Source organism: Pedococcus sp. P2_F6, assembly GCF_056403675.1.
The window spans coordinates 1-55,122 of record NZ_JBFUEZ010000006.1; the positions used below are offsets into that span (position 1 = coordinate 1).

The 55,122-nt window shown below is 70.9% G+C and carries 58 protein-coding genes and 1 pseudogene; 35 read left to right on the top strand and 24 right to left on the bottom strand.

All coding sequences use genetic code 11. The features are described from left to right. The 3 genes and pseudogenes from AC1DWP_RS16730 to dapD form a co-directional block, all read right to left on the bottom strand. A pseudogene (locus tag AC1DWP_RS16730) lies at positions 1-126 on the bottom strand (IS481 family transposase); the annotation flags it as partial. A 161-nt stretch (positions 127-287) separates the two neighbouring features. Next, positions 288-1,175, bottom strand: a complete 888-nt coding sequence (locus tag AC1DWP_RS16735; protein WP_477615618.1) for a hypothetical protein — start codon at positions 1,173-1,175, stop codon at positions 288-290. Then, positions 1,162-2,094 carry a 2,3,4,5-tetrahydropyridine-2,6-dicarboxylate N-succinyltransferase gene (gene dapD / locus AC1DWP_RS16740; protein ID WP_477615619.1) on the bottom strand — a complete coding sequence of 311 codons (933 nt, stop codon included), beginning with the start codon at positions 2,092-2,094 and terminating at the stop codon, positions 1,162-1,164. The genes AC1DWP_RS16735 and dapD overlap by 14 nt, the downstream gene beginning before the upstream one ends. Positions 2,095-2,209: 115 nt before the next feature. Between dapD and dapE the strand changes: the two genes are divergently transcribed. Then, positions 2,210-3,298: a succinyl-diaminopimelate desuccinylase gene (gene dapE / locus AC1DWP_RS16745; protein WP_477615620.1), complete on the top strand. Its 1,089-nt coding sequence runs from the start codon at positions 2,210-2,212 to the stop codon at positions 3,296-3,298. Positions 3,299-3,358: 60 nt separating this feature from the next. Here the strand turns inward: dapE and AC1DWP_RS16750 are convergent, their stop codons facing one another. Further along, complete coding sequence (locus tag AC1DWP_RS16750; RefSeq protein ID WP_477615621.1) at positions 3,359-4,711, bottom strand: serine hydrolase domain-containing protein; 1,353 nt, start codon at positions 4,709-4,711, stop codon at positions 3,359-3,361. Positions 4,712-4,843: 132 nt separating this feature from the next. On the opposite strand from AC1DWP_RS16750, the gene AC1DWP_RS16755 reads away from it, so the two are divergent. The 7 genes from AC1DWP_RS16755 to AC1DWP_RS16785 all read left to right on the top strand — a co-directional run bounded on the left by AC1DWP_RS16755 (position 4,844) and on the right by AC1DWP_RS16785 (position 9,805). Continuing rightward, positions 4,844-5,632: an LOG family protein gene (locus AC1DWP_RS16755; RefSeq protein WP_477615755.1), complete on the top strand. Its 789-nt coding sequence runs from the start codon at positions 4,844-4,846 to the stop codon at positions 5,630-5,632. Positions 5,633-5,742: 110 nt separating this feature from the next. Beyond that, positions 5,743-5,997: a hypothetical protein gene (locus AC1DWP_RS16760; RefSeq protein WP_477615622.1), complete on the top strand. Its 255-nt coding sequence runs from the start codon at positions 5,743-5,745 to the stop codon at positions 5,995-5,997. A 37-nt stretch (positions 5,998-6,034) separates the two neighbouring features. Continuing rightward, positions 6,035-6,307 carry a DivIVA domain-containing protein gene (locus AC1DWP_RS16765; protein WP_477615623.1) on the top strand — a complete coding sequence of 91 codons (273 nt, stop codon included), beginning with the start codon at positions 6,035-6,037 and terminating at the stop codon, positions 6,305-6,307. 3 nt (positions 6,308-6,310) lie between these two features. Next, positions 6,311-6,766 (top strand): SRPBCC family protein, encoded by a 456-nt coding sequence (locus tag AC1DWP_RS16770; RefSeq protein ID WP_477615624.1) that lies wholly within the window; start codon positions 6,311-6,313, stop codon positions 6,764-6,766. After that, positions 6,763-7,344, top strand: a complete 582-nt coding sequence (locus tag AC1DWP_RS16775; protein ID WP_477615625.1) for a DNA-3-methyladenine glycosylase I — start codon at positions 6,763-6,765, stop codon at positions 7,342-7,344. The genes AC1DWP_RS16770 and AC1DWP_RS16775 overlap by 4 nt, the downstream gene beginning before the upstream one ends. Then, on the top strand, positions 7,344-8,534 hold the full coding sequence (locus AC1DWP_RS16780; RefSeq protein WP_477615626.1) for a hypothetical protein: 1,191 nt from the start codon (positions 7,344-7,346) through the stop codon (positions 8,532-8,534). The genes AC1DWP_RS16775 and AC1DWP_RS16780 overlap by 1 nt, the downstream gene beginning before the upstream one ends. Next, complete coding sequence (locus AC1DWP_RS16785; protein WP_477615627.1) at positions 8,531-9,805, top strand: hypothetical protein; 1,275 nt, start codon at positions 8,531-8,533, stop codon at positions 9,803-9,805. The genes AC1DWP_RS16780 and AC1DWP_RS16785 overlap by 4 nt, the downstream gene beginning before the upstream one ends. A gap of 92 nt (positions 9,806-9,897) precedes the next feature. Here the strand turns inward: AC1DWP_RS16785 and AC1DWP_RS16790 are convergent, their stop codons facing one another. Next, positions 9,898-10,758, bottom strand: coding sequence for an enoyl-CoA hydratase/isomerase family protein (locus AC1DWP_RS16790; RefSeq protein WP_477615628.1), 861 nt, complete (start codon positions 10,756-10,758; stop codon positions 9,898-9,900). A 156-nt stretch (positions 10,759-10,914) separates the two neighbouring features. On the opposite strand from AC1DWP_RS16790, the gene AC1DWP_RS16795 reads away from it, so the two are divergent. From AC1DWP_RS16795 to AC1DWP_RS16805, 3 genes are all read left to right on the top strand, one after another. Continuing rightward, positions 10,915-11,088 (top strand): DUF3117 domain-containing protein, encoded by a 174-nt coding sequence (locus AC1DWP_RS16795; protein WP_082592686.1) that lies wholly within the window; start codon positions 10,915-10,917, stop codon positions 11,086-11,088. 105 nt (positions 11,089-11,193) lie between these two features. Then, on the top strand, positions 11,194-12,717 hold the full coding sequence (locus AC1DWP_RS16800) for a leucyl aminopeptidase family protein (protein ID WP_477615629.1): 1,524 nt from the start codon (positions 11,194-11,196) through the stop codon (positions 12,715-12,717). After that, entirely contained in the window at positions 12,714-13,070 is a 357-nt protein-coding gene (locus AC1DWP_RS16805; protein ID WP_477615630.1) for a hypothetical protein, read from the top strand. The genes AC1DWP_RS16800 and AC1DWP_RS16805 overlap by 4 nt, the downstream gene beginning before the upstream one ends. A gap of 3 nt (positions 13,071-13,073) precedes the next feature. On the opposite strand, the gene AC1DWP_RS16810 is transcribed toward AC1DWP_RS16805, so the two are convergent. Beyond that, a complete protein-coding gene (locus tag AC1DWP_RS16810; RefSeq protein WP_477615631.1) occupies positions 13,074-13,706 on the bottom strand; it encodes an O-methyltransferase in 633 nt (210 codons plus the stop codon). 149 nt (positions 13,707-13,855) lie between these two features. Here AC1DWP_RS16810 and sigE point away from each other — a divergent pair, with 149 nt between their 5' ends. From sigE to AC1DWP_RS16830, 4 genes are read left to right on the top strand one after another with little or no spacing between them, the layout of a single operon-like run. Further along, positions 13,856-14,530: an RNA polymerase sigma factor SigE gene (gene sigE, locus AC1DWP_RS16815; RefSeq protein WP_477615632.1), complete on the top strand. Its 675-nt coding sequence runs from the start codon at positions 13,856-13,858 to the stop codon at positions 14,528-14,530. Beyond that, positions 14,527-15,159, top strand: coding sequence for an anti-sigma factor (locus tag AC1DWP_RS16820; protein WP_477615633.1), 633 nt, complete (start codon positions 14,527-14,529; stop codon positions 15,157-15,159). The genes sigE and AC1DWP_RS16820 overlap by 4 nt, the downstream gene beginning before the upstream one ends. Further along, positions 15,156-16,715: a S1C family serine protease gene (locus AC1DWP_RS16825; RefSeq protein WP_477615634.1), complete on the top strand. Its 1,560-nt coding sequence runs from the start codon at positions 15,156-15,158 to the stop codon at positions 16,713-16,715. Before AC1DWP_RS16820 ends, AC1DWP_RS16825 begins: the two co-directional genes overlap by 4 nt. Positions 16,716-16,729: 14 nt before the next feature. Next, positions 16,730-17,080, top strand: a complete 351-nt coding sequence (locus AC1DWP_RS16830) for a twin-arginine translocase TatA/TatE family subunit (RefSeq protein WP_477615635.1) — start codon at positions 16,730-16,732, stop codon at positions 17,078-17,080. Between the two features lie 40 nt (positions 17,081-17,120). Here AC1DWP_RS16830 and AC1DWP_RS16835 read toward each other — a convergent pair whose 3' ends face one another. Genes AC1DWP_RS16835 through AC1DWP_RS16850 form a run of 4 tightly spaced genes read right to left on the bottom strand, consistent with a single transcriptional unit; the run spans position 17,121 to position 20,728 of the window. Next, positions 17,121-18,278, bottom strand: a complete 1,158-nt coding sequence (locus AC1DWP_RS16835) for an Mrp/NBP35 family ATP-binding protein (protein WP_477615636.1) — start codon at positions 18,276-18,278, stop codon at positions 17,121-17,123. A 9-nt stretch (positions 18,279-18,287) separates the two neighbouring features. Further along, positions 18,288-18,857, bottom strand: a complete 570-nt coding sequence (locus AC1DWP_RS16840) for a DUF1003 domain-containing protein (protein WP_477615637.1) — start codon at positions 18,855-18,857, stop codon at positions 18,288-18,290. Continuing rightward, on the bottom strand, positions 18,850-20,124 hold the full coding sequence (locus AC1DWP_RS16845; protein WP_477615638.1) for a magnesium transporter MgtE N-terminal domain-containing protein: 1,275 nt from the start codon (positions 20,122-20,124) through the stop codon (positions 18,850-18,852). The genes AC1DWP_RS16840 and AC1DWP_RS16845 overlap by 8 nt, the downstream gene beginning before the upstream one ends. Positions 20,125-20,146: 22 nt before the next feature. Next, a complete protein-coding gene (locus tag AC1DWP_RS16850) occupies positions 20,147-20,728 on the bottom strand; it encodes a hypothetical protein (RefSeq protein ID WP_477615639.1) in 582 nt (193 codons plus the stop codon). A gap of 51 nt (positions 20,729-20,779) precedes the next feature. Here AC1DWP_RS16850 and AC1DWP_RS16855 point away from each other — a divergent pair, with 51 nt between their 5' ends. The 3 genes from AC1DWP_RS16855 to AC1DWP_RS16865 all read left to right on the top strand — a co-directional run bounded on the left by AC1DWP_RS16855 (position 20,780) and on the right by AC1DWP_RS16865 (position 23,914). Further along, positions 20,780-21,871 (top strand): HpcH/HpaI aldolase/citrate lyase family protein, encoded by a 1,092-nt coding sequence (locus tag AC1DWP_RS16855; RefSeq protein WP_477615640.1) that lies wholly within the window; start codon positions 20,780-20,782, stop codon positions 21,869-21,871. 1 nt (position 21,872) lies between these two features. Continuing rightward, on the top strand, positions 21,873-22,775 hold the full coding sequence (locus tag AC1DWP_RS16860) for an HpcH/HpaI aldolase/citrate lyase family protein (protein ID WP_477615641.1): 903 nt from the start codon (positions 21,873-21,875) through the stop codon (positions 22,773-22,775). 176 nt (positions 22,776-22,951) lie between these two features. Further along, positions 22,952-23,914, top strand: a complete 963-nt coding sequence (locus AC1DWP_RS16865; RefSeq protein WP_477615642.1) for a L,D-transpeptidase family protein — start codon at positions 22,952-22,954, stop codon at positions 23,912-23,914. On the opposite strand, the gene AC1DWP_RS16870 is transcribed toward AC1DWP_RS16865, so the two are convergent. Both AC1DWP_RS16870 and AC1DWP_RS16875 read right to left on the bottom strand, forming a co-directional pair. Beyond that, complete coding sequence (locus AC1DWP_RS16870) at positions 23,908-24,696, bottom strand: alpha/beta fold hydrolase (RefSeq protein WP_477615643.1); 789 nt, start codon at positions 24,694-24,696, stop codon at positions 23,908-23,910. The genes AC1DWP_RS16865 and AC1DWP_RS16870 overlap by 7 nt on opposite strands. Positions 24,697-24,748: 52 nt before the next feature. After that, the gene (locus tag AC1DWP_RS16875) at positions 24,749-25,585 is read right to left on the bottom strand and encodes a serine protein kinase RIO (protein WP_477615644.1); all 837 of its coding nucleotides are present in this window, start codon (positions 25,583-25,585) and stop codon (positions 24,749-24,751) included. Between the two features lie 393 nt (positions 25,586-25,978). Between AC1DWP_RS16875 and AC1DWP_RS16880 the strand changes: the two genes are divergently transcribed. The 6 genes from AC1DWP_RS16880 to AC1DWP_RS16905 all read left to right on the top strand — a co-directional run bounded on the left by AC1DWP_RS16880 (position 25,979) and on the right by AC1DWP_RS16905 (position 33,817). Then, positions 25,979-27,181: an acyl-CoA dehydrogenase family protein gene (locus tag AC1DWP_RS16880; protein WP_477615645.1), complete on the top strand. Its 1,203-nt coding sequence runs from the start codon at positions 25,979-25,981 to the stop codon at positions 27,179-27,181. A gap of 97 nt (positions 27,182-27,278) precedes the next feature. Then, positions 27,279-27,860, top strand: a complete 582-nt coding sequence (locus AC1DWP_RS16885) for a YflT domain-containing protein (protein WP_477615646.1) — start codon at positions 27,279-27,281, stop codon at positions 27,858-27,860. A 138-nt stretch (positions 27,861-27,998) separates the two neighbouring features. Further along, positions 27,999-30,725 carry a response regulator gene (locus AC1DWP_RS16890; protein ID WP_477615647.1) on the top strand — a complete coding sequence of 909 codons (2,727 nt, stop codon included), beginning with the start codon at positions 27,999-28,001 and terminating at the stop codon, positions 30,723-30,725. Further along, complete coding sequence (locus AC1DWP_RS16895) at positions 30,722-31,117, top strand: response regulator (RefSeq protein ID WP_477615648.1); 396 nt, start codon at positions 30,722-30,724, stop codon at positions 31,115-31,117. Before AC1DWP_RS16890 ends, AC1DWP_RS16895 begins: the two co-directional genes overlap by 4 nt. Then, positions 31,110-32,240 (top strand): adenylate/guanylate cyclase domain-containing protein, encoded by a 1,131-nt coding sequence (locus AC1DWP_RS16900; RefSeq protein WP_477615649.1) that lies wholly within the window; start codon positions 31,110-31,112, stop codon positions 32,238-32,240. Before AC1DWP_RS16895 ends, AC1DWP_RS16900 begins: the two co-directional genes overlap by 8 nt. After that, a complete protein-coding gene (locus AC1DWP_RS16905; RefSeq protein ID WP_477615650.1) occupies positions 32,237-33,817 on the top strand; it encodes a peptide ligase PGM1-related protein in 1,581 nt (526 codons plus the stop codon). The genes AC1DWP_RS16900 and AC1DWP_RS16905 overlap by 4 nt, the downstream gene beginning before the upstream one ends. A gap of 111 nt (positions 33,818-33,928) precedes the next feature. On the opposite strand, the gene AC1DWP_RS16910 is transcribed toward AC1DWP_RS16905, so the two are convergent. Beyond that, complete coding sequence (locus AC1DWP_RS16910; protein ID WP_477615651.1) at positions 33,929-34,114, bottom strand: hypothetical protein; 186 nt, start codon at positions 34,112-34,114, stop codon at positions 33,929-33,931. Positions 34,115-34,299: 185 nt separating this feature from the next. Between AC1DWP_RS16910 and AC1DWP_RS16915 the strand changes: the two genes are divergently transcribed. Together AC1DWP_RS16915 and AC1DWP_RS16920 are read left to right on the top strand one after the other, a co-directional pair. Then, entirely contained in the window at positions 34,300-34,968 is a 669-nt protein-coding gene (locus tag AC1DWP_RS16915) for a Crp/Fnr family transcriptional regulator (protein WP_477615652.1), read from the top strand. A gap of 50 nt (positions 34,969-35,018) precedes the next feature. Beyond that, positions 35,019-35,762, top strand: a complete 744-nt coding sequence (locus AC1DWP_RS16920; protein ID WP_477615653.1) for a PIG-L deacetylase family protein — start codon at positions 35,019-35,021, stop codon at positions 35,760-35,762. An 18-nt stretch (positions 35,763-35,780) separates the two neighbouring features. Here AC1DWP_RS16920 and AC1DWP_RS16925 read toward each other — a convergent pair whose 3' ends face one another. The 8 genes from AC1DWP_RS16925 to glpK all read right to left on the bottom strand — a co-directional run bounded on the left by AC1DWP_RS16925 (position 35,781) and on the right by glpK (position 45,363). Next, positions 35,781-37,271 carry an aminopeptidase P family protein gene (locus tag AC1DWP_RS16925; protein ID WP_477615654.1) on the bottom strand — a complete coding sequence of 497 codons (1,491 nt, stop codon included), beginning with the start codon at positions 37,269-37,271 and terminating at the stop codon, positions 35,781-35,783. A 101-nt stretch (positions 37,272-37,372) separates the two neighbouring features. After that, complete coding sequence (locus AC1DWP_RS16930) at positions 37,373-38,356, bottom strand: DNA topoisomerase IB (RefSeq protein WP_477615655.1); 984 nt, start codon at positions 38,354-38,356, stop codon at positions 37,373-37,375. A 24-nt stretch (positions 38,357-38,380) separates the two neighbouring features. After that, on the bottom strand, positions 38,381-38,809 hold the full coding sequence (locus AC1DWP_RS16935) for an SRPBCC family protein (protein ID WP_477615656.1): 429 nt from the start codon (positions 38,807-38,809) through the stop codon (positions 38,381-38,383). Continuing rightward, a complete protein-coding gene (locus tag AC1DWP_RS16940) occupies positions 38,809-39,849 on the bottom strand; it encodes an NAD(P)H-binding protein (RefSeq protein ID WP_477615657.1) in 1,041 nt (346 codons plus the stop codon). The genes AC1DWP_RS16935 and AC1DWP_RS16940 overlap by 1 nt, the downstream gene beginning before the upstream one ends. Before the next feature lie 4 nt (positions 39,850-39,853). Continuing rightward, a complete protein-coding gene (locus AC1DWP_RS16945) occupies positions 39,854-40,612 on the bottom strand; it encodes a CPBP family intramembrane glutamic endopeptidase (RefSeq protein ID WP_477615658.1) in 759 nt (252 codons plus the stop codon). After that, entirely contained in the window at positions 40,609-42,021 is a 1,413-nt protein-coding gene (locus AC1DWP_RS16950) for a cryptochrome/photolyase family protein (protein WP_477615659.1), read from the bottom strand. The genes AC1DWP_RS16945 and AC1DWP_RS16950 overlap by 4 nt, the downstream gene beginning before the upstream one ends. Before the next feature lie 95 nt (positions 42,022-42,116). Next, positions 42,117-43,835: a glycerol-3-phosphate dehydrogenase/oxidase gene (locus AC1DWP_RS16955; protein WP_477615660.1), complete on the bottom strand. Its 1,719-nt coding sequence runs from the start codon at positions 43,833-43,835 to the stop codon at positions 42,117-42,119. Positions 43,836-43,839: 4 nt separating this feature from the next. Next, positions 43,840-45,363, bottom strand: coding sequence for a glycerol kinase GlpK (gene glpK / locus AC1DWP_RS16960; RefSeq protein ID WP_477615661.1), 1,524 nt, complete (start codon positions 45,361-45,363; stop codon positions 43,840-43,842). Between the two features lie 197 nt (positions 45,364-45,560). Between glpK and AC1DWP_RS16965 the strand changes: the two genes are divergently transcribed. Next, complete coding sequence (locus AC1DWP_RS16965; RefSeq protein ID WP_477615662.1) at positions 45,561-46,016, top strand: hypothetical protein; 456 nt, start codon at positions 45,561-45,563, stop codon at positions 46,014-46,016. Between the two features lie 31 nt (positions 46,017-46,047). Here the strand turns inward: AC1DWP_RS16965 and AC1DWP_RS16970 are convergent, their stop codons facing one another. After that, a complete protein-coding gene (locus AC1DWP_RS16970; protein ID WP_477615663.1) occupies positions 46,048-46,566 on the bottom strand; it encodes a MaoC family dehydratase in 519 nt (172 codons plus the stop codon). Positions 46,567-46,749: 183 nt separating this feature from the next. Here AC1DWP_RS16970 and AC1DWP_RS16975 point away from each other — a divergent pair, with 183 nt between their 5' ends. The 7 genes from AC1DWP_RS16975 (at position 46,750) to AC1DWP_RS17005 (ending at position 52,082) form a co-directional block, all read left to right on the top strand. Further along, positions 46,750-47,124 carry a YciI family protein gene (locus AC1DWP_RS16975; protein ID WP_477615664.1) on the top strand — a complete coding sequence of 125 codons (375 nt, stop codon included), beginning with the start codon at positions 46,750-46,752 and terminating at the stop codon, positions 47,122-47,124. A gap of 49 nt (positions 47,125-47,173) precedes the next feature. Next, positions 47,174-48,034, top strand: a complete 861-nt coding sequence (locus tag AC1DWP_RS16980) for a PHP domain-containing protein (RefSeq protein ID WP_477615665.1) — start codon at positions 47,174-47,176, stop codon at positions 48,032-48,034. Continuing rightward, positions 48,031-48,648: a MarC family protein gene (locus AC1DWP_RS16985; protein WP_477615666.1), complete on the top strand. Its 618-nt coding sequence runs from the start codon at positions 48,031-48,033 to the stop codon at positions 48,646-48,648. The genes AC1DWP_RS16980 and AC1DWP_RS16985 overlap by 4 nt, the downstream gene beginning before the upstream one ends. Positions 48,649-48,658: 10 nt before the next feature. Next, positions 48,659-49,519, top strand: coding sequence for a RecB family exonuclease (locus AC1DWP_RS16990; RefSeq protein ID WP_477615667.1), 861 nt, complete (start codon positions 48,659-48,661; stop codon positions 49,517-49,519). Between the two features lie 100 nt (positions 49,520-49,619). After that, on the top strand, positions 49,620-50,360 hold the full coding sequence (locus AC1DWP_RS16995; RefSeq protein ID WP_477615668.1) for a ParA family protein: 741 nt from the start codon (positions 49,620-49,622) through the stop codon (positions 50,358-50,360). A 101-nt stretch (positions 50,361-50,461) separates the two neighbouring features. Next, complete coding sequence (locus AC1DWP_RS17000) at positions 50,462-51,508, top strand: NAD(P)-dependent alcohol dehydrogenase (protein WP_477615669.1); 1,047 nt, start codon at positions 50,462-50,464, stop codon at positions 51,506-51,508. A gap of 25 nt (positions 51,509-51,533) precedes the next feature. After that, entirely contained in the window at positions 51,534-52,082 is a 549-nt protein-coding gene (locus AC1DWP_RS17005; RefSeq protein WP_477615670.1) for a GNAT family N-acetyltransferase, read from the top strand. 48 nt (positions 52,083-52,130) lie between these two features. Here the strand turns inward: AC1DWP_RS17005 and AC1DWP_RS17010 are convergent, their stop codons facing one another. Further along, on the bottom strand, positions 52,131-53,759 hold the full coding sequence (locus AC1DWP_RS17010) for a DEAD/DEAH box helicase (RefSeq protein WP_477615671.1): 1,629 nt from the start codon (positions 53,757-53,759) through the stop codon (positions 52,131-52,133). Between the two features lie 208 nt (positions 53,760-53,967). Between AC1DWP_RS17010 and AC1DWP_RS17015 the strand changes: the two genes are divergently transcribed. After that, on the top strand, positions 53,968-54,660 hold the full coding sequence (locus AC1DWP_RS17015; protein WP_477615672.1) for a ferritin-like fold-containing protein: 693 nt from the start codon (positions 53,968-53,970) through the stop codon (positions 54,658-54,660). A 64-nt stretch (positions 54,661-54,724) separates the two neighbouring features. On the opposite strand, the gene AC1DWP_RS17020 is transcribed toward AC1DWP_RS17015, so the two are convergent. Continuing rightward, positions 54,725-54,991, bottom strand: a complete 267-nt coding sequence (locus AC1DWP_RS17020) for a GlsB/YeaQ/YmgE family stress response membrane protein (protein ID WP_477615673.1) — start codon at positions 54,989-54,991, stop codon at positions 54,725-54,727. Positions 54,992-55,122 lie beyond the last annotated feature (131 nt).

The following is a 55,122-nucleotide window of genomic DNA, read 5'->3' on the forward strand; positions in this document are numbered from 1 at the left end:
TGTGACCGTTGGCCATGAGCATTGGAACCGGGCCGCGACCTCGCTGATCGGGACGTGGCGGTCGACCACCAACTTGGCGACCTTGAGCCGGACACGAGGGGTCAGGGCAGCGTTAGCGTGGGACACGAGGGCCTCCTGTTTTGTGAGCGGATACCTAGGCAGTTCCACTCCACCGCGGGAGGCCCTCCCCGCGCCACTGATCAGATCAGCGGATCACACCCACTCAACCAACGTCTCGGGTCAGTACAGCTAGCAAAGGTTGCTCGCAGGGCAGGGCGAGGGGTGCGTCAGGAGGCGAAGGTGATGGTGACGGTGCTGGCCTTGCCGCCGGCCTTGGCGTCGTGCCACTCCCAGCCGGAGGAGTCGCGCGTCCGCGTCCACTCCCGCGACCCGACGCGCACGGACGTGGCGCCGTGCAGCGAGGCCGTCGCCACGGCATACGCCCCGGCACTCCAGGCGGCGCGCTCGGAGCCGGCTGTCACGGTGAGGGTCCGGCCGCTGACGGCGGAGGTCACGCCGAGCTCGGTCTTGAGGGCCGCCTTGAGGGCTGCCGGGTCGCCGGTGGTCGCGTCGTTGAGCCGGCAGCCGAGGCCTTCGGGGGAGTGGCCGCTCAGCGTGGAGGCGAGCAGCCGCCCCTCCTGCTCGTGGTCGGCATAGGCCTCGGGGTAGGCGCTCTTCTGCACCTTCTGCGCGATCTCGGTGATCCGCATGCCCTCGTAGCCGTCGATCTTCACGAGCGCGTCGTAGAACTTGTTGGTCGCGTAGACGGGGTCGAGGATCTGGTCGACGGTGCCCCAGCCCTGGCTCGGCCGCTGCTGGAACAGCCCCACGGAGTCGCGGTCGCCGTACTTGAGGTTGCGCAGCTTGGACTCCTGGATCGCTGTCGCGATCGCGATCGTGGCGGCTCTCGCGGGGAGGCCGCGCTTCTCCGCGACCGCCTCGATCGTGGCTGCGTATGCCGTCTGGCTGGGGTCGAAGTCGACGCTCGTCCCCGAGGCGGTCGCCTGGCAGCGGGGCCCACCGAAGTTGCTGATCACACCCCGAGCGCCGACGATGCCGGCCCCGACGACTCCGCCCGCCAGGACCAGCACGACCAGTCGGGTGGCGAGCCGGCGCTTGCGCGACGGTGGCCGCTGCTCCGAGAGCACGACCCCGCCGCGCCTAGTCGTTGGCATGCAGGGCCGAGTTCAGGACGATGCCGTGACCGTCGCGGGCACGGGCCTCGACGGTGCCGGTCACGGAGTTGCGGATGAACAGCAGGTTGGACTGGCCCGACAGCTCCCGGGCCTTGACCACCCGGCCGTCGGTCAACGTCACCTTGGTGCCGGCGGTGAGGTAGAGACCGGCCTCGATGACGCAGTCGTCGCCGAGGGCGATGCCCAGGCCCGACTCGGCGCCGAGCAGGCAGCGCTCGCCGATGCTGACCCGCTCGGTGCCGCCGCCGGACAGGGTGCCCATCGTGGAGGCGCCACCGCCGATGTCGGAGCCGTCGCCGACGACGACGCCCTGGCTGATCCGACCCTCGACCATGGAGTGGCCGAGCGTGCCGGCGTTGAAGTTGACGAAGCCCTCGTGCATGACGGTCGTGCCCGATGCGAGGTGCGCGCCGAGGCGTACGCGGTCGGCGTCCCCGATCCGGACTCCGGCGGGCACGACGTAGTCGGTCATCCGCGGGAACTTGTCGACGCCCAGCACCTGCACCGGACCACGGGCGCGCAGGCCCGCACGAGTCAGCTCGAAACCGTCCACCGAGCACGGTCCCTGGGTCGTCCAGACGACGTTGACCAGGACGCCGAACAAGCCGTCGAGGTTGATCGTGTTGGGCTGCACCAGGGTGTGGGAGAGCAGGTGCAGGCGCAGGTATGCGTCGGCCGGGTCGGCCGGGGCGGCGTCGAGGTCGATCTCGGTCGCGACGACCTCGCGGCGAACGTGCCGCACGTCGTCCTTGCCGACCAGTGCCTCGAGCTCGGCCGGGGCGTGGCTCCCGGCGGGTCGGGCACCGAGGGTGGGCTGCGGGTACCACGCGTCGAGGACCGCACCGTCGTCGTGGATTGTCGCCAGGCCGAAACCCCATGCGGTGCGTTCGCTGCTCATGGGACCAGCCTACGAGACGGGGTGGTGTCGCCCAGACCCATGGGTCTTCGGAAGATGCGCCGTGCCAGGGACCTGGCGGATCTTCCGAAGAAGTGGCGGTGGATAGGGTTCTGGCATGGCGAACTCACCTGTCGACACCATCGCACTCGACCTGTCGGCGGACATCGTCACCCTCACGGCGGCACTGTGTGACATCGAGTCGGTCTCGCGGGACGAGGCCGCGATCTGCGATGCGATCGAGGCGGCCCTCGCCCCGCTGGCCCACCTCACGGTGACCCGGATCGGGAACACCTTGGTGGCCCGGACCGACCTCGGTCGCGACGAGCGGGTCGTCCTCGCCGGCCACATCGACACGGTGCCGTTGACCCAGGACCCCGCCAACCTGCCGACCCACCGGCAGGGTGACGACCTCTGGGGCCGCGGCACCGTCGACATGAAGGGTGGGGTCGCCGTCCAGCTCAAGGCGGCCCTCGTGGCCGAGCCGAGCCGCGACCTGACGTTCGTGTTCTACGAGGGCGAGGAGATCGACAGCGAGTTCAACGGCTTGCTCCACATCGACAGGCAGCGTCCGGACCTCATCGCGGACGCCGACTTCGCGGTGCTCCTCGAGCCGACCGGCTCGATCGTCGAGGGCGGGTGCAAGGGAACGCTGCGCGCAGAGGTCGTCACCAAGGGCATCGCCGCCCACTCCGCCCGACCCTGGAACGGCCACAACGCCATCCACGACGCGGGCGAGGTCCTGACCCGCCTCGCGACCTACCAGCCCGAGACCGTGGTGGTCGACGGCCTGGAGTACCGCGAAGCCATGAACGCCGTGGGCATCACGGGTGGCATCGCCGGCAACGTCATCCCCGACCGGTGCGTCGTCACGGTCAACTACCGCTACGCCCCCGACAAGTCGCCCGAGGACGCGCTCGCCGTCGTGCACCAGCTGTTCAGCGGCTACGTCGTCGAGGTGAAGGACAACGCCCCCGGCGCCCGGCCCGGCCTGCACCTGCCGGCGGCCAAGGCGTTCGTCGAGGCCCTGGGTGTCGACGTCGTGGCCAAGCAGGGCTGGACCGATGTCGCGCGGTTCTCCGCCATGGGTGTGCCGGCAGTGAACTTCGGCCCGGGCGACCCGAACCTGGCCCACCACGATGAGGAGCGCTGCCCCGTCAGCCAGCTCGAGTCCGCGGAGGCCGCCCTGCTGCGCTGGCTCGCGTGAGCGCCTGAGGCGCGGCCGCGAGGCGGCCCCGGCCGCGAGGCGCGCCGCAGACCCGCGCGGTCATCCCTCCAGCGACTCCCCGAAGCCCAGCGGCGCCCGGGTGACGAGGTAGGTCGCCCAGTTCATCTTGAGCACGGTGCCATCGGAGGCGCGGGTGACCCGCAGCTGTTCGCCGCGCTCGCGACCCGACACGGTGCGGAAGGTGCTCTCGTCGAGCCGCTCGAAGACCGATGGCGCGCGGTCGGCCGGAGCCGAGTCGGCGCGTGCCTCGAGCCGCCCTTCGCGCACCGAGAAGGTGTACCCCGAACCCTCTGAGAACCACCGGCCCAGCAGGGGTGCGAGGTCTTCCGGGACGGACGTGCCCGCATGCCAGGGCTCCTCCTCCGCAGGGTCGTTCTCGAGGACGTGGTCGCCCAGGCCGATCGCGAAGGCCGCCGGGTCGGGCGACGAGGAGCTGTTCATCAGGACGATGCCTCCGGTGCCGCTCTCGCGGTGGGTGAAGACGCCGGACACCTGACCCGGCATCCCGCCCGTGTGCCCGACCCAGGTGCGTCGGGTGGTCGAGCGCATCAGGAAGAAGCCCAGGCCCATCGCGCCACCCCACCCCTCGGGGTCGACGAGCAGCTGCGGCTGGCACATCTCCTCGAGCGTGTCGGGGGACAGGATGGCCGCATCCGGGGCGGCCACGAAGCCGGACCACCGGGCGAGGTCGGTGACCGTGCTGGCCAGTGCCCCGCACGGCCCCATCGCCCGAAGGTCGAGCACCGGCTCCACCCGAGGCACGTCGTGGAACGGCTGCACGTGGTAGCCCGTCGCCCGTGGCCCGCCGTCGAAGCCGACGCTCGTGCGGGTCATCTCCAGCGGCTCGAGGATGCGGGCGCGCAGTGACTCCTCCCACGAGCGGCCCTCGAGGTGCTCCACGAGCTGGCCCAGCACGGCATACACGATGTTGGAGTAGTGCCAGTGGTCGTGGGGCCGGCCGACGCGCTCGATCGCGTTGAAGTCGCTCATCAGCGTGGCGGCGTCGGGCTGCTCCAAGGTCTCCCAGATGTCACCGAGCGGCTCGCGCGCCAGACCGGTCGCATGGGAGAGGGCTTGTCGCACCGTGGCCCGCTGCGTCACGCCGGGCAGGTGCTGGTCGAGGGTGTCGTCGAGGTCGAGGCGCCCCTCGTCGCGCAGGGCCATCACCAGGACAGCGGTGAAGCTCTTGGTGTTCGAGGCGATCAGGAACTGGTCGTCGGGGCCGGGGACGCGCGGCGAGGCGACGTCGACGGTGCCGATGCCGTCGGTCCAGACCGGCTCCCCGCGACGGACCACGGCGGCGGCTAGGCCCGGCACGCGACCTGTCCGCTGGCGGTCCAGCGCCAGGTTTCGCAGCTGGCGACGGGTGGCGTCCTGCACAGTGGTGTCCACCCGTCGACCCTAGCGAGGGTCCGGTCGCCGCTCGCCGACCAGCCGTCCTCGCGTAGGTTGGCCCCCGTGAGCGAGCAGCCCGACGAGCAGACGCCCGACGACCAGACGCCTGACGACCAGACGCCCGACGACCTGACGCAGACCGCAGGCGCCACCGAGCGCGACCACGAGTACCCCGGGTTCGACTACCACACGGGCCCGGTCACGTTGCGGGGTTCGCGCGTCCCGGCGTCGACCACCGACCAGCGCCTGCTCGACAGCGGTGGGTCGAGTGAGTGGGTCCACACGGACCCGTGGCGGGTGATGAGGATCCAGAGTGAGTTCGTCGAGGGCTTCGGCGCCCTCGCGGAGCTCGGCCCCGCCGTGAGCGTCTTCGGGTCGGCCCGCACCAAGCCCGGCACCCCCTTCTACGAGATGGGCGCCCACGTGGGTCGTCGCCTCGTCGAGGAGGGGTATGCCGTGATCACCGGCGGTGGCCCCGGCGCCATGGAGGCGGCCAACAAGGGTGCCCGCGACGCCGGCGGTGCCTCGGTGGGCCTGGGCATCGAGCTGCCGTTCGAGCAGGGTCTCAACGAGTACGTCAACCTCGGTGTGAACTTCCGGTACTTCTTCGCCCGCAAGACGATGTTCGTCAAGTACGCGCAGGGGTTCATCGTGCTGCCGGGTGGGTTCGGGACGCTGGACGAGCTGTTCGAGGCAGTCACCCTGGTCCAGACCCAGAAGGTCACGTCGTTCCCGATCGTGCTGATGGGCACCGAGTACTGGGGTGGCCTGTTCGACTGGCTGCGCAGCACCGTCCTGGACGCCGGCACAGTGAGTGCCAAGGACGTCGACCTGCTGCACCTGACCGACGACGTGGACGAAGCCGTCCGCCTCGTCACGGAGGCGGAGGAGCCGGTCGCGCCCAAGCGCCCGGAGTAGCCCTCCACCTCCACGAGTCCCACGGCCCGGCCCGGCCCGACCCGCGCTGGGAGGGAGGCGGTCGTGGACGGAGGGTGGACGGGACGGTTGCCGCCGCCGATGATGGAGGCGTGACCATCTCGCCGCTGCCGCGACATGGCGACGTCATCGTCGGTCGAGACGTCGCCGGGCGCACCCTGCGCATCTCAGGTCACCCCGAGTCCGGCCGCGTGGTGCTGTCGATCTGGCAGGACACGGTGTGTCGCGCCACGCTCCGACTGACGCCCGAAGACGTCCCGCAGTTCGTCGAGATGCTCACGCGCACGGCGATCGCGCGGTCCGACGGAGCCCCCGACGAGGTCCGTGACCTCAGCACGGCGGGCTGACTAGGTCGTCGTCAGGAGTTCGTGCGACGATCGCCCCGTGATCTGGGTCTTCTTCATCGCCGTCGGCGTGCTGGTCATCGGCGCGTTCGCCGCTCTCGTCCTGGGACGGGTGGGCTACGACCCCCTGGCCGAGGCGACGACGACCCAGGCGGATCCGATCCTCTCCGAGGAGTTCGGCTCCGGAGAGATCTCGGCTGTTCGTTTCGACACTGCGCTGCGCGGCTATCGCATGGACCAGGTGGACGCCGTGCTCGACCGGCTGCAGACCAGGATCGCGGAGCTCGAGGCCGGCAGCGATCCCCGCCGCTGACCCATGGCCGACCTCCACCTCACCCGGCACTGTGCCGCGCCGCCCACCACGGTGTGGGACGTCCTGAGCGACTTCGCGGCATACGGGGACTGGATGCCGCTCACCCGCATGCGGGTGGACGCGGGCGGTCCGCGGCCGGGCTGGGGTTTCGCGGGGTTCAGCGGGATCGGCAGAGTCGGGTTCTCGGACTCGATGCTGGTGACCGTGTGGGAGCCTCCGGACGCCGGGGGAGTCGGCCGCTTCCGGGTCGTCAAGACGGGATGGTTGCTGGGCGGCTGGGCCGAGATCTGCGTTGAACCGGCGGGCGAGGGCACCCGTCTGGACTGGCGTGAGGACGTCGTCGTGCGGCCGCTGCCGTTCAAGCGCGTCTTCACGCCCCTGTTGCGCAGGGCCAGCGACTGGCTCTACGGGCGGGCCGTGGACGCCATGGTCGCGCGGGCCGAAGAGCGTCATCGGTGAGCGGTCTGGTCGTGGGCGAGGACGGACTGGCCCGGTGTGCGTGGGCCGGCTCGACGCCCGACTACCTCGCCTACCACGACACCGAGTGGGGAGTGCCGGTCCACGGGGAGCAGGCGCTCTACGAACGGCTCACCCTGGAGGCCTTCCAGTCCGGGCTCGCCTGGATCACCATCCTGCGCAAGCGCGAGGGGTTCCGGTCGGCCTTCGCCGGCTTCGACCCCGAGGTCGTGGCGGCTTTCGGCGAGGACGACCGCGCCCGCCTGATGGCCGATGCGGGAATCGTCCGCAACCGCCTGAAGGTCAACGCCGCCATCCACAACGCCGGCGCGGTGCTGGCCCTGCGCGACCTCGGCGGGCTGGATCAGCTCATCTGGTCGCACGCCCCGGCCCACCACACCCCGCCGGCCACCACCGAGCAGCTGCGGGCCACCTCGCCCGAGTCGGTGGCCCTCGCCAAGGCGTTGAAGAAGGCCGGGTTCGTCTTCGTCGGCCCCACCACGATGTATGCCGCGATGCAGGCCTGTGGGCTGGTGGACGACCACCTCGTCGGCTGCCACCGGGCGGGCGGACACCAGTGATGCGCACCCTCACGGCGAGGGTGGTGCTGACCTACCTGGCGCTGCGTGCCGTCTCGGCCGTGCTGCTCGTGCTCGCGAGCCACGACCAGGTCGTCATGCCGGACTGGACCGGCCCGACCGTCGAACCCATGGACATGACGGTGCTGTGGGACGGCAGCTGGTACCGCTACATCGCCGAGCACGGCTATCCGCACGTGCTGCCCGTCGACGCGTCGACCGGCCGCGTCACCCAGAACGCCTGGGGCTTCTTCCCCTTGTTCCCCCTGCTGTCCCGGTTGCTCATGTCCGCCACCGGGCTCGGTTTCCCTGTCGTGGCGTCGTCCCTGTCCCTCGTGTGCGGTCTGGGCGCGGCCGTCATCATGGCCCGGCTCCTCGCCGAGCGGGTCGGCGACCGGGTGGCGCTCGCGACGGTCGTCGTCTGGGGTGCCCTCCCGGCGGCGGTCGCCCTGCAGCTCGCCTACACGGAGTCCCTCGCGATGGTCCTCCTGTGCGCCCTGTTGTGGGCGTTGATGCGGCGGAACTGGCTCGCCGTGGGAACCCTTGCACTGCTGTTCGGCGTGACCAGACCGATTGCCGTGCCCGTGGCCGTCGTGGTCGCGGCGATGCTCTGGCTGCGGTGGCGCGGTCGGGCCGCCGACCCGATCGACCGCGCCGAGTACGCCGCGGGAACCTTCGCGCTGGTCGCCTCCGGCGTCGGCGCCGTGGCCTGGCCCCTCATCGCGTGGCGGGTCACGGGGTCGCGCAGCGCGTACACCGACACGATGGCCGCCTGGCGGGCCGGGGGGGAGATCGCGCCGCTCAAGCCCTGGCTGGGCATGTCGCAGTGGGTGTTTCGCGACTTCGACGGCGGCGCTGTCTACGGACCGGTCGCCCTCGCGGCGCTCGCCACCACCATCGTCGTGCTCACCTGCGGTCCCTGGGCGACCCGGCTGGGCCCGGAGCTGCGCGCCTGGTCGCTGGCCTACCCGGCATACCTCGCCGTCGTGCTCGACCCCTTCACGAGCATCTTCCGCTACGTCCTTCCCCTCTTCCCGCTCGCGGCGGTGATCCTCGGTGGGGGCTGGGTGGAGCGCTCGGCGAGGTGGTTGTGGACTCGAACCGCCGTCCTCGTCGCGCTCGGCATCGTCGGGCAGGCCCTGTGGATCTGGAAGCTGCTCGTGTTCGTGCCGCCCTCGGACTACCCGCCGTGACCGTGACCGGCCTGCGGGCCGTCGTGACGTCTCAGGGCCGCAGCGCAGTGGGGCGGTGGGCGCTGCGCCGTCCAGTGGTTTTCCTGCTGCTCGTGTATGCCGTGACGAGGGCGCTCGCGTTCCTCGCCATGTGGGTGGCGGCGACGTGGTTCCAGACGCCGGCGGGGGTCGGTCACCTCGACCCGACCGTGGGCGACATCCTCGGCGGCTGGGACAGCATCTGGTACCGGCGCGTCGCCACGCAGGGCTACCCGGTCCCGTTGCCTGCGGACCCTGACAGCGGGCTGCTCACCTACAGCGCCTGGGCGTTCTACCCCGCCTTCCCCATGATGGTGCGTGGACTGATGGCCATCGGCCTGCCGTTCGAGGTGGCGGGTGTCGGACTCAACCTCGTGCTCGGTGCGGGGTGCACCCTGTTGGTGTGGCGGTGCTTCAACTACGCCATGCACGCGTCCCCGCAGCCGGCTCGCGAACGACTCGCGCTGGTCACCGGCGTCCTGTGGTGCCTCTATCCCGCGACCGGCATCCTCGTGATGCCCTACACCGAGGCGCTGGCGGGTGTGCTGATCGCCGGGTCGCTCCTGCTGCTCATGCAACGTCGCTACGCCTGGGTGGCGGTGCTGACGCTCGCACTCGGGTTCACCCGCGCCGCGGCTCCCGCGATCGCGTGTGCTGCGATCGCCCACCTGGTGCTGCGGTGGCGTGAGGACAGGGTGGCCGGAGTGGTGCCACTACGGGGCCACCGCATCTCGGCGGTCCTGATGCTGGTGGCGACCGGCATCTCCTCCCTCGCCTGGCCGGTCGTCGTGGGCTTCATCAGCGGGCTGCCGATGGCGTTCTTCGACGTGCAGGCGGCCTGGGGGCAAAAGCCCGAGTCCGGTCCCTTCGTGCTGTGGCTCTCCTGGGCGTGGGAGGGACACGGGATCGTCGGCGTGACGATCCTGGTCTCCCTCGTGGCGACCTACATCGCCCTCATCGTGGGTCGGCACGGTCGCTGGCTGGCGGTCGAGCTGCGGGTGTGGGCGCTGGCCTACCCGCTCTACCTGCTCGCCGTGGTGAGACCGATCACGAGCATGTGGCGCTTCCTGCTGCTGGACTTCCCGATCGCCGCGGTGGTCGCCTCAGTGGCGATGCGCACGTCGACCGGCGCCAAGATCGTGACGCACTGGCGCCGCCGGGTGGGCGTCGTCGGCGTGGTCCTGCTCGTCGGGCTCTTCTGGTTCACCTGCACGCTGCTGACCTACACGCCCTGGGCGTCCACCCCACCCTGACCCGAGCAACCTTTGCTAGCAAAGGTTGCTCGCTGAGGGACAGGTTGCAACGTGTCCGTCAGCGAGGAACCTGTGCTCGGTCGGGCGAATGCTCACTCGCCGATGAAGACCGGCTTCTCCTTGGCGAGGAACGCCGCGACCGCAGCGCGGTGGTCCGCGGTCCCGCCGGTGAGCGTCATGTACTCGCCCTCCTGGGCGAGGGACTCGGTGAGTCCGTGCCCTGCGCTGAACGCGACGGCCCGCCGGATGGACCCGTAGGCCAGGGTCGGTCCGGCGGCCAGGGTTGTCGCCAGCTCGCGCACCGTCGCCTCGAGCTCCTCGGCCGTGACGACCCTGGTGACCAGGCCCAGGGCCAGGCACTCGTCGGCCGGCACGGTGCGGGGCAGCAAGAGGAGCTCCTTGGCCTTGGCCGGACCCACGATCCGCTGAAGCGTCCAGGAGGTTCCCGAGTCGCAGGACAGTGCGATGCCGGCGAAGGCGAGGTTGAAGCCGGCGGTGTCCACGAGCACCCTGAAGTCCGCTGCGAGCGCGAACCCGGCACCTGCTCCGGCGGCCACCCCGTTGACCGCCGCGATGACCGGCTTGTCCATGGTGGCGAGGAGCTCGACGATGGGGTTGTAGTGCTTGGCGACGGTGTCCCACAGCGCCGGGTCGTCGCGCTGCAGGAAGGTGACGTGCTCGCGCAGGTCCTGCCCCACACAGAACGCGCGACCGCTGCCGGTCAGCACCACGCACCGCACCGTCGGGTCCTGCGCGACGTCGGTCAGCGCTGTGACGAGCGCTTCCTTGGTGGCGATGTCGAGCGAGTTCATCGCCTCGGGGCGGTTGAGCCGTACCGTGGCCACCGCGCCTTCCCTCTCGACGACGACGGGGGACTGCTGCGGGACAGTCGGGTCGGCGGCGTTGTCGCTGGTGGCGGGCGTGGTGCCCACGGTGTCGGAGGTGTCGGTCATGGGCGCCATCCTGCCGGACCGTCGTCCGACCCGGATTTCGCCTGTGAGCGGGTTCACGGGATAATGGAGCAAATCTGGCGCGCGCGGGGATGATCACAAGCACTGGCGTGGATCCGCGTGGCCAGCAGCAGACCACGCCAAACGGAAGGGACACTCATGGCGGCAATGAAGCCGAGGACCGGCGACGGCCCGCTCGAGGTGACCAAGGAAGGTCGGGGCATCGTGCTGCGCATGCCGCTCGAGGGTGGCGGCCGGCTCGTCGTCGAGATGACCCCCGACGAGGTTCGCGCGCTCGGCGACGCGATCACCAACTGCGAGGGCCTCAAGTAGCCTTCACCGCACGTTTCGAGGACCCCCGTCGGCAGTGTCCGACGGGGGTCCTCGCGAGTCCAGGGGTATGCCGCGGCCGAACCACAGGTGGGTAGGGTCGGGTCCGTGCGTGCACCCGAACTGCTCGATCCCGCTTCGAGCGCCTGGACCATCTCTGCCGAGCCCCTCACCGACGTCCTCGCGGACCTCGACGCCAGCGACCTGCTGCTGGCGCTCCCGGTTCCCAGGGGTGGTCTGCCGCCGACGGGCGCCGGCGCGGCAGCCCTGGCGTTGGTCGGCCTCGACGCCGCCGACGTCGTGGCAGCCCACGAACCCAAGGAGGGTGCCGGCTCGGTGACACGGATCCCCCTGGTCCCGGGGGAGCGACCGGCCCGGACCGTGCTCCTGGTGGGAGTCGCTGACGCGAGCCCGTCCGACCTGCGGACGGCCGGTGCCGCCCTGGGGCGGGCTGCCAAGGGGCACGCCTCGCTCGTGACCACTCTCGGCAGCGGCGCCGCCCGAGGCGCGCAGTCGGCCTTGGCCGAGGGACTCGCGCTCGGTGGCTACTCCAGCCCGCGATGGGTGGGCGACGACGCCGAGCCGGCGACCGGTCCGGCGGGGGAGATCGCGCTGGTCGGCTCCTATGACGAGCCCTCGGTCCGGCACTCGGTCGTGCGCGCCCGAGCCACGATGCTGGCTCGGAACCTGGCGGTGGTTCCGTCCAACATCAAGAACCCCGCCTGGCTCGCCGCCCAGGCGAGGACCATCGCAGGTCGCGCCGGGCTAGACGTGATCGTGTGGTCCGAGAGGGAGCTGCGCGCCGAGGGGTTCGGCGGTCTCCTGGCCGTCGGCGCCGCCTCCGCGTCGCCTCCCCGACTGGTCCAGCTCGACTACGCACCGCAGGGCGCGACGGCCAGGACGCCGCGAGTCGTCCTGGTGGGCAAGGGAATCACCTTCGACACCGGTGGGCTCGACATCAAGCCTGCCGAGGGCATGCTCGCCATGAAGACGGACATGAGTGGTGCGGCGGTCGTCCTCGCCGTGCTCGCGGCCTGTCGCGAGCTGGCCGTACCGGTGAAGGTGACCGGCCTGCTGGCGCTCGCCGAGAACGGCGTCGGCGGCGCGGCATACCGTCCCTCGGACGTCGTCACGCAGTACGGCGGACGTACGGTCGAGATCGGGAACACCGACGCCGAGGGGCGGATCGTGATGGCCGACGCGCTGGCCTATGCCGACCTGCGCCTCGACCCCACGGTGCTCCTCGACATCGCGACCCTGACGGGCGCTGCCCGCGTGGCGCTGGGTCGGTCGATGGCTCCGGTCTATGCGACCGAGGATTCCCTCACCCGCGCCCTCGTCGGGGCCGGCGAGGCGACCGGGGAGCTGCTCTGGCCCATGCCACTCGTCGAGGACTACCGGCCGAGCCTGGACAGCGACGTGGCCGACATCAACCACATCGCGGGCATCGGAGGCGGCGGCGGCTCGATCTCGGCAGCATTGTTCCTGCGCGAGTTCGTGGGTGCGCGACGCTGGGCACATCTCGACATCGCCGGGGTGGGTCGTTCCGACGTCGACCGCGGACTCCTCACCAAGGGCGGGACGGGCTTCGGTGCCCGCCTGCTGCTCACCTGGCTGGAGGAGATGTCATGAACGCGGGATACGGCCTGAGCGTGCGATGGTCCCTGGAGACCGCACCGGACGGCGTCGCCCAGGAGCTGCGTGACTACGTCGTGGGCACGTCGATGGCGAGGTTCATGTTCCTCGACGGGCTCGCCTTCAAGACCTGGCGGATGGTCGAGGGCAAGTGGTTCGAGGGCACCTACGTCTTCGACGAGAAGGTCTACCGCGACGACTTCCAGCGTGAGTTCACCGCGACCGCGGCCGAGTCCGCGGGCAGCGGGATCATCGGGTCCGCCCCGACCCTCATCGAGCCGTTCGAGGTCGTGGCGATCGTCGAGGGCCCAGGTCGGTTTCGTCGCGGCCCTGGTCCGGGCACCGCCTGACCGTCAGCGCTTGACGGCCGCCAGGACGCCGTCACCGACCGGCAGCAGGGCGGGGATCAACCGGTCGTCGTCGCGCAGGGCCTTGCCCAGGTCGCGCAGCACCGACGTCTGCTGGTCGCGTGCAGCCGGGTCGGCCACCTTGTCGTGCCACAGCATGTTGTCGAGCACGAGCACGCCGCCGGAGCGCAGGAGACGAATCCCGTGGCTGACGTACTCCGGGTACTCCACCTTGTCGCCGTCGATCACGACCATGTCGTAGGCGCCGTCGGTCATCCGGGGCAGCACGTCGAGCGCCCGGCCGGTGATGACGCGGGTGCGCTGGTGGGCGATGCCCGCCTCGGCGTAGGCCTTCTTGGCCACGCCCTGGTGCTCGGCCTCCACGTCGATCGTCGTGAGGATGCCGTCTTCGGGCATGCCCTGGAGCAGCCACAGTCCCGAGGTGCCGGCACCGGTGCCCACCTCGACGACCGACTTCGCCTTCACCGCGGCCGCCAGCAGTCGCAGCAGCACCCCCGCACCGTTGCCGACCGGCACGGCACCCAGCTCCTCGCCGCGGCGCCGCGCAGACTCGATCACCTCGTTCTCGGTGACGAACTCCTCGGCGTAGGCCCAGCTGGCCGGCTTCTGTGCGCTCATGCGGCAAACCCTACTGCCGCAAGCACGACGAACCGGGCACGCGGCATACAGGAAACGCTCAGGTTGTTGGGGAACGATGCAAGCCGTTCGGTCGTCTGGACCGAATGCAGGGTGTGCGCGCCGCCAGGCGCCCGACGGAGGTGAGGGACGTGACCGCGACCGACACGATCGGTTCGGCCCGACAGGATGCCCAGGGGGACGTCCCGGGCACCCAGGAGGCGACCGCGTGGGTGCCCCCGACGTGGGAGGAGATCGTCGAGCAGCACTCCGCGCGCGTCTACCGGCTGGCCTACCGCCTCACCGGCAACCCGCACGACGCCGAAGACCTGACCCACGACGTGTTCATCCGCGTCTTCCGGTCGCTGCACAGCTACCAGCCCGGCACGTTCGAGGGCTGGCTGCACCGCATCACGACCAACGTCTTCCTGGACAAGATGCGCCGCAAGCAGCGGATCCGCTTCGACGCCCTCTCCGACGAGTCCGCCGCGCGCCTGCCCACCCGTGAGGCGGGGCCCGAGGCGACGTTCGAGGCGACCCACTTCGACGACGACGTGCAGCGAGCGCTCGACGCCCTGTCGCCGGACTTCCGGGCCGCTGTCGTGCTGTGTGACATCGAGGGACTGTCCTACGAGGAGATCGCCGCCACGCTCGGCGTCAAGCTCGGCACCGTGCGCTCGCGCATCCACCGCGGCCGGGCCCAGCTCCGGGAAGCCCTCGCCCACCGCGACCCCACCCTCGCCCGCCCCGCAGTGGACGCCGACCGCGCGCCCGTCGCCAAGCGCCGCCTGCCGGTGCTCGGCCGGGCGGTGCACGGATCGCGATGAACCGCCCGCTGTGGGCAGGTATGCCGGGTGCGGCCCTCGCGGGGGGACGCGGCCGGTGTCTCGGCGACCAGCTGACGGCCTACGCCGACCGCGCCATGGACGAGGCGACCCTGCTGCGGTGGGACCGTCACGTGGTCGCGTGCCAGTGCTGCCGCGGAGCTGTCGACGAGGAGCGGCGCGTGCTGATGGCCCTGCGGTCCTCGCTCGGTGCCGCCGTGCCCGGAGACCTGCGCGGCATGTTGCTCGCCCTGGGCACCCAGACCCCGGGTCGCGCCCCTGACGGTTCGCCTGTCACGCCTGGCCCGTTGCTCCCGCCCATCCCGGCCGCGCCCGTGCGGGTCGTCGACCGTGGGGCCCCGGCGCAGCACCGCTCGGCCGGCCGGGCGACCGTCTACGCCGGACTGGCGGCCGGAGCCACGGCCGCGGCGGCCCTGAGCCTCGTGGTGACCGGTGGCCTGGCCCCGACCACGCAGCCGGTCTCTCCGGCGGTGCAGCGCGCCAGGCCGGCGACCCCGGGTTTCGCCACTGCCTCGTTCACCGTTCCCGGGCTCGGCGGCACCCCGTCTGCGACGTCCGTGGCACCCGCCGTGGGCACCGGTCGCGGTCGTTCGGCACAATCGTCTCCATGAGTGACGAGCGAGACCCGGCGGGCGCCGACCAGCCAGTCTCGGCCGACCCCGGCCAGTCCGCTCCCGACCCCCTGGCCGATTCCGCCTGGGACCCCTGGGCGCCCCCGGGGCGAACCGCTGCTGACAGCACCCAGCCGGTCGACCTGTCGCACACCCAGGAGCTCCACGGGGCCACCGGGCTGCCCGCGTCGGGCAGTGCACCGTCCGAGCCGCCACCCGTCGACGCGGTCTGGGCCGCTGAACCGACCGGCTGGCCGAGCGAGGCCTCCGCACACCAGGCACCCGCCGGACCCCCGGCACACCCCTCGAGCGATCCGGTCACGCAGGCCCCGACGGGCGCGGGCTGGGACCCCATCACCGCCCCCACGGCCGATGCGGGGTATGCCGGCCAGCCGGCACCGTGGGTCGGCCACCACCTCCCGGAGGCCACGGCCCCCCAGCAGAAGGGCCCCGGGTGGGGCGCCCTGGTCGCGGTGGCTGCGGTGGCGGCGCTGGTCGCGGCGGGGCTCGGTGGCCTGTTCGGCGGCTGGCTCGGGGCGACAGGACGGGTCGACTTCGGTTCGCTCGACCGCACACCCTCGTCCATCCCACGCGCCGGCGCCGGTGCCACGTCACGCCCCGAAGGCTCCATCGCCAACATCGCGGCCAAGGCACTGCCCAGTGTCGTGACCATCAAGGTCGACGGCGCCGACGGCGGCGGCACCGGCTCGGGGTTCGTGCTCGACCGGGACGGCCACATCATCACCAACAACCACGTCGTCGCCAGCGCGGCCGGCGGGGGCACGATCAAGGTCGAGCTGTCCAACGGCACCGAGATCGCTGCCACGATCGCCGGCCGGGACGCGTCCTACGACCTGGCGGTGCTCAAGACCAACCGCACCGACCTCGTTCCGCTGGTCATCGGCTCGTCGAAGGACGTCGTCGTGGGGGACCAGGTCATCGCCGTGGGTGCGCCGCTCGGTCTCGAGTCCAGCGTCACCAGCGGCATCGTCAGCGCCCTCAACCGCCCGGTGAGCCCCGGCGGTGACGGCAACCAGCAGTCGTACATCAACGCCATCCAGACCGACGCGGCGATCAACCCCGGCAACAGCGGTGGGCCGCTCCTCAACATGGCCGGTCAGGTGATCGGCGTGAACTCGGCCATCGCGCGGATCCCCGGAACCACCGACACCCAGTCGGGCAACATCGGTGTCGGCTTCTCGATCCCGAGCGACCAGGTCCTCAAGACGGCCGAACAGCTCATCAAGACCGGCTCGGCCCAGCACCCGGTGATCGGGGTCGTGCTCGACCGCGAGTTCACCGGTGACGGCGTGCGCATCCTGGCCAAGCCGAGCACCAGCAGCGGCCCGCCGGTCGACCCCAACGGCCCGGCAGGCAAGGCGGGGATCAAGGCAGGGGACGTCATCATCGAGTTCGACGGTCGGCGGGTGACCGACCCCGACGACCTCGTCGTGGCGATCCGCGCCAAGAGCGTCGGCGACGCGGTCTCGATGAAGGTCCGCCGCGGGAGTGAGACGATCAGCGTCACACTCACGTTGTCCGGCTCGGGCAAGTAGCGGCAGGGGCTGGCATGGCGGGCGTCAACGGCTGGGAGTTCATCGCGCTGATCGTGCTGGCCGTGGTGATCCTCGGACCCGAGCGACTGCCTGAGTACGCGTCGAAGCTGGCGCAGCTCGTCCGTCAGGCCCGCGCCCTGGCCGAGGGCGCCAAGGGCCAGCTGCGCGAGCAGATGGGACCGGAGTTCGACGACATCGACTGGCGGCAGTACGACCCGAGGCAGTACGACCCACGCCGGATCGTCCGCGAGGCCCTGCTCGACCCGACGCCGGTCCAGCCCGACGGGGACGGTCCGACCTACTCGACGAGCACGGGCGGCCACGACGCTGCCAGGCCGACGCCGTTCGACGACGACGCCACCTAGACCGGCGAGGCCAGACCCGGGTAGGGGTCAGGAGCGGGAGCTAGCGACCGACGGGGGACAGGCCGAGGGATCGACCGGCGAGTCCGCGCGACCGGGTGCCCAGACCCCGGGCGATGGCCCGCAGCGAGACGGCGGCCGGCGACTCGGGGTCGCGGAGCACGACCGGGGTGCCCTGGTCGGAGCATTCACGCAGGTTGGTGTCGAGGGGGATCTGACCCAGCAACGGCACCTCGGCGCCGACGGCCCGGGTGAGCGACTCGGCGACGACTTTGCCGCCACCGGACCCGAAGATCTCCTGGCGCGAACCGTCGGGCAGCTCGAGCCACGACATGTTCTCGATCACGCCGACAATGCGCTGATGTGTCTGCAACGCAATGGATCCCGCACGTTCGGCGACCTCTGCGGCGGCCTGCTGCGGGGTGGTCACGACGAGGATCTCGGCGTTGGGGATCAGCTGGGCGACGGAGATCGCGATGTCGCCCGTGCCCGGAGGCAGGTCGAGCAGCAGCACGTCGAGGTCGCCCCAGAAGACGTCGCCCAGGAACTGCTGGAGCGCGCGGTGCAGCATCGGTCCGCGCCAGACGACCGGCTGGTTCCCCGGCACGAACATGCCGATCGAGATGACCTTCACCTCGTGGGCGATGGGCGGCAGGATCATGTCGTCGACCTGGGTCGGCCGGTGCTCGACCCCGAGCATGCGCGGCACCGAGAAGCCGTAGACGTCGGCATCGACGACACCGACCCGCAGCCCGCTCTGCGCGAGGGACGCGGCGAGGTTCACGGTGATCGAGGACTTGCCGACGCCGCCCTTGCCGGACGCCACGGCATACACGCGGGTCAGCGAACCGGGCTTGGCGAAGGGGATCTCGCGCTCGGCGTTGCCGCCACGCAGCTGGGTGCGCAGGGCAACGCGCTGCTCGTCGCTCATCACCCCGAGGGTGACGTCGACGGCGGTCACGCCGGGCACCTTGGCCAGGGCGGCGGTGGTGTCCTTGGTGAGGGTGTCCTTCATGGGGCAGCCCGAGACGGTGAGCAGGATGGTCACGGCCACGCGGCCGGTCTCGTCGACCGTCACGCTCTCGACCATGCCGAGCTCGGTGACCGGCTTGCGGATCTCCGGGTCGATGACGGTCGTGAGCGCCTGGTGCAGGGCGTCGTCGGTCACCGTGGCGGGAGCGTCGGTCGGGCTGGGGGACATGCCCCCATGCTAGGTCGCGCCCTGGTCCTTCGAAGAACCGGTGGGTCCGCTCACGCTGTCATCTGGCTCACGTCGCCGGACCTCCAGCCCACGGTCCTCGAGCTCCTCGAGCAGGCCCCGCAGCTCGGACCGGAGGAAGTCGCGGGTGGCGGCGTCGCCCATGGCGTGCCGCAGCGACGCCACCTCGCGGGTGAGGTACTCGGTGTCGGCGAGGTTGCGCTCGTCGCGGGCACGGTCCTGCTCCAGGGCGACGCGGTCGCGGTCGGCCTGACGGTTCTGCGCGAGCAGGATCAGCGGCGCGGCATACGAGGCCTGGAGGCTGAGCATCAGCGTGAGGAAGATGAACGGGTAGTTGTCGAAGCGCCAGTCCTTGGGCGAGACGAGGTTCCAGGTCAGCCAGAAGGCGACGAAGACCGTCATCGCGAGCAGGAACTGGGCGGTGCCCATGAATCGAGCGAACTGCTCGCTCCACCGCCCGAACGTCTCCTGGTTCATGGCGGGTCGCGGCAGCAGCGCCCGGCGGGTCTCGCGGGGCTGGTCCAGCCGGCTGGAGGCCATCCTCCGGTCGCGCTCAGCCATGGGTCACCTCGTGGCGTTCCTCGCGCCAGTCGTCGGGAAGGATGTGGTCGAGCACGTCGTCGACCGTGACGGCGCCGATGAGCCGGCCGTCGCTGTCGACCACCGGGACGCCGACCAGGTTGTAGGTCGCCAGCATGCGGGTGACCTTGCCGAGCGGAGCATCGGCCCGCAGCGGTTCGATCTCCTTGTCGAGGATGCTGCCCACCGCGCCGTGCGGCGGTTCGCGCAGCAGCCGCTGGATGTGCACCATGCCGAGGTACTTGCCGGTGGGTGTCTCGTGCGGCGTCCGGCAGACGTAGACGGTCGAGGCCAGCGCGGGAGACAGCTCGACGCGACGCACGACGGCCAGGGCCTCGGCGATCGAGGCCTCTGGGCCGAGGATGACCGGCTCGGTCGTCATCATGCCGCCCGCGGACTCCTCGTCGTAGGTCAGCAGCCGGCGCAGGTCGGCGGCCTCGTCGGGCTCCATGAGCTGGAGCAGCTCCTCCTGCTTCTCCGCCGTGAGGTTGTGGAGCAGGTCGGTGGCGTCGTCGGGCTCCATCGCCTCGAGGACGTCGGCGGCGCGTCCCACGGGCAGCGTCTCGAGGATCTCGACCTGGTCGTCCTCGGGCAGCTCCTCGAGGACGTCCGCGAGCTTGTCGTCGGCCATCGCCTCGGCCACCTCCGCGCGACGCTTGGGCGACAGGTCGTGGATGACGTCGGCGAGGTCGGCGGACTTCAGGTCGTCATAGGTCTCGAGCAGCATCGCCGCCGACTGTCCGGCCGTGGACTGGTGTATGCCGGTGACGTCCTCGACGGGGACGAGCACCGTGGCGCCGCGGCGACGCCGGAACGCGCCGAGCGAGCCGCGGGCGGCACCTTGGCGCACGTAGACCTTGGACATGGCCCAGTCGCGGCTTCGCTCCTGTTCGATCGCGACGTCCTCGACGGTGGCCTCATAGGCACCCTCGGGGTCGTTGACCGTGACCGGCCGCTCGAGGATCTCGGCCATCACGAGCACCTCGTTGGTGCGCTGCTCGAAGCGACGCATGTTGACCAGACCGGTGGTGATGACCTGGCCACCGTCGACCGAGGTGACCCGGGTCATCGGCACGAAGACGCGACGCCTGCCCGGCACCTCGACCACCAGACCGATGATGCGGGGGCGGCGACGGGAGGCCCCGAACGTCACGACGACGTCGCGAACGCGCCCGACCTGGTCACCGAGCGGGTCGAACACGCTCAGGCTGGTCAGGCGGCCGACGAAGACGCGCGACGGAGTGCTCACGCGGCCAAGGTTATCCGTCCGATCAGCCGTCGTCGGGGAGGCGGTTGCCGCGCCGTCGGCGCGGTCGTCCGCGCCAGTGCCAAGGACGCCAGGTCGCCGTCGTCGCCTCGCTCGGCGGCACCGGCGCCGCACCCGAGGTCGTGGGGTACGAACCGGGTGCCTCGAGGGGGGCGCCGAACGGCTGCAGGGCACGCACGGTGCACTCGCGGGCCCACCGGTCGACGACGTCGTCGGTCGGACCGTCGTTGCGGGTGTTGAGGCGTCCTGCCTTGAGGGCCTCGGTGGCCGAGGCCCAGCGCTCGTCGGCGGGCCCGATCTCGTGGACCGTCGCCTGCACGGTCAGCAACCGACCGCCGGTGTCCTTGCTGCGCAGGATCAGCCGGACCTGCTCGGGCAGCCAGGGCAGGGTCTGCTCGCCCGGGCCCGACACGGCATACACGGTCTCGTCCGCCCAGGCGTGCCAGAACGGCCACGCGCGGTCGTCCGGTGGCTGAACCCACATCAGCCCGGACTTGGTGGCGGCTTCGGCGAACAGCGCCGTGACGTTCAGCGGCGCCGGGGCTGCGGGAGCGTCGGCAGCGGGCTCTCGCGCGGGCTCGGTCACACGTGAACTGTGTCATAACCGCCACGTGACTGTCGCTGCTAGCGTCGCCGCGTGCGCAGCCCCAAGGACTTCTTCGCCCCTCTCGCGGTGGGTGCTCCGGCGCCCCTCACCCAGGTGCCCTCCCGCCCCTCACGAGTGATCCACTTCTTCGACCCGAGCAACGACAAGATGGCCGCCAAGGTCCCGGCGATGGTCGGCACGGTCGACGTGCTGCTGGGCAACCTCGAGGACGCCGTCAAGGCGGACAAGAAGGAGGCGGCCCGCGCCGGTCTGGTGGCCATCGCCAAGGCCACCGACTTCGGCGACGCGACCCAGCTGTGGACCCGGGTCAACTCCCTCGACAGCCCGTGGGTGCTCGACGACCTCACCACGCTCGTCACCGAGATCGGCGACAAGCTCGACGTCATCATGGTCCCCAAGGTGCAGGGGCCGGAGGACATCCACTACGTCGACCGGCTGCTCGCCCAGCTCGAGGCGCGCGCTGGACTGCAGCGGCCGATCCTCGTGCACGCCATCCTCGAGACGGCGCGCGGCGTGGCCAACGTCGAGGCCATCGCCGGCGCGAGTCCTCGCATGCAGGGGCTGTCGCTCGGTCCGGCCGACCTCGCCGCGGACCGCCGCATGAAGACCACCCGGGTCGGTGGGGGCCACCCCGGGTACCTCGTTCGCCAGGACCCCCCGGCGGGTGTCGACGACGCGGTCAACGCGCCCCGCGCCACCTACCAGCAGGACCTGTGGCACTACACGATCGCGCGGATGGTCGACGCCTGCGCGATGCACGGGATCTTCCCGTACTACGGCCCGTTCGGTGACATCCAGGACGTCGTCGCCTGCGAGGACCAGTTCCGCAACGCGTTCCTCCTCGGCTGCGTGGGCACGTGGTCGCTGCACCCGGTGCAGATCGAGATCGCCAAGCGGGTCTTCAGCCCCTCGGCCGAGGACGTCGCGCACGCGCGCCGGGTCGTCGAGGCGATGGGCGACGGCACGGGCGCCGTGATGCTCGACGGCAAGATGGAGGACGACGCGTCGCTCAAGCAGTGCCAGGTGATGCTCGAGCTCGCCGAGCGCCTCGCGGCCACCGACCCGCAGCTCGCCGCCCTGTATGCCGCTGAGCCGGCTCCCGGCGAAGGTGCCGGTGCCTGACGTGGCGACGACACGCGAAGCCGGCGCCCCGGCATACCGGCCGCGTCGTTCGGTCCTCTACATGCCCTCGTCCAACGAGCGGGCCCTGGAGAAGGCGAAGACCCTCCCGGTCGATGCCCTGATCCTCGACCTCGAGGATGCGGTGGCGCCGGACGCCAAGGAGCAGGCGCGCGAGAACGCCTGCGCCGCGGTGCGGTCGGGCGAGTACGGCCGCCGAGAGCTGACGATCCGCGTCAACGGCCTCGGCACGCGGTGGCACGACGCCGACCTGGGCGCCGCGTGTGCGGCGGGTCCGGACGGGATCGTCGTCCCCAAGGTCGGCTCGGCCGACGAGGTGCGCGCCCTGGTGGCGGCCATGGAAGCGGCTGGGGCTCCCGAGCGCACCCGCTTGTGGGCGATGGTCGAGACGCCCGCGGCTGTGCTGCACGCGGAGGAGATCGCCCGGGCGTCAGACCGCCTCGCCTGCCTGGTCCTCGGCACCAACGACCTCTACAAGGAGCTGGGGGCCTCGTTCGCCCCGGGGCGCGCGGCCATCTCGGTCAGCCTGCAGCTGGTCCTGCTCGCCGCGCGGGCTGCCGGTGTCGCCGTGCTCGACGGGGTCTACAACGACGTCAAGGACGCCGACGGCTTCCTCGCGGAGGCAGGGCAGGGACGTGAGATGGGGTTCGACGGCAAGACCCTCATCCACCCCGGCCAGGTCGACCCGTGCAACGCGGCGTTCGCGCCGAGCCCCGCAGCCGTGGAGGACGCGCGCGCGGTGATCGCGGCGTTCGAGTCGGCGCAGGCGGAGGGACGTGGGGTCGCGACACTCGGCGGCCGGCTGATCGAGAGCCTGCACGTCGAGACGGCCCAGCGGGTGCTGGCCATCGACAAGGCCATCGCGGCGCTGGCCGACCAGACCTGAGCCGCTCGACCGGCGGGACAAAAGGTGGGCGGGCCGAGGCAACCTTTGCGCTCTCGGCGGCGTCTAGGTGAGTGCGGTCGTCCTCGGGGGAGGGCGACCGCGCCATGTGCCGCCCACGGTTTCGACGGTCACGATTCGGCGCGGGGGACAACCGGATCGCCCTCGCGTGCGTCACCATGACTGACAAGGCGTTGCCAGCGGACAGCGGTCTGCCGGCCAGGGAAGGGGAGTCGATGGATCGCAAGGACGTGGGAGCCCGCACCGCTCTGGCAGCATCCGTGCTGGCCGGGGTGCTCGCGTTGAGCGCCTGTGGCGGGATCACGTTCGGGCAGAACACCTCGGCGACGCCGTCGGCTGCGCAGGGCACGACCCCCGTGCCGGACCCCTCGTCCCCTGTCGTGGACCCAGCGCCCAGCGACACGGTCACGTCCACGAGCCCGGCGCCGTCGACCACCACACCCGCGCCCAAGCCGACCCCCAAGCCCTCGCCCAAGCCGACCCCCAAGCCCTCGCCCAAGCCGACCCCGAGGCCGATCCCCACGGCGGGTGACACCCTCCACGCGGGCGACTCGGGTCCGTACGTCAAGCAGGTCCAGCAGCAGCTGTCGGCCCTCGGCTACTGGAACGGCTCGGCCGACGGGTCCTACGGCGGCCTCACCTCCCAGGCCGTGATGGCCCTGCAGAAGGCGGCCGGCCTCGGCCGCGACGGAGTCTTCGGTCCCTCGACGCGGCGCGCCCTCCAGAACGGCGTCCGCCCGCAGTCCCGCACCGGTGGCACCGGCATCGAGATCGACAAGGCCCGCCAGCTGCTGCTCGTCGTGCGGGGCGGCAGGGTCACCCTGATCCTCAACACCAGCACCGGCAGCGGTCAGCCGTACACCAGCCAGGGCACGACCCGGGTCGCCACCACGCCGGCCGGCAGCTACAGCACGTACCGGGCGGTCAACCACCTCGACAAGGGTCCGCTCGGTGACCTGTGGCGTCCGCGGTACTTCAACGGCGGTATGGCCGTCCACGGGGCGGGCAACGTGCCCGGCTACCCGGCCTCGCACGGGTGCGCGCGGGTGAGCAACCCCGCGATGGACATGATCTGGGCCACCAACCTGATGCCGCTCGGCAGCTCCGTCACCGTCTACTGACGGTCGAACTGGTCGCGGACCCAGCGCAGCTGGGCACCGCCATGGCTCTTCCAGTAGTCAGCCGTGTGTCCGCCCTCGTCGAGGGTCAGCTTTGCCGAGGGGAGTGCCGTCGCGAACTCCTTGTTGCCCGGCACGAACGGGTCTGAGCGGCCGCAGTCGAGCCGCACCGGGATCTGGCGCAGGACCTGGGTGCGGCTGGGGTCGAAGACGTCGTGGGCCTCGAAGTCCTCCGCGTCGTCGAAGGCGCCCGCGGCACTGAGCCCCGGGGCGGTCCACAGCGCGGCGCTCTCCGCGACGACGGCGGCGACCCGCTTCGGGCCCAGCTGGCTGGCAAGCAGCAGCGACCCGTAGCCACCCATCGACCAGCCGAGGAAGGCGACCTTCCCGGCATACCCCGTCTCGCGCTGGACGAGAGGCAGGAAGTCCTCGACCACCATGGCCCCGGTGTCGACGCCCGCGCGGCGCGCGTGCCAGTAGTAGTCGCCGCCGTCGACGGAGGCGAGCGTCAGGCGCGTGGAGATCACGTGGTCCTGGAGGTTCATGATCCGGAACGCGTGGCTCGCGTCGCCGCCCTTGCCGTGCAGCACGACCACGACCGGCCTCTGGTCGGCGGCACCCTCGGTCTGCTGGGCGATCCGCCACGTGATGTCGCGGCCGGGCCAGTGTTTGCTCGTCAGCGACCCGGAGCGGACCTCGACCGCGGACGGGCCACACCCCGCGACACCCAGGGCAGCCGCACCGGCCACCCCGCCGAGGAGGGTGCGGCGGGTGATCGTGGCCATGACTTCACCCTAGGGGCGAGAACGGCCAGACCTCGGTATGCCGCGTTGCCGGCTACCAGCGCGACGTCGCCTCCGCGACGAGGTCGCCGAGCAGCTCGCCCTCGTCGACCTCGAGACCCTTGGCGACGAACCACCGGCACATGTTCGCGACGTCACGCTCGAGGAACTCGAATCCGCGCGGGTTGCCGATGATGTCGACGATCTGCGGCCAGTCGATGATGACGAGGCGCTCGCCGTGGAGCAGGACGTTGTAGGGCGACAGGTCACCGTGGGTCCATCCGCGCCGCGCCAGGACGACCATCGAGGTCCGAAGCTGCTCGAACAGGTCGGCGAGCAGCCCCGGCTCGGGCCGGGTCTGGGAGAGCCGGGGGGCGGCCTCGCCGTCGCTGCCGATGAACTCCATGAGCATCTCGCGGTCGCTCAGCTGGACGGGGTAGGGCACGGGTAGCCCCATGCCCCACAGCGTGCCCAGGGCCTCGAACTCCGCGACCGCCCACTGCCCTGACAGCAGCTCCTTGCCGAACTCCGTGCGACGAGCCATCGCTCGCATCTCGCGGCTGCGACGGACCCTGCGGCCCTCGTGGTAGCCGGCGTCCCGGTGGAACATCCGGTGCTCACCGGTGCGGTAGCGCTTGGCGGCGAGGAACGAGTCGACGGCAGGCGTGGTGGTGCCGTCCGGCATCCAGCGCCGGACGATGTGGACGTCGGCCTCCTTGCCCGTCTTGAGGACGCCGAGGTCGGACTCGACGGCGCCGAGTGCGGTGATGACCCAGTCGGGCCGGGGTTGCGGACCGTGCGTGGCACCGTCCCAGCTCGACCAGCGATCACCCTCGGGGGGTGCGTCGGGAAGGCTGTCAAACGAAAAGGAGATGTGCTCCTGGAACTGCATGGGTGGACTCCAGACAAAGAAGGGAAAGGGCACGGGATGCGCCCAGGACCGTCGTGGACATCTCGTGCCTCCAATCCCCGCTGAGGGAGTCGTGCGCGCGGCTCCGTGCCGCGCGGCATACCCGGAGAGCGTGACAGACGCGGCGCCCCTCCCGCCACCGAATTAACCGCGCCCCACCTTTATCGGGTCTAGGGACAAAGGGATGCTTCACCCCGGAACCGTTCCAGGGTGAAGCCGACACAAGTCCCTAAACCCGATAAAGGTGGGGTCTGGGTGGGGAGGCTCACATGGCGGGAACCTGTGCTGGGACTGGGGCACTCGGCATACTCGCGGGAGGTCCAATTCCCGCTGACCGCGACGACCCGGTCACGAAATCGCAAGGTGGCGAACCACATGTCCCGACTCCAGCAGACCGATGGCCTGACCGAGGAGCAGACCGAGCTCGTGAAGCTCGTGCGCGAGTTCGTCAACGAGCAGATCATCCCCGTGGCGCAGGAGCTCGAGCACAAGGACGAGTACCCCACCGAGATCGTGGAGGGCATGAAGGAGATGGGGATCTTCGGGTTGATGATCCCCGAGGAGTACGGCGGCCTGGGGGAGTCGCTGCTGACTTATGCGCTGGTGGTCGAGGAGATCGCCCGCGGCTGGATGTCGGTGAGCGGCATCGTCAACACCCACTTCATCGTCGCCTACATGCTGCTGCAGCACGGCACCGACGAGCAGAAGCAGCGCTACCTGCCGAAGATGGCGACCGGCGAGATCCGCGGCGCGTTCTCGATGAGCGAGCCTGGCCTGGGGTCCGACGTGTCCGCGATCAAGACCAAGGCCGTGCGTGACGGCGACACCGACAACTGGCAGATCACCGGCCAGAAGATGTGGCTCACCAACGGCGGCAGCGCGAATCTCGTTGCGGTGCTGGTGAAGACGGACCTTGGCGCCGACTCGGTCTACAAGAACATGACGACCTTCCTGATCGACAAGACCGCCGGGTTCGGCGAGACGGCGCAGGGCGTCACCATCCCGGGCAAGATCGACAAGATGGGTTACAAGGGCGTCGACACGACCGAGATGGTCCTCGACGGCCACCGGACCACCAGCGCCCAGATCCTCGGTGGTGAGCCGGGCAAGGGCTTCTACCAGATGATGGACGGCGTCGAGGTGGGTCGCGTGAACGTCGCAGCCCGCGCCTGTGGTGTTTCGATGCGGGCTTTCGAGCTCGGCATCTCCTACGCCCAGCAGCGCGAGACGTTCGGCAAGAAGATCGCCGAACACCAGGGGATCCTGTTCCGCCTCGCCGACATGGCCACCAAGGTCGAGGCCAGTCACCAGATGATGGTCAAGGCGGCCCGGCTCAAGGACGCCGGCGCGCGCAACGACCTCGAGGCCGGCATGGCCAAGTACCTCGCCGCCGAGAACTGCGCCGACGTGGTCGAGCAGTCCTTCCGCATCCACGGCGGCTACGGCTACTCCAAGGAGTACGAGATCGAGCGCCTCTACCGCGAGGCCCCCATGCTGCTGATCGGCGAGGGCACCGCCGAGATCCAGAAGATGATCATCGGCCGACGCCTGCTCGAGGACTTTGCATTGAAGAAGTGATGGCGAGGGTATGCCGCGGGGCCGGCCCCGCGGCATACCCACGTCGCGATCGGGTGCCGATCAGCGCACTCCCAGCCGGCTTTGACACACTGGTGCCATGAGCACGCAGCCGAATGCCATGGCGAGGTCCCGCGCGGTCCTGGCGCTGGAGTACCCGATGTCCCTGGGCCGCTACGACACCTACGCCAAGGCGCAGAAGGCCGTGGACTACCTGTCGGACCACGAGTTCCCGGTGCAGAACGTCCTCATCGTCGGCACCGACCTCAAGCAGCTCGAGCGGGTGACCGGCCGGCTGACCCGGCAGCGGGTCGCCATCGGCGGCCTGGTCTCCGGCGCGTGGCTGGGTCTGTTCGTCGGGCTGATCTTCTCGCTGCTCGACACCAGCGGCGGCGCGGGTCTGGTGGGCGTGCTGCTGACGGTGGCCTTCGGTGCGGTGTTCGGGCTCGTGTGGGCCCTGATCGGCTACGCCCTGACCGGCGGCAACCGCGACTTCACCTCTGTCATGCAGGTCGTCGCGACGCAGTACGAGGTGCTGGTGGAGCACAAGTTCGCCGCCCAGGCGCGTGAGCTGCTGACGACGATGGACCCGATGGCCGCGGCACAGGCCCAGGTGGACGCGGCGCGCGAGGCCGAGCGTCAGCGGGCTGCGGGCCAGCAACCGCCGCCGCCCTCCGCCTGACCCGCGGCTCGGCCGGCATACGTCATCGGGGCGCACGGCATACGCAATCAACCGTAGGCAAGTCCGCGCTGCGGGGAGCACACTGCTAGAGGCATCCGCACCGCTGTCTCGCAGCCCGGCTCTCGACGGGAGACCTCCATGGCCCGGTCAGCCGACGTCCCCGTCGACCCCGTGCAGTCGGTCGACGCGGCCACGCTGGCGGACCGGCTGCGCGAGACGCACGAGCGGCTCGCGGCGGTCAACGAGGTGCTCTCGGCGGTCGGACGATCCGCGGGGGACCCGGAGACGGTGCTCGCCACGATCGTCGACAGCGCCCGCCGCCTGTGCCGCTCCGACGCCGCGCAGCTCTGCCTCCTCGACGACGACCGCATCTTCCAGCTGATCAAGGCGGTGGGCATCAGCGACGAGGCCATCGCCTACATCGCCGAGCACCCGCTGCCGCTGGACCGGGCCACGCTGATGGGTCGGGTTGCGCTGGACCGCAGGGCCCAGCAGATCGAGGACGTCGTGGCGGACCCCGAGTACGGGCGCCTCGACCTGCAGCGGGTCGCGGGGTTCCGGACGACCATGGGCGCCCCCCTGATCGTGGACGACGAGGTCGTCGGGGCGATGGTGCTGTGGCGCAACGAGGTCAGCCCGTTCGCCGAGCGGGAGCTGTCCATCGTCACGGCGTTCGCCGGTCAGGCGGCGCTGGCCATCAACGGGGTCCGCCTGGTGCAGGAGCTCCAGGCCGGGCGGGCCGAGCTCGCGCGCAAGGTGGACCAGCTCGAGGCGCTCGCGGAGATCGGCCAGGCGATCAGCTCGACCCTGGACCCGGACGAGGTGCTCGGCACCATCGTGCTCCACGCCGTCGAGCTCTCCGAGGCCGACGGCGGCTCCCTCATGGAGTTCGACGAGGACTCGGGCTTGTTCCGCGTCCGGACTGCCTACGGGACCGGCCCGGAGGTGATCCAGGCACTGAAGGAGACCCGGATCCACGTCGAAGAGACGCTCGTCGGCCGAGCGGCCCTGTCCGGCAACCCGATCCAGGTCCCCGACCTGGGTGATGTCGAGCTGGATGCGCACCTCAAGGTCCTCCACGACAACGGGTGGCGCTCGCTCGTGGCCATCCCCATGGCGCGGCCCGACCGGATCGTCGGTGTGCTGGTCGTGCGCCGCAAGACCACCGGTGCCTTCACGGACGAGACGTGCGACATGCTGGCGGCCTTCGCGAGCCAGTCTGCGGTGGCCCTGATCAACGCCCGGCTCTACCGCGAGCTGGAGCGCCAGCGGGCCGAGCTGGCGGTCACGAGCGAGCACAAGTCCGAGTTCCTGGCGAGCATGTCGCACGAGCTCCGGACGCCGCTCAACGCCGTCATCGGGTTCTCGGAGGTCCTGCTCGAGCGGATGTTCGGGGACCTCAACGAGCGGCAGGAGGACTATCTGCAGGACATCCTCGGCGCTGGCCGCCACCTGCTCGACCTGCTCAACGACGTCCTCGACCTGTCCAAGGTCGAGTCCGGCCACATGGAGCTGGAGCTCACCACCTTCCCGATCGCCGACGCGGTCAACCAGGTCCTGTCGCTGCTGCGCGAACGCGCCGGACGGGGCGGCATCGACCTGCGCCCTGACATCGCTGCGGGCCTGTCCCAGGTCACCGCCGACCAGCTGCGGTTCAAGCAGGTGCTGCTCAACCTTGTTGGCAACGGCGTGAAGTTCACGCCCGAGGGTGGCACCGTGACCGTGTCGGCGTCGCGCGAGGGGGACGAGCTGACCGTGACCGTGACGGACACCGGCATCGGGATCGCGGAGGGCGACCGGGAGCGGATCTTCGACTCGTTCCAGCAGGGTCCCCGCACCCCCTCGGTGACCGAAGGCACCGGCCTCGGCCTCACCCTCACGCGTCGCATCGTCGAGCTGCACGGCGGCCGGGTCTGGCTCACCAGCGAGGTGGGGGTCGGCAGCACCTTCGGCTTCGCCCTGCCGCAGCCGGCGGCCGCGCCGCACGAGGCGCAGCAGGCTTGGACCCTGCCAGCCGTGGACGACACCCGGCCGACGGTCGTGGTGATCGAGGACGACCCGAGCTCGTCCGAGCTGGTCGGCGTCCATCTCACCGCGGCGGGCCTGCGGCCGGTGCCGGTGCGAAGCGGCGAGGAAGGTCTCGAGGCGATCCGCGCGCTGCGGCCGACAGCAGTGGTCCTCGACATCCGGCTGCCCGGCATGGACGGCTGGGACGTCCTGGGCCAGATCAAGGCCGACCCGGAGCTCGCGGGCACTCCGGTGGTCGTCGTCTCCGTCCTGCCGGACCGCGGTCGCGGCTTCGCCCTCGGCGCGTCCGACTACCTCCTGAAGCCGGTCGCCCGCGAGGTGCTTTTGGGAGCGGTATGGCGCGCGGTCGCCGACCACGCGGACCATGCGGGTGCGGGTGCGGGCGCCGGGAGGGAGGAGCGCACGCTGGTCGTCATCGACGACGACCCGCGGGCACTGGAGATCGTGCGCGCGACGCTCGAGCCCCAGGGCTGGCGGGTCGCGACGTTCACCCGCGGGGCCGAGGCGCTGAGGTCCATTGCGGCCCTCGCGCCGAGCGTGGTCCTGGTCGACCTGCTCATGCCCGACACCGACGGGTTCGCCGTCATCGACGCGCTGCGTGCCGACCCCACGACCGCCGCAGTGCCGGTGGTGGTCCTGACGGCCAAGTCGCTCACGCAGGATGACCGGGCCCGGTTGCAGGGGCGGATCGAGTTCGTGGCCTCCAAGAGCCAGCTCGACCTCGGGGTGCTGGCCCGACGGCTGGCCCAGGTCGCCACCTCGCGCGGCCGCACGGCGGCCGTGACGGAAGCGGCGGGCGTGACGGAAGCGGCGAGCGCGACGGAGGCGGCGGGATGAGCGAGGGAACCGTGCTGCTCGTCGAGGACAACCCGCGCAACCTGAAGCTGGCGCGCGACGTCCTGGAGTACGCCGGGTTCACCGTGACCGTCGCCACGACCGGGGAGGAGGCGGTCATCGAAGCGACCCGGACCCTGCCGGACCTCATCCTGATGGACCTCCAGCTGCCGGGGATCAGTGGTCACGCGGCACTGGTCCGGCTGCGGGACGACCCCCGCACTGCGGCCATTCCCGTCGTGGCGCTCACTGCCTTCGCAATGCGGGCTGATCGCGAGCACGCCCTGTCGACGGGCTTCGACGGCTACCTCGAGAAGCCGATCAACGTCCGCGAGTTCCCCGACCAGGTGCGCAGCCACCTGCGCGCCGGTCGGTCGGGGGGTCTTCGTGACTGACGTGGCCGGCACGGTCCTGGTCGTCGACGACCTTCCGCAGAACCTGCGCCTCATGGACGCGGTGCTCTCGCCCCGTGGGTACACCGTGGTGGGTGCCAGCTCCGGCGAGGAGGCGTTGGAGCTGATCGCCGCCCACCTGCCGGACGTGATCCTCCTCGACGTGATGATGCCGGGCATCGACGGCTACGAGACGTGTCGGCGCATCCGCTCGGACCCGGCCACGTCCTTCCTCCCCGTCGTGATGGTCACGGCCAGTGGCGACGCGGAGCGGTTGCGTGCACTCGAGGCGGGTGCCGACGACTTCATCACCAAACCCCTGGACCAGCCCGAGCTGCTGGCGCGGGTGCGCTCCCTGGTCCGGGTCAAGCGCTACCACGACACCGTGACCGCCCAGGCGGAGGCGCTCGCGTCCTGGAACCGCGAGCTGGAGGCCCGCGTGAGCGCCCAGGTCGAGACCTTGGAACGGTTCGGACGACTGCGCCGGTTCCTGTCGCCACAGATCGCAGGGCTGGTCGTCGACAGCGGCGACGAGTCGTTCCTCCAGAGCCACCGATGTGAGATCACGGCGGTGTTCACGGACCTGCGCGGCTTCACACCGTTCGCGGAGACGGCCGAACCGGAGGAGACGATGGCCGTCCTGAGGGAGTACCACCTGGCCCTGGGGGAGCTCGTCTTCGCGTACGAAGGGACGCTCGAGCACTTCGCCGGTGACGGGTTGCTGGTCTTCTTCAACGATCCCGTTCCCTGCCCGGATGCCCCGGAGCGTGCCGTGCGGATGGCCGTTGCCATGCGGGAGCGGGTGACCGAGCTGGCACAGGCCTGGCGAAGCCGCGGTCACGACCTCGGCTTCGGGGTGGGAATCGCGCAGGGGTACGCGACCCTCGGCCGCGTGGGCTTCCCCGGGCGGTACGACTACGCAGCCATCGGGACGGTGACCAACCTTGCCGCACGGTTGTGCTCGGAAGCGGCCGCCGGCCAGATCCTGGTGACCCAGCGGGTGCTGACCGGCGCCGGGGCCACGGCGACGAGCCGGAGTGTGGGACCACTGGCGCTGCGGGGCTTCAGCCGCCCCGTGGACGCCCACGAGATCCTCGGACTGACGAATGCGGAGGTAGTGCAATGACGACCACAGCGGAGAGCACGATGTCCGGTCGCACCCTCGACGACCTCGACGACGCGGCCCGGAACGCCGCCTTCGACGCCCTCCAGGCCCGGATGCCCGAGGTCTGGCGGGCGATCGGGACCAACGCGGCGGACGAGTCCGTGGTGGTCATCCCCTCGATGACGGTGGACCGGGTCGTCGCGAGCTCGGGCGGCATGAACCAGGCCCTGGAGGAGCGCTTCCTGTTCCTCCTCCTGCTGCTGCGCCAGCCGCGACTGCGCATGGTCTATGTCACCTCGATGCCGATCAACCCGATGGTCGTGGAGTACTACCTGTCGCTGCTGCCGGGCGTGATCCCGAGCCACGCCAGGGCGCGGCTGTCCCTCGTCTCCATCGGCGACACCGGCCCTGAGCCGCTGACCGAAAAGCTCCTGACCCGGCCGCGGGTGCTTGCCCAGATCAGGGCGCTCGTCCCGAACCGGTTGCGCTCGCACCTCATCCCCTACAACACGACCGAGCTCGAACGTGACCTGGCGCTCGTCCTGGGGATCCCCATGTATGGCGCGGATCCTCGGCTCTTCCCCCTCGGAACCAAGACGGGGTGTCGCCGCCTCTTCGGCGAGGCCGGTGTGTCCTATCCCGCGGGGTACGAGGACCTGCACTCACGGGCGGACCTGGAGGCGGCCCTGCAGTCCCTGCGCCACGACCGACCGAACGCGAGCGGTGCGATGGTGAAGCTCAACGAGGGTGTCTCCGGGGCGGGCAACGCCCTCGTGAGACTCGACGGGCTCCCCCCAGTGGGTGCCGCGGACGAGGCCGCGGAGCTGGCTCGTCGCATCGACGAGATGGAGCTGGAGGACACGCGGATCTCGGTGGACACCTACCTCGCCAAGCTCCTCGAGCGCGGCGGGATCGTCGAGGAACGCATCGCCGGCGACGAGATCCGCAGCCCGAGCGTCCAGCTCAGGGTCACCCCTCTCGGTGAGGTCGAGCTGCTGTCCACCCACGACCAGATCCTCGGTGGCCCGAGCGGGCAGTCCTACCTCGGCTGTCGCTTCCCTGCAGACCCGGAGTACGCCGGGCTCATCACCCGCGACGCCCAGCGGGTCGGGGACCTGTTGGCCGAGAAGGGCGTGCTGGGACGGTTCGCCCTCGACTTCGTGACGGTGCGCGAGGGCGACTCGTGGACGGCGCACGCCATCGAGGTGAACCTGCGCAAGGGCGGGACGACCCACCCCTTCCTGACCCTCCAGTTCCTCACCGACGGCCGGTACGACGCCGAGGAGGGGCGGTTCGTCACGCCCAACGGCGAGGAGCGACACCTCGTGGCCACGGACCACCTGCAGGACCCGAGCCTGCGCGGGCTGCGGGTCGAGGACCTGTTCGACCTCGTCGCCCGGGCCGGCCTGCACTTCGACCAGGCCCGGCAGACCGGCGTCGTCTTCCACATGATGAGTGCCCTGACGGCCTACGGACGGGTGGGGATGACGGCGATCGGGGAGTCGCCCGCGGCGGCGGACCAGCTCTACGCCGCCGCCGAGGGCGCCCTGCTCGAGGAGGCCCGCGCCGCCCTGCGGGCCGACCCCGTCCCCTCCTGACCCCCGTCCCCTCCTGACCCCCGTCCCCTCCTGACCCCGTCCCTCGGGGCACTGTGCCCTCCTGACCGCCCCGGCATTTCCCCTGGGGGCGGTCAGGGGGCGCTCATGGGGTCACGGCGCGATGGCCGTGGCGTGCAGCAGTGCCTCGATGACGACCTGGCGCCAGCTGGTCCGTTCGGTCGCGGTGCGACAGGAGGCGCCACCGCAGCGGCACTCCCACACCCACTTGGCGCCGACCTGCCGCACGGTGGGGTGGTGGTGGGCGATGTCGGGACGGTGGCGGGCGATGGTGCTCATGGGGTGCTCCCTCGTGTCGTGGCCGGTGGGCCGGCCGCCCCCTGCGGGACACCTCAACCTTCCCGTCGGCGAGCCGGACGGTCTGTGGGCGCCGACACGCCCGCTGTGTGCCGCCGGTGACACAGAGCCGCCGTGACACGGTGCCGGCGGTGACACGGCGGGCCGACCCGTGCTGCACTGAACGCATGGAGTGGCGACTGCTGGGGGGTCTGTCGGAGCAGGAGCGCCGGCTCGTCATCGCGGGCACCCAGCGGCACCGCTACCGCTCGGGTGAGGTCGTCTTCCACGAGGGCGACCTCGCGGAGTCCCTCCACTTCGTCGCGGAGGGTCGCCTCGTCGCGCGGCGCACCACGGCAGCCGGTGACAACGCGACCTTCGCCGTGATGGGGCCGGGAGAGGCGTTCGGCGAGATGGCGATGCTCTCGCCACAGGCGCGGCGCACGTCCACCGTCGCGGCCCTGGAGCCGGCGGTGACCCTCACCCTCCGGTATGCCGAGTTCGAGCGGCTGCGTGCAGCGCACCCGGGCGTCGAGAGACTTCTCGTCGACGTGCTGGCAGAGCGGGTCCTGCGGTTGTCCGACCACCTCGTCGAGGCGTTGTACCTGCCCGCCGAGCAGCGCGTGCTGCGTCGCCTCGACGGCCTCTGCGCTCAGTACGGCTCGCTCGGGAACGGACAACCGGTCCGGATTCCCTTGACCCAGACCGAGATCGGTGAGCTCTGCGGTGCCTCGCGGGCGACGACCAACAGGGTGCTCCAGGCGTTGGTGGCCGACGGGCTCGTCACGCTGCGCCGCGGGGGCGTCTACGTGCAGGACCGCCACGGGCTGCACCGCCGCGCGACCGCCGGGAGCTGACCCGCCGGTGAGGGAGGCGCGAACTCGGCCCGGCGGCATACCCTCTGTCCATGACTGAGCCTGCTGGGGACAAGCCCGCTCTCGCCGAGTTCGGCGACGACTTCTCGTCGGTGCTGTGCGTCGTCGCGCACCCCGACGACATCGAGTACGGCACCGCCGCCGCCGTGGCGAAGTGGACCGCGGTGGGCAAGACGGTGACGTACTTCCTGCTGACCCGCGGCGAGGCGGGGATCGACACGATGCACCCCGACGAGGCGGCCGGCGTGCGCGAACAGGAGGAGCGCGACGGCGCCGCCATCGTCGGCGTGACCGAGGTCGACTTCGGCACCCACCGGGATGGCAACGTCGAGTACGGCCTGGCCCTGCGGCGGGACATCTCCCGCGAGATCCGTCGTCGCAAGCCGGACGTCGTCATCACCGGGCACTACGGCGACCGGTTCGTCCAGGGCATGCTCAACCAGGCCGACCACCGGGCCGTCGGGCTGGCGACGGTCGATGCGGTCGCCGACGCGGGCAACCGGTGGATCTTCCCCGAGCTGGTCGACGAGGGCTTCGAGCCGTGGAATGCCAAGCGGCTCTGCTTCGCCGGCTCACCGACGGCCACGCACTACGTCGACGTGGGCGACCACTTCGACCAGGCGGTGGCCTCGCTCGAGGCGCACCAGGCCTACAACTCGGCTCTGCCTGAGGCCTTCCCCAAGCCGGCCGAGCTGATCGGCATGATCCTGGGCTGGGGTGGTCAGGCCGCAGGCGTCGACAGGGCCCTCACGCTGGACGTCGTCGAGCGCCGCTGAGTCCTTGGCGCTTGCAGCTCAGCGGGACTGGACCTCGCGGATCCACGTCTCCACGTCGGTCGACGTGCGTGGCATGGCGGCCGAGAGGTTCTCGCAGCCGTCGGCAGTGACGAGCACGTCGTCCTCGATCCGCACGCCGATGCCGCGGAACCGCTCCGGCACCTTGAGGTCGTCGGCCTTGAAGTAGAGGCCGGGCTCGACCGTCAGGACCATGCCGGGCTCCAGGTCGGCGTCCATGTACTCCTCGCGGGTGGCCAGCGCGCAGTCGTGGACGTCGAGGCCCAGGTGGTGGCTGGTGCCGTGCACCATCCAGCGCCGGTGGTACTGGCCGTGGTCCTTGTCGAGCGTGTCCTCGACCGAGACACCGTCGGGCAGCAGGCCCCAGGCGTGCAGGTGCTCGGCGATGACCCGGATCGCGGCGGCGTGGACGTCCGAGAACTTGTTCCCCGGCTTCACCGCCGCGAGCCCGGCCTCCTGCGCGGCATACACCGCGTCGTAGACCTCGCGCTGCGCGTCCGAGAAGGTGCCGCTGGCGGGGAGCGTGCGGGTGATGTCGGCGGTGAAGAGGGACTCCACCTCGACGCCGGCGTCGAGCAGGATGAGGTCGCCCTCGTGCAGCTCGCCGGTGTTCTTGATCCAGTGCAGCGTGGTGGCGTGGTCGCCGGCAGCGCAGATCGAGTCGTAGCCGACACCGTTGCCCTCGTGCCGTGCGGTGAGGCCGAAGACGCCTTCGACCCAGCGCTCGCCGCGGCCCTTCGCCAGGGCTTCGGGCAGATCGGCGATGACGGCCTCGAACCCGTGGTGGGTCGCCTCGACCGCCTTGCGCATCTCCTCGACCTCCCACTCGTCCTTGGTGAGGCGCAGGTGGGAGAGGAAGTGGGCGAGCTCGTTGTCGGCCTCGGTGAGGTCGTCCTGCTCGGTCGCCTCGGCGGTGCGGGCCGCGTCGAGCTCACGGGTCAGGTCACGGTCGGCGTCGCGCACCATGCGCACCGTCACCTCGCCCGAGTCCTTGACGACCGCGTCGGCGAGCTCGTCGATGTGGCGTCCGGTCAGCCCCAGCTCGACCTCGATGTCCTCGATGGTCGGTCGCGCGCCGACCCAGAACTCGCCGTAGCGGGTGTCGGCGAAGAACTCGTCGGTGTCGCGGCCGGCGAGCGGGCGGAAGTACAGGATCGCCTCGTGGGTGCCGTCGTCGCGGGGCTCCAGGACGAGCACGGCGTCGGGTTCCCGGTCGCCGCCGAGCCCGGTGAGGTGGGCGAACGCGGTGTGCGGCCGGAACACGTAGTCGGTGTCGTTGCTGCGCACCTTGAGGCCACCGGCGGGGATGACCAGCCGGTCGCCGGCGAACGCCGCGCTGACGGCGTCACGCCGCGCCGCGGCATACCTCGCGGCCTCGCTCAGGGCGCTGGGGCCGGGGCGACGTGGCGCCCAGTCCTCGGCGACGAACGCACGGAACTCGTCGGTGGTGGGGCGGGCGCGGTTCTCGGCGTTCTTCTGCTCTTCGCTCACCCCGCCATCGTGCCACGCGCGTATGCCGCGTCGCAGCCTGCCCGGTCGCGGCACCTCGGGCGGCGCTTCGAAGCGCCTCGGCGAGCGTCGGCGCTCGCCGCTCAGGCGTCGGAGAGGAGGGTGAGCACGGCCTTCTCGATCGCTGCCTGGCGGCGCTCGGGGGTGCGGTAGCGGGAGGGGTCGACGTCGACGGTGGAGCCCGACTCGTAGCGGTCGAGCACGCGCGGGTCGATGTAGGAGTTCTTCGCAATGGTCGGGGTGTTGCCGAGGTAGCCCGCGACCTCGTCGACGGCGGCCTTGATGGCCCGCTTGCGCGAAGCCTTGGTGTCACCCGGCTCGTCGCTGGCGCCGAGGGCGAGGGCGGCGAGGACGGTGGCGTGCCACGTGCGGAAGTCCTTGGCCGTCAGCTCACCACCGAGCAGGTCGGCAAGGTAGGCGTTGACCACGGTCGAGTCGAGGTCGGCCCAGCGCCGGGCGTCCTGGTAGGCCAGCAGCCGCTTGCTCGCCGACTTGCGGCGGCGCATCCGGTCGAGTGCGGCGATGGCGGCGGCGTCGTCGATCTCGATGGTGTGCTCGATCCCCGACTTGCCGACGAAGGTGAAGACGATGACCTCACCCCGGCGGCGGACGTGCTGGCGCTCGAGCGTGGTGAGGCCGAACGAGCCGTTGTCCTGGGTGTAGGCGTCGTTGCCGATGCGGAAGTAGCCGAGGTCGAGCAGTCGGACGGCGGTGGCGGCTGCCCTGGGGCGGGGCATGCCCTCGAGCGCGAGGTCGTTGAGGATCCGGCGTCGGGCCGCGGGCAGCTTGGCCGCCGCGGCCAGCACCCGGTCGAACTTGGTCTGGTCCTGCTTGAGCCGCCACACGGGGTGGTAGAGGTACTGCCGCCGTCCCGCGACGTCGGTGCCCACTGCCTGGATGTGTCCTTGGGGCAGCGGGCAGATCCAGACGTTCTCCCACGCCGGCGGGATGGCCAAGGAGCGGATCCGCTCCACGTCGGCGCCACCCAGCCGTTCGCCGTTCTCGTCCAGGTAGACGAACCCCTTGCCGGCACGTCGCCGCGTCCACCCCCTCGACTGGGGGGACACCTTCCGGAGCCTGGGCATCGCGGCCTACAGCCTGTCCAGGGCCGACTTCAGGGTGCCGGCGGTGTCGTTGCCGAGCTTGGTGAGGAGCGGCATGGCCACCGGCCAGAGCCACCGGCCCAGCCCGGTGAAGGAGAACTCGGCCTGGTAGTCCACCGACGACCCGGAGCCGTCAGGAGCCACCGTGATGGTGTCTCGGCTGGTCGTGGTCTCGTTGCGCCCCACGATGACGAACCCGTGGTCGGAGACGCTCTCAAGGGTGTAGTCGAGGTCGACGGTCCGGCCGGCGAACCTCGACACGTTGTGCCAGACGGTGCCCGGTGACCCGTCACCGGAGAGCAGCTCGCACCTGACCGTGCCGGCGTCCCACTCGACGGCGTTCTCGAAGTCGAGCAGGTAGGGCAGGACCTGTGCGGGGGTGGCGGACGTGGCGACGGTGCGCTGGACGGTGGGCATCAGGAGCTCCTGTGGTTGCGACGGGCACGGCGGGTGGTGAGGGCGGTCGTGCCCAGGACGAGTGCTGCGGCGCCGACCGAGGCTGCCGTGCGCCGGACTGTGTGCCGCCAGCGCAGGGGGTCCACCGAGCGCAGGGCCGCGCGGACGGCCGCGTCGTAGCCGGTCTGTCCGCCGGGCGGAGGGCCGATGGCCGACTGCACGTCGTCCTCGTGGCAGACCGCGTCGTGGACCAGGCTGCCCACCAGGGGGCGTGCGATGCCGGCCGAGATCGGCGTGACCAGGCCGACCCACAGCCCGGCCAGCCGAGGAGTGAGGACCGGGACCGAGACGATGAGCCGGCGCCCGATGCCCGCGACCAGGGCATAGCGCTGCATCATCTCGGCGTAGGTCAGGACGTCCGGGCCGCCGATGTCGAACGTCCGGTTGGTCTCGGACGGCAGGTCGGCTGCTCCCACGAGGTAGTGGACGACGTCGTCGACGGCGATCGGCTGGATGTTGTTGTCGACCCACCGGGGGGCCACCATCGCCGGCAGCCGTTCCGTGAGGTGACGCAGCATGTCGAAGGACGCGGAGCCGTCGCCGAGCACGACCCCGGCCTGCAGCACCGCCGCCGGCACGGGTGCGTCGAGGAAGATCTCGCCGACCTCGACGCGCGAGGCCAGGTGCTCGGACAGGTCGCCCTGGGGGTGCAGCCCGCTGAGGTAGACGATCCGGCCCGTGCCGGCGTCGGCCGCCGCCGCCGCGAATCCCTGGGCCATGGTGCGGTCGCGTTGGACGAAGCTGCCTTGGCCGTCCATCGAGTGCAGCAGGTAGTAGGCCACCTCGGCTCCGTCGAGCGCCCGCGCCAGGTCGTCGGGTGAGGTCGCGTCGCCTTCGACCACGTCCACGTCGTCGCGCCACCCATGGCGCTCGAGGCCCGCCCTGCTGCGGGTCAGGACCCGCACCGACCAGCCGGCGTCGAGCAGGGCAGGGACGAGCACCCCGCCGATGTAGCCGGTGGCGCCGGTGACGAGGGCGGTGCGGGGTGCGGGGGAGGTCATGGCATCAGCTTCCGGTGGACAGGACGACGGGTAGGAGGAAGAGCATCCCCAGCGACCACGTCAGGTGCGTGATCATCGGTCCGAGGATGCCGCCGGTCACCCGCCGCTGGAGTGCGGTGACGAGGCCGAGGAGGGCGGCCGCGAGGACGAGCAGCGGTATGCCGGCCCCGGCCGTGGTCAGCGCGTAGACGACCGTGGTGATCGCCACCGCGTGGCGCCGTCCGACGGCGGAGTAGAGCGCGCCGCGGAAGTAGAGCTCCTCGGCGACGCCGTTGACCGCGGTGAGCAGGGTGACGAGGGCCAGGGACCCCAGGCGTGCATGGTCGAGCAGGTGCTCCACCGGGTTGCGCAGGACCGGGACGTGGGCGACGACCGCGGCACCGGCCAGGAACAGGACGAGCAGCAGCGCCCCGAGGGCGAGGGACTGGACGATGGGCCGGGCGTCCTCCCCTCCGGCACGGGTGTGCGCTCGCCCCAGGTGGAGGGGCCCGGACACGAGCGCACCAGCGGTCCAGACGCCAGCAAGGCCGAGCGTCGCGACGTAGAACAGCGGGTCGCCGGGCCGGATCCGCAACGCGAAACCGAGGACGACGGTGCCGACCACGAGCGTGACCAACGCGACCAAACGACGGCGACGGAAGGCCTGGTCGCTCTCGGTGTGGTCACGGGCAACCGGCTGCACCAGCGCGGCCCGGATGAAGTCACGCACCTCCCGGACGGGGTTGAGTCCCTGAGCCGGGTGTGGGGTCGCGGGGCCGGTCATGCGCGTGCCGCGTCGTAGCGTCGCAGTGCCTCGCGGCGTTCCTCGGCATGGTCGACGATGCGCTCGGGATAACCGCGGGCGAAGCCGTCGGCGCTCTTCCAGGGCTCGTGGGCGGCCTTGCCCGAGAGGTGCGCGAGCTCGGGCACGTAGCGCCGGACGTAGTCACCGTGGGGGTCGAAGCGCAGACCCTGCGTCACCGGGTTGAAGACTCGGAAATATGGGGAGGCGTCGGTGCCGGTGCCGGCGACCCACTGCCAGCCGTGGTTGTTCGACGCGATGTCGCCGTCGATGAGGTGGTCCAGGAAGTGCCTCGCCCCGATCGGCCACCAGACGTGGAGGTCCTTGGTGAGGAAGCTGGCGGTGACCATCCGCATCCGGTTGTGCATCCAGCCCTCCTGGAGCAGCTGGCGCATGGCTGCGTCCACGACGGGGTATCCGGTGCGTCCCTGGCGCCACGCGTCGACCGCGTCACCTGCCTCGTCGTAGTCCATCCCCGACAGGGGTGTGCGCAGGTCGTGCCACGTCGAGGTCGGGTGGTGCCACAGCACGTCCGCGTAGAACTCGCGCCACGCCAGCTCGGTCGCGAACCGCTCGGCTCCGTCGCCGAGGTGACGGCGCCCGTCTGCCAGGTCCGCCAGCAACGTGCGGGGGTGGACCGCCCCGATCTTGAGGTAGGGCGACAGCCTCGAGACCCCGTCGAGGTCCGCGCGGTCACGGTCGGTGGCGTAGTCGGCGAGGGCGCCGTCGCGGAAGTCCGCCCACCGTCGCAGCGCGGCGCCCTCGCCCGCCTCGGGCAGGCTCGGGAGGTCCGCGGCCGCCCGCGCCTTCTGCAGGGTGCTCAGCGCTGACTGGTCGGAGCGCACCCGCGCCAACCGCAGCCCCTTCGGCTCGATCGCCGGCGCGGGCCACCCGTGGTCGCGCCACGCGCGCGAGAACGGCGTGAAGACCTTGTAGGGCGTCCCCTCGGCGTTGACCACCGAACCCGGCCCCACGGCATACGGGGAACCGGTCTCGACCCAGTCGACGCCCGTCTCGGCGAGGGCGGCAGCGACCTTGCGGTCACGGCGCTGACCCGCGGGCGTGGTCTCGCGGGAGACGTGCACGGAACCGGCGCCGACCTCCTGCGCCAGCTGCGGGAGCACCGTCGCGGGATTGCCCTCCCGCACACAGAGCCGCCCCTCGTATGCCGCGTCGGCCGCCTTGAGGCTCTCGGCCAGCCACGCGCGGCGCGCGTTTCCTGCGCCTCGCCACAGGGCAGGGTCGAGGACGAACACGACAGCCACCTCGCCCTGTCCGCCACCCGCCGCGGCCCGGGCGGCGTCCTGGGCGGCCTCGTGGGCTGCGCCGAGTGCCGGGAGATCGCCCCTACGCAGGTCCCGGCGCAACCACAGGATGCTCGAGGGGGACACGCGGACGCTCCTTCACTGGGGCTGGAAAGGCTCAGGGAGACCCGGGACGGCTCACGGTAACCCGCTGACCTGCGATGTTCAATGTGTGTTGAAGGTCAGAGGGTGCCGTCGGGGCCGCTGCGACGCGCCTCGTCGGCCGAGGCGTCGTCGGGCATCGTCTGGCTGACTCGCTCGGCCTCGACCCGGCCGAGGTAGATGTCGACCTCCTCCTTCGTGCGCGCCTCGTCCCAGCCGAGGACGGGAGCGACGAGAGCCGCGGCGGCCGGCGCGGCGGAGACGCCCCGGTCCCAGGCCTCGATCGAGATGCGCGTGCGCCGGGTCAGGATGTCGGTGAGGTGCAGGGCGCCCTCGTGCGAGGCCGCGTAGACGACCTCGGCCTTGAGGTGGTCCTCGGCACCGTCCAGTGGCTCCTTGAGCTCGGGTCGCTCGGCGAGGAGGTCGAGGATCTCCTGGGTGAGCGAGCCGTAGCGACGCAGCAGGTGCTCGACCCGCGCGACGTGCAGCCCCGAGGCGCGGGCCAGCGACTGGCGCTGGTTCCACGCGGCCTGGTAGCCGACGCCGCCGAGCAAGGGGATGGTGTCGGTCGTGGAGTCGGCGATCCGGCCGGCGATGGCCTGGGCCGCCTCGTCGACGGCGTCCTTGGCCATGACGCGGTAGGTCGTGTACTTGCCGCCGGCGACGACGACCAAGCCCGGGGCGCTGTGGGTGACGACGTGCTCGCGCGAGAGCTTGCTCGTCGACTCGGACTCGCCGGCGAGGAGTGGTCGCAGGCCCGCGTAGACGCCCTCGACGTCCTCGTGGGTCAGTGGCGTCGCGAGCACGCGGTTCACGTGGTCGAGGATGTAGTCGATGTCAGCGCGCGTGGCCGCGGGGTGGGCCTTGTCCAGGGCCCAGTCGGTGTCGGTGGTGCCCAGGATCCAGTGGCGGCCCCAGGGGATGACGAACAGCACCGACTTCTCGGTGCGCAGGATCAGGCCGGTGGAGGAGTGGATGCGGTCGCGGGGCACCACGAGGTGGATGCCCTTGGAGGCCCGGACGTGGAACTGTCCCCGCTCACCGACCATCGCCTGGGTGTCGTCGGTCCAGACCCCCGTCGCGTTGACGATCTGCTTGGCGTTGATCTCGAACTCGCGATCGGTCAGCTTGTCGATGGCGCGCACGCCGGTGACGCGCTCACCCTGACGCAGGAAACCAATGGCAGCAACGCGGTTCGCGACGTGGGCCCCATAGCTGGCGGCGGTACGTGCGAGCTCCATCGTGTGGCGGGCGTCGTCGACCTGCGCGTCGTAGTACTGGACCGCACCCGTGAGGGCGCTGCTCTTGAGGCTGGGCATCAGTCGCAGCGCCTGGCGCCGCGTGAGGTGCCGGTGGTGGGGGAGGGCCGAGCCACCGCCGGAGCTCATCGACATGGCGTCGTAGAGCGCGATCCCGGATCCGACGTAGGCGCGCTCCCACACGTGGTGCGTCAGCGGGTAGAGGAACGGGACGGGACGGACGAGGTGGGGCGCGAGGCGGGTGAGCAGGAGGCCGCGCTCGTGCAGGGCCTCCCTGACGAGGGCGAAGTCGAGCATCTCGAGGTAGCGCAGACCGCCGTGGATCAGCTTGCTGGACCGAGAGGAGGTGCCGCTGGCGAAGTCGCGCTGCTCGATCAGACCGGTCGACAGCCCCCGAGTCACGGCATCGAGGGCCGTGCCGCTCCCGACCACGCCGCCGCCGATGACGAGCAGGTCGAGCTCCTCGCCACTGCCGAGCACGTCGATGGCGTGCTCGCGCCCCTGCGGTGAGAGCGCGGTGTTCGTGCCTGCCAGTCCCATCGTGCTACCCCTCGTCGACATCCACCCAGTCCAGGGTGCGTTCCACGGCTTTGCGCCATCCGGCATACCCGTCGGCGCGCTGCTGGTCCGACCAGGTCGGTGACCACCGCTGGGACTCCTGCCAGTTGGCGCGGAGCTCGTCGGTGCCTGACCAGAAGCCAGTGGCCAGACCTGCAGCGTAGGCCGCACCGAGCGCGGTCGTCTCCGCGACCACGGGCCGGGACACGGGGACGCCGAGGATGTCGGACTGCAGCTGCATGCAGAGGTTGTTGGCCGTGACCCCGCCGTCGACCTTGAGCACCTCGAGCTCGACGCCGGAGTCCTTGGTCATCGCGTCCGAGACGTCGCGGGTCTGGTAGCAGATGGCTTCGAGGGTGGCCCGCGCCAGGTGGGCGTTGGTGTTGAACCGACTCATCCCGACGATGGCGCCGCGGGCGTCGGGACGCCAGTAGGGCGCGAACAGGCCGGAGAACGCGGGAACGAAGTAGAGGCCGCCGGTGTCCTTGACCTGGTTGGCGAGCCGCTCGATGTCGGCCGCTCCGGAGATGATGCCGAGCTGGTCGCGCAGCCACTGGACGGCCGACCCGGTGACGGCGATGGAACCCTCGAGCGCGTAGACGGGCTTGGCGTCCCCGAGCTGGTAACAGAGGGTGGTCAGCAGCCCCGACTCGCTGCGCACGATCTCCTCGCCGGTGTTGAGGATCATGAAGTTGCCCGTGCCGTAGGTGTTCTTGCCCTCGCCGGGCGCGAAGCAGACCTGGCCCACGGTCGCGGCCTGCTGGTCTCCGAGGTCGCCGGCGAGCGGGACCTCGCCGCCGAGCGGGCCGTTCGCGAGGGTGTGGCCGTAGAAATCGGGGTCGGAGCTGGGCCGGATCGTCGGGAGCATCGTGCGCGGGATGCCGAAGAAGCCGAGCAGTTCGTCGTCCCAGTCGAGGGTCTTGAGGTCCATCAGCATGGTGCGGCTCGCGTTGGTCACATCGGTGACGTGCACGCCCCCGTCGGTTCCCCCCGTGAGGTTCCAGAGCAGCCAGGTGTCGATCGTGCCGAAGATCGCGTCGCCGCTCTCGGCGACCGCACGGGCACCGTCGACGTTGTCGAGGATCCACTGGACCTTGCCCGCCGAGAAGTAGGCAGCGGGAGGGATGCCGGCGCGTTCGCGAATCACGTCGCCCTGGCCGGACTGGTCGAGGGCCCGGGCGATCCGGTCGGTGCGCGTGTCCTGCCAGACGATCGCGTTGTGCAGGGGCCGTCCCGTGCGGCGGTTCCACACGACGGTGGTTTCGCGCTGGTTGGTGATGCCGAGCGCGGACAGGTCGCCGGCCTGGAGGTTGAGGTGCGACAGCGTCGAACCGATCACGGTCTGGGTGCGCTCCCAGATCTCGAGCGGGTTGTGCTCGACCCAGCCCGCCCGCGGCATGACCTGCTCGTGCTCGAGCTGGTGCCGACCGACCTCGGCACCGTCATGGTCGAACACCATGAATCGCGTGCTCGTCGTCCCCTGGTCAACCGCGCCAACGAAATCGGCCATGCCGCGACCCTAGTGCGGCGCCCTGCCAGCCGCCCGGCATACCCGATCGTGGGTGTTCGGGATCACGCCGCTGGATCCGGTCCGGCACGCGCCTGGCGCCGGGAAACCGGCGGGCGCGGCAGTTGGCGATTCAGAACGCGAAACGAGCCTGTGGATATCTGAAGGCTCGTTTCACGTTCTGCAGAGAGACTGTCGCGGTGAGCGAGAACGAGGGCTTCTGGTCCGAGGTGGACGAGCGGGCTGAGCGCCGGGAGCTCGCGGCGGAAGAGCGGGCCGCGGTGCTGGCCAGGGAAGAAGCCGTCGTAGACCTGCCGTCCGTCCTCCGCCTGGCGTCGCGAGCGGTCGACGGGCTGGTGCGCAGCACGTTGAACGCCCAGGGCATGTCGCACGTGTCGCTGACCGGGCTCGACATCCTGGGCCTGGGAGGTCAGGGCCTGGTCGACAAGACCATCGGCCATCTCGATCAGCGGACGGTGACGGTGTCGACAACCGAGGAAGGTCGTCGGCTGCACGAGTGCGCACGGAGGGCGATCGACGACGCCCTCCACGTCGTGGCCGAGGACATCACCGACGGGAGGTTGGCCGACCTCACCGAAGACCTGGCCCGCGTCGCCGACGTCGACCGTGGCCGCCATCCGTGGAATCGGTGGTGAGCCGCGCCGCGCCGGGTCAGGTGGCGCGGGGTCAGGCCTTGGGCTCGGGCTCGGTGAGCGTCGGTCGACCGGGCTGTTCGCCGCCGCGCGCCTCCAGGTAGGAGTTCTTGGGCACCATCACCTTGCGGCGGAAGATGCACACGAGCGTGCCGTCCTGGTTGTAGCCCTTGGTCTCGACGTACACGACACCGCGGTCGTCCTTGGACGTGCTCTCCCACTTGTCGAGCACCTCGGTCTGGCCATAGATCGTGTCACCGTGGAACGTCGGCGCGACGTGGCGCAGCGACTCGACCTCGAGGTTGGCGATGGCCTTGCCGGAGACGTCGGGCACGGACATGCCGAGCAGCAACGAGTAGATGTAGTTGCCCACCACCACGTTGCGCTTGAACTGCGTGGTGTTCTCCGCATAGTTCGCGTCGAGGTGGAGGGGGTGGTGGTTCATGGTGAGCAGGCAGAACAGGTGGTCGTCGTACTCGGTCACCGTCTTGCCGGGCCAGTGCTTGTAGACCGCACCGACCTCGAACTCCTCGTAGCTGCGTCCGAATTGCATGGGCCCATCCTGCCGATGGCAGCCGGACAAGGACACCGGTATGCCGCGTGCGTTCCCTCACAGCCGGCGTGGTCGAGCCTGGGCGAAAGTTTTTCGTCGCAAAGATCGAGAGGACCAGCGCCCGCCCGTCAGGGTGGTGACAGGGCCGCACGGCCAACCCACGCCGACCAGGGAGCAGCAACCATGAAGTACGTCATCCTCATCCACTCCAACCCCCAGCCCTGGGGGCACCCGACCAGCGACTTCATCCCCGAGCACCAGGCGTTGTCGGCCGAGGAGCGCGCGGTCCTCCAGTCCGACTTCGAGGCGGTGCTGGAGGACCTGTCCGATCGCGGCGAGCTCGTGGGCGGCCAAGCCCTCGGCAGCCCCCACGACGCGAGGCTGTTCCGCTGGTCGGGCGGCCGCCGCAAGATCACGGACGGTCCCTACGCCGAGACCACCGAGCACTTCGCCGGCTTCTTCCTGATCGACGTCCCCACCCAGCAGCGGGCCGAGGAGGTCGCGCAGAAGTTCTCCGGTCCCGGCGAGACCGTCGAGCTCCGCCCCGTCGCGGAGTGACCGGGACGGCTGTCCCGAGGCATCCCTGCCGGGCCCTACCCTTGGGCACGTGCCGATCGACCTCCACACCCACTCCACCGCGAGCGATGGCACCGAACCCTCCGACGTGGTGGTGGCCCAGGCGGCGCGCGCCGGTCTCGAGGTGGTGGCCCTCACCGACCACGACACGTATGCCGGGTGGCCGGCTGCCGTGGCCGCCGCACACGAGGTGGGCGTGGACCTGGTGCGTGGCGTCGAGGTCTCGTGCTCACGCCGGGGCGTCAGCGTGCACCTTCTCGGCTACCTCGTGGACCCGCAGGCTCCTGGCCTGCTCCGCGAGCTGGAGCGGGCGCGGGAGTCGAGGGTGACCCGGATCGACCGGATGGTCGAGCTGATGGCCGCCGACGGCATACCGGTCACGATCGAGGAGGTGCGGGCGCAGGCGGGCGAGGGCACGACGATGGGGCGTCCACACATCGCCGACGCCCTGGTGGCCAGCGGCTACGTGCGCACCCGGGACGAGGCGTTCGCCGACGTCCTGCGCAACGGCAGCCGCTACTACGCCTCGCACTACGCACCCGACCCGGTGCTCGCGGTGCAGCTCGTCCGCGAGGCTGGCGGGGTGCCGGTGATGGCGCACCCGTTCGCCAACGGTCGCGGCTGGACCGTCGACGACGCGGTCATCGAGGAGATGAGCGCGGCCGGGCTCGCGGGGCTCGAGGCGTACCACCGCGACCACCGGCCGGGCGAGGTGCGCCACGCGGAGGAGCTCGCGGCGCGCCTGGGGCTCTTCGTCACCGGGTCGAGCGACTACCACGGCGTGGGCAAGGAGAACCGCCTCGGCGAGAACACGACGTCGGCCGACGTCCTCGCCCAGATCGAGCAGCAGGCAACCAGCAGCACCGACGTGGTCAGGGCAGGACGAACGTGAACGACATCATCAACCTCCAGACGTTCGGCTCGGTCTTCGTGACCCTGCTGGTCATCATGGATCCGCCCGGCGCGCTCCCGATCTTCCTGGCGCTCACGGGTTCGCTGACCCAGAAGCAGAAGGTCGCCGCCGCCCGCCGCGCCTCGCTCGTGGCGCTCGGCGTGATCGTCCTGTTCGCCGTGTTCGGCCAGCAGATCCTCACCTACCTCCACATCTCGCTGCCGGCCCTCCAGGGAGCCGGCGGGCTCCTCCTGCTGCTCGTGGCCCTGCAGCTGCTGACGGGGTCTGAGCAGGAGCAGCACGCCGACGCCGGGGTCAACGTCGCGCTCGTGCCGCTCGGCACCCCACTGCTGGCCGGTCCCGGTGCGATCGTCGCGACGATGCTCCAGGTCAAGCGGGCCGACGCGGTCAGCGACTACGTCGCCGTCGCAGCCGGACTGGTTGCCACGATGTTCGTCGTCTGGCTCTTCTTCCGCTTCGCCAGCCAGGTGCACCGGGTGCTCAAGGACAGCGGCACCGTGCTGGTGACCCGGATCGCCGGACTGCTCCTCTCGGCGATCGCCGTGCAGATGGTGGCCGACAGCATCCGAGCCTTTGTCAGCGGCACCCCCTAACGTGGGCGAGGTGAGCGTGGGGGAGTTCGTGCAGCAGGAGTTCGGGGGTATGCCGCGGCGCCTGTTCCGGGCGAGCCCCAGCAAGCTGCTGGCGTGGGTCGACTGCCCACGGCGCTACCGCATGCAGCACCTCGACCGTCCGGCGCCGGCCTCGCGTCCGCAGCGTGCGCACACCTCGTTCGGTGTGGCTGTGCACAACGCGCTCCGCGACTGGTGGGACCTGCCGGCCGGGCAGCGCACCCCGGCTGCCGGCGCCGAGCTCGTCCGGACGTCCTGGATCGACCTCGGTTTCCGCGATGCCGACCAGTCGCGCGAGTGGCGCGAGCGGGCCCAGCAACAGGTCGTCGACTACCTCGACGAGGTCGACCCTGCTCACCAGCCGCTCGGCATCGAGCGGACGGTCTCCCTCAAGACCGAGGTGTTCACCCTTCAGGGCCGCATCGACCGGCTCGACGACCGTGGCGGTGAGCTGGCGGTCGTCGACTACAAGACCAGTCGCTCGGAGCCGACCGACGACGACGCCCGCACGTCGTTGCCCATGGCGCTCTATGCCGCTGCCGCGTGGAAGATGTTCCGACGCAAGTGCGTCCGGGTCGAGCTGCACCACCTGCCGACCGGCGCCGTCGCCACCCACGAGCACACCGGTGAGTCGCTCAGGCGCAAGATCGCCGAGGCCGAGTCGATCGCGCAGGACGCGCGCAGGGCCGAGGAGGACTACGCCGAGTTCGGCGTCGACTCGGGCCGCTTCCCGGCCAACGTCGGTCCCCTGTGCCAGTGGTGCGACTTCCGCGCCCACTGCCCGGCGGGTCAGGCCTTCGGTCCGGAGAAGTCCGACTGGGCGGCCCTGGAGCAGCCCGCGGTCCGCACCTGACAGACTTGGGCCACCGGCACACGCAACTCTCGAGGCAATCACAGCAGAAGGGCAGCCACTGGTGGCCAGGACATCCGCGAAACCGGCCACCATCGTCTCGGTGGCCAACCAGAAGGGCGGCGTCGCGAAGACGACGTCCGTGGCCTCCCTCGGTGCTGCCTTCGCCGAGCAGGGCAAGCGGGTGCTGCTCGTCGACCTCGATGCCCAGGCCTGCCTGACGTTCAGCCTCGGTGTGGACCCGGACGAGGTCGAGAGCTCGATCAACGAGGTGCTGCTCGGGCGGGCCAGCATCGCCGACGTGCGCGTCACCTGTGATGACGGCGTCGACCTGGTGCCCAGCGTCATCGACCTCGCGGGCGCCGAGGCCCAGCTGCTGCCCCGCCCCGGCCGCGAGTACATCCTGCGGACGGTGCTGGAGGAGGTGCGCAGCGAGTACGACGTGATCATGCTCGACTGTTCGCCGAGCCTGGGCGTCCTGACCCTCAACGCCCTCACCGCCAGCCAGGGACTGATCATCCCGATGCCCTGCGAGATGCTCAGCCACCGCGGCGTCGGCCAGCTCCTCGACACGGTGACCGACGTGCAGAAGATCCTCAACAAGGACCTCGAGGTGTGGGGCATCCTGCCCACCCTGTTCGACGGTCGCAGCAACCACGCCCGCGAGGTGCTCGCCGACGTCGGTCAGCGCTACGACCTGCCGGTGCTGGACCCGCCGATCCCCAAGACGGTGCGCTTCGCGGAGGCGCCGGCCGTCGGGCGGTCGATCCTGGCCACCTCCCGCACCTCCAAGGGCGCCAAGGCCTACCGCGACGTCGCCGCAGCGCTCGCGAAGAAGCTCTGACCCGGCGCCCACTGGGCGATCCGGCCCGCGGCGGCGGAATAGCGATGCGCCGAGCCGACTTGTCACTGGACGGTGACTGAACCCGACCCCCGAGGAGCATCATGTCCCGCACGGCTGCACTGTCCACCGCCTCCGCAGGCGCCCCGCTGACGTCGACGACGATCGAGCGCCGCGAGCTGCGTGACGACGACATCACCATCGACATCGCCTTTGCCGGCATCTGCCACAGCGACATCCACCAGGTCCGCGAGGAGTGGGGGAGCGCCATCTTCCCCATGGTTCCCGGCCACGAGATCGCCGGGGTCGTCTCCGCCGTCGGTGACCGGGTGACCCGCCACAAGGTGGGTGACCGCGTCGGCGTCGGCTGCATGGTCGACTCCTGTGGCGAGTGCGAGTACTGCAAGGACGGCCAGGAGCAGTTCTGCGTCGCGGGTGCCGTCATGACCTACAACGGCAAGGGTTACGACGGCGAGGAGACGATGGGCGGCTACAGCCAGCAGGTCGTCGTCAGCGAGCGGTTCGCCGTCCGCATCCCCGACGCCCTCGAGCTCGACGTCGCCGCACCGCTGCTCTGTGCGGGCATCACGACCTACAACCCGCTGAAGCGCTGGGGGGCCGGCCCCGGCACCAAGGTCGCCGTCGTCGGCCTGGGCGGCCTGGGCCACCTCGGCGTGAAGTTCGCCGCCGCCCTCGGGGCCGAGGTCACCGTGCTCAGCCAGACGACCGCCAAGGAGGCTGACAGCAAGGCCTTCGGCGCCGTGGAGCACCGGGCCACCAAGGACGACGCGACCTTCGAGGACTTGCGCGGCCAGTTCGACCTGATTCTCAACACCGTCAGCGCCGACCTGCCGTTCGACCGGTACCTGTCCCTGCTGCGACCCAACGGTGCGATGGTCAACGTGGGGGCGCCGAGCGAGCCGAGCACGTTCCAGGCGTTCTCCCTCCTCGGCGGCAGCAAGGTCCTCGCCGGCTCCAACATCGGCGGCATCCCGCAGACCCAGGAGATGCTCGACTTCGCAGCCGAGCACGGCATCGCGGCCGAGATCGAGACGATCAGCGCCGACCAGGTCAACGAGGCCTACGACCGCGTCGTCGGCTCCGACGTGCGCTACCGCTTCGTCATCGACACCGCGACGATCGGCGCCTGAGGCCCTCGGCGCGGCCGAGCCACCGATGAGCGGGTATGCCGTGGAGTTCCGGCGCGTGACGCGCGCCGACTTCGCGCTGCTCTCCCGGTGGCTGGCCGCCCCGCCCGTGGCCCGGTGGTGGAACCACGAGTGGTCGCGGGGCGCGGGCGAGCGTGACTTCGGGCCCTCGGTCGACGGCACGGAACCGAACCAGGACTGGCTGGCCGTCGTGGACGGTCGACCGGTCGGGCTGGTGCAGCGTTCCCGGGTCAGTGACTACGCCGAGAACCTCGCGGACTTCTCCTCGCTCGTCGCGGTCCCCGAGGGCGCACTGACGATCGACTACCTGCTGGGTGACCCCGCGGCATACGGCAAGGGGCTTGGCACAGCGATGATCGCTGCGTTCGTCGCCCGGTCGTTCGACGAGTTCCCTGACGCACCAACGGTTCTCGTGTCGGTCGTGGCGGCCAACGTCGCCTCGTGGCGGGCTCTGGAGAAGGCAGGGTTCCGCCGGGTCGCCGAGGGTGACCTCGCGCCGGACAACCCCGTCGACGACCCGCTGCACTACATCCTGCGCCTCGACCGCCCGGCCTGACGCACAGCTATGCCGCGCGGCATACCTGGTCTGTCACGGGGTGGGGCGTCAGGCCTGGCTGGCCTCGCCCGCGCCGGCGCCACCACGAGTGCGGCGACGGTTGCGGTTGCGGCGCGGCTTGGCCGCGACATCGCCGCCCTCGGCCGGTGCGCTCTCGGCGCGACGTTCGCCACCACGACCGCCGCCATCACGGTTGCCGTCACGACCGCCACGGCCAGCGCCGTCGCGGCTGCCGCCGTCACGGCCACGGCCGCCACCGTCGCGGCTCGGGCCGGCACCGGGACGACGCCCACCGGACTTGCCCGTCTCGCCGAGGTCCTCGAGCACCTCGGCGCCCAGGCCGGCGAGCTTCTGCGCGGCCCTGGGCAGGCGGCCCTTGGCTGTGCGCGGGATGTCGAGCTGCTCGTAGAAGTGGTCGGAGGAGGAGTAGGTCTCCTCGGGCTCGGGGATGCCGAGGTCGAGGGTCTTGTTGATCATGCCCCAGCGCGGCAGGTCGTCCCAGTCGACGAAGGTCACCGCGATGCCGGTGTTGCCGGCGCGGGCGGTGCGACCGATGCGGTGCAGGTAGGTCTTCTCGTCCTCGGGGCACTGGTAGTTGATGACGTGGGTGACGTTGTCGACGTCGATGCCGCGGGCCGCGACGTCGGTGGCGACGAGGATGTCGACCTTGCCGTTGCGGAACGCGCGCAGGGCCTGCTCGCGCGCGCCCTGACCGAGGTCACCGTGGATGGCCGCGGCGGCGAACCCGCGCTCGGTGAGGTCGTCGGCGACCTTGGCGGCCGTGCGCTTGGTGCGGCTGAAGATGATGGTCAGGCCTCGGCCGTCGGCCTGGAGCATGCGGGCCAGCATCTCGACCTTGTCCATCGCGTGGGCGCGGTAGACGAACTGCTCGACGGCCTTGACCGTGTGGGCGTTCTCCTGGTCGTCACCCATCGCGCGGATGTGCGTCGGCTGACGCATGTAGCGACGGGCGAGGGCGACGACGGCGCCGGGCATGGTCGCCGAGAAGAGCATCGTCTGACGGGCCGGCGAGGTCATCGCGAGCAGCTTCTCCACGTCGGGGAGGAACCCGAGGTCGAGCATCTCGTCGGCCTCGTCGAGCACGACCGACTTGGTCTGCGAGAGGTCGAGGTGGCCCTGCTTGGCCAGGTCGATGAGGCGACCGGGCGTGCCGACCACGATCTCGACGCCGTTCTTCAGCGCCTCGATCTGGGGTTCGTAGGCGCGGCCGCCGTAGACGGTGAGCACGCGGATGCCGCGCCGCTTGCCGGCGCGCTCGAGGTCTGCGGCGACCTGGACGGCGAGCTCGCGCGTCGGGGCGACGGCGAGGGCCTGCGGCTTGCCGGCGTGCGGGAAGGTGTCCCAGGCCGCGTCGCCGCGAGCGACGGTGCGGTTGAGCATCGGGACGCCGAAGCCGAGGGTCTTGCCCGTGCCGGTCTTGGCCTGGCCGATGATGTCGTGCCCACTGAGCGCGACCGGGAGGGTCATCGCCTGGATGGGGAACGGCGTCACGATACCGGCGTCGCCCAGCGAGGCGACGATGTCGGGGTGGACGTCGAAGTCGGCGAACGTCGGGTCGGCCGGTGCGGCGACGGGAGCGTCGGCGGTGGTGTCCGGCGTGGTGGCATCGGACAGCTCGGCGTCGGGCGCGTGGGTGCCCGAGGTGGTCTCAGTCATGGAGTTCTCTCGATCGGGGGCGCCCCCACAGTCGGGGTGGCGCTCGCACAGCGGGCCGATCGGAGGTCTTCGTCATGGGTAGCGCGGACCGTGTCCGCGGCTGATTCGTGCCGACCGGGCACCTTTGACCACCTGAGTCTAGCGGGGCGGCCCCGACATCCCCGCATCGGCGAGGGTCACCGAGGGCCCCGACGTTAGGGTGACGGGCATGACCAAGGACGACTGGCTGGCCGATCCGCAGTACCGCGACGCAGTCGCCGACCTCCTCGGAGTGCTTGCGTACGGCGAGCTCACTGCGTTCACCCGACTTGCCGGGGACAGCGAGCTGTCGCCGACCCAGCCGCTCAAGGCTGCCGTGGCCGGGCTGGCGGTGGCCGAGTTCCGGCACTACGAGATCCTCGTCGCCCGACTGGACGAGATGGGGATCGACCCCGAGGTCGCGATGGCGCCGTTCATCGCCCCGATCGACGCGTTCCACGAGCGCACCAAGCCGAGTAGCTGGCACGAGGGCCTGGTCAAGGCCTATGTCGGCGACGGCATCGCCACCGACTTCTACCGCGAGATCGCCGCCTACGTCGACCCCTCGACGCAGGCGCTGGTGCACTCGGCCATGGAGGACGTGGGGCAGGCCGAGTTCGTCGTCAAGGTGGTGCGCGAGGCGATCAAGGCGGATCCCAAGATCGCCGGGCGCCTGGCGCTGTGGGGCCGCAGGCTCGTGGGTGAGGCGCTCTCCCAGGCCCAGCAGGTGGCCGTCGAGCGCGACGCCCTGGCCTCGCTCATGGTGGGTGGCATCGGCGGTCCAGATCGCCCGAGCGCCGACCTGGCCGAGCTGGGCCGCATGTTCGCCCGCCTCACTGACGAGCACACCCGCCGGATGGGTCGTCTCGGCCTCGCCGCCTGAGGGCGGGCATGCGAAAGGGCCCGGTCCTTTGCGGTCCGGGCCCTCTCGGGTGAGGCGGGTGGTCTCAGACCGTGGTGTTCCTTCGCCCGGTGACCGCACCGTAGATGGCGATGAGCACCACCGCGACGATGATGCTGATGATCCAGCGGAGCCAGTCGACGCCCTTGGTGGCCTCGACCCCCAGCGCCGCTGCGAGGTAGTAACCGATGATGACGCCGATGATGCCGAGGACGATCGTGACGATGATCCCGCCGGCCTGGCGACCCGGCATGACTAGCTTGGCGAGGGCGCCGATGATGGCACCCGCGATGATGACACCGATGATCTCCATGTGCTGCCTCACTTTCGTGTGAGCGAGCGGCTGACCGATCGCATTGCGTCATTACCCCACCATGGATCGCGCCAAACCGCACATACTCCAACGGCGTGTTGCGTCACGGTGCGGACACGATCTGCCCGGTA

Bases quoted from the DNA above. Each gene is read 5' to 3' on its own strand.
- AC1DWP_RS16735 (WP_477615618.1), bottom strand. From the start codon at position 1,175: ATGCCAACGACTAGGCGCGGCGGGGTCGTGCTCTCGGAGCAGCGGCCA.
- dapD (WP_477615619.1), bottom strand. From the start codon at position 2,094: ATGAGCAGCGAACGCACCGCATGGGGTTTCGGCCTGGCGACAATCCAC.
- dapE (WP_477615620.1), top strand. From the start codon at position 2,210: ATGGCGAACTCACCTGTCGACACCATCGCACTCGACCTGTCGGCGGAC.
- AC1DWP_RS16770 (WP_477615624.1), top strand. From the start codon at position 6,311: ATGGCCGACCTCCACCTCACCCGGCACTGTGCCGCGCCGCCCACCACG.
- AC1DWP_RS16780 (WP_477615626.1), top strand. From the start codon at position 7,344: ATGCGCACCCTCACGGCGAGGGTGGTGCTGACCTACCTGGCGCTGCGT.
- AC1DWP_RS16790 (WP_477615628.1), bottom strand. From the start codon at position 10,758: ATGACCGACACCTCCGACACCGTGGGCACCACGCCCGCCACCAGCGAC.
- AC1DWP_RS16795 (WP_082592686.1), top strand. From the start codon at position 10,915: ATGGCGGCAATGAAGCCGAGGACCGGCGACGGCCCGCTCGAGGTGACC.
- AC1DWP_RS16805 (WP_477615630.1), top strand. From the start codon at position 12,714: ATGAACGCGGGATACGGCCTGAGCGTGCGATGGTCCCTGGAGACCGCA.
- AC1DWP_RS16810 (WP_477615631.1), bottom strand. From the start codon at position 13,706: ATGAGCGCACAGAAGCCGGCCAGCTGGGCCTACGCCGAGGAGTTCGTC.
- AC1DWP_RS16820 (WP_477615633.1), top strand. From the start codon at position 14,527: ATGAACCGCCCGCTGTGGGCAGGTATGCCGGGTGCGGCCCTCGCGGGG.
- AC1DWP_RS16825 (WP_477615634.1), top strand. From the start codon at position 15,156: ATGAGTGACGAGCGAGACCCGGCGGGCGCCGACCAGCCAGTCTCGGCC.
- AC1DWP_RS16830 (WP_477615635.1), top strand. From the start codon at position 16,730: ATGGCGGGCGTCAACGGCTGGGAGTTCATCGCGCTGATCGTGCTGGCC.
- AC1DWP_RS16835 (WP_477615636.1), bottom strand. From the start codon at position 18,278: ATGTCCCCCAGCCCGACCGACGCTCCCGCCACGGTGACCGACGACGCC.
- AC1DWP_RS16840 (WP_477615637.1), bottom strand. From the start codon at position 18,857: ATGGCTGAGCGCGACCGGAGGATGGCCTCCAGCCGGCTGGACCAGCCC.
- AC1DWP_RS16865 (WP_477615642.1), top strand. From the start codon at position 22,952: ATGACTGACAAGGCGTTGCCAGCGGACAGCGGTCTGCCGGCCAGGGAA.
- AC1DWP_RS16870 (WP_477615643.1), bottom strand. From the start codon at position 24,696: ATGGCCACGATCACCCGCCGCACCCTCCTCGGCGGGGTGGCCGGTGCG.
- AC1DWP_RS16875 (WP_477615644.1), bottom strand. From the start codon at position 25,585: ATGCAGTTCCAGGAGCACATCTCCTTTTCGTTTGACAGCCTTCCCGAC.
- AC1DWP_RS16880 (WP_477615645.1), top strand. From the start codon at position 25,979: ATGTCCCGACTCCAGCAGACCGATGGCCTGACCGAGGAGCAGACCGAG.
- AC1DWP_RS16885 (WP_477615646.1), top strand. From the start codon at position 27,279: ATGAGCACGCAGCCGAATGCCATGGCGAGGTCCCGCGCGGTCCTGGCG.
- AC1DWP_RS16890 (WP_477615647.1), top strand. From the start codon at position 27,999: ATGGCCCGGTCAGCCGACGTCCCCGTCGACCCCGTGCAGTCGGTCGAC.
- AC1DWP_RS16895 (WP_477615648.1), top strand. From the start codon at position 30,722: ATGAGCGAGGGAACCGTGCTGCTCGTCGAGGACAACCCGCGCAACCTG.
- AC1DWP_RS16905 (WP_477615650.1), top strand. From the start codon at position 32,237: ATGACGACCACAGCGGAGAGCACGATGTCCGGTCGCACCCTCGACGAC.
- AC1DWP_RS16910 (WP_477615651.1), bottom strand. From the start codon at position 34,114: ATGAGCACCATCGCCCGCCACCGTCCCGACATCGCCCACCACCACCCC.
- AC1DWP_RS16915 (WP_477615652.1), top strand. From the start codon at position 34,300: ATGGAGTGGCGACTGCTGGGGGGTCTGTCGGAGCAGGAGCGCCGGCTC.
- AC1DWP_RS16920 (WP_477615653.1), top strand. From the start codon at position 35,019: ATGACTGAGCCTGCTGGGGACAAGCCCGCTCTCGCCGAGTTCGGCGAC.
- AC1DWP_RS16935 (WP_477615656.1), bottom strand. From the start codon at position 38,809: ATGCCCACCGTCCAGCGCACCGTCGCCACGTCCGCCACCCCCGCACAG.
- AC1DWP_RS16940 (WP_477615657.1), bottom strand. From the start codon at position 39,849: ATGACCTCCCCCGCACCCCGCACCGCCCTCGTCACCGGCGCCACCGGC.
- AC1DWP_RS16945 (WP_477615658.1), bottom strand. From the start codon at position 40,612: ATGACCGGCCCCGCGACCCCACACCCGGCTCAGGGACTCAACCCCGTC.
- AC1DWP_RS16955 (WP_477615660.1), bottom strand. From the start codon at position 43,835: ATGGGACTGGCAGGCACGAACACCGCGCTCTCACCGCAGGGGCGCGAG.
- glpK (WP_477615661.1), bottom strand. From the start codon at position 45,363: ATGGCCGATTTCGTTGGCGCGGTTGACCAGGGGACGACGAGCACGCGA.
- AC1DWP_RS16970 (WP_477615663.1), bottom strand. From the start codon at position 46,566: ATGCAATTCGGACGCAGCTACGAGGAGTTCGAGGTCGGTGCGGTCTAC.
- AC1DWP_RS16975 (WP_477615664.1), top strand. From the start codon at position 46,750: ATGAAGTACGTCATCCTCATCCACTCCAACCCCCAGCCCTGGGGGCAC.
- AC1DWP_RS17000 (WP_477615669.1), top strand. From the start codon at position 50,462: ATGTCCCGCACGGCTGCACTGTCCACCGCCTCCGCAGGCGCCCCGCTG.
- AC1DWP_RS17005 (WP_477615670.1), top strand. From the start codon at position 51,534: ATGAGCGGGTATGCCGTGGAGTTCCGGCGCGTGACGCGCGCCGACTTC.
- AC1DWP_RS17010 (WP_477615671.1), bottom strand. From the start codon at position 53,759: ATGACTGAGACCACCTCGGGCACCCACGCGCCCGACGCCGAGCTGTCC.
- AC1DWP_RS17015 (WP_477615672.1), top strand. From the start codon at position 53,968: ATGACCAAGGACGACTGGCTGGCCGATCCGCAGTACCGCGACGCAGTC.
- AC1DWP_RS17020 (WP_477615673.1), bottom strand. From the start codon at position 54,991: ATGGAGATCATCGGTGTCATCATCGCGGGTGCCATCATCGGCGCCCTC.